Source organism: Acinetobacter sp. YH12063 (assembly GCF_013419715.1).
GTDB lineage: Bacteria > Pseudomonadota > Gammaproteobacteria > Pseudomonadales > Moraxellaceae > Acinetobacter > Acinetobacter amyesii.
In genome coordinates, this window is record NZ_VOZO01000015.1 from 1 (window position 1) to 55,105 (window position 55,105).

The following is a 55,105-nucleotide window of genomic DNA, read 5'->3' on the forward strand; positions in this document are numbered from 1 at the left end:
ATCTCATACTTAATTGTTTCAGGCTCATCACCAGTATGCTTAGCCAATTGACCAAACCACATATGCAATAAACGATTCTGTGCTTTACTCCGGTCATCTTCTTTTTGATTGATCCGAACAACTAAAGGCTTGCCATCACTTAAAGCATTCGCATGATGCTTGTGCATGTAGGCAATTGCTTTACCTACTTCTTCAAATGACTTAATAACGAATGTGGCGGGTTCGAGTTTAAAAGTATTCTTCATCCCTTTTACCCATCATCAACTCAGTTTTGACTAGCCACTTCTCAAACATGGCTTCACTTTGCTCTCGGTTGCCCAACTTGTATTGATCAAAATCAGAATGGCACACGTGACACAAAGGAACTGTAAACGAATCATCTGCTTTTATCCCTCTACCCTTACCATGCTTCGCGCTATTTGAATGAGCCGCTTGTGAGTCTGGATTACCGCATCGAATACACGGCAGCTTTCTGATTGCTGCGAGTCGCTTTGAATCACGCATACAATGCTTCACGTAAATTTTTAATTCGCTCTTTCAGCTTAATCATGATGCCGTCAATCGTTAACATCTCTGACCGCGTCAAACCAGTGCGACTCAGATTCTGATACTTTGACAGCTCAGCACTGCAAAATTCTAAGTCTTGTTTCGCTTGTACTTTGTCTGTCATGGAATCACCAATAAGAAAAGAAAAACCCCACTCAAATCTCCAGAATTGAGCAGGGCCTTATGTGCCGTAATACGTTCGGCGAATGCCACCGAAGTGACGAGGGTGAATCAATCTCTTTCAAACAACTACGACAAACCTTTATCTCATCACCATCAATCGTGTGATCAATCTCAACCGCGCCATGAAAACCGAATAAGCATTTTAAAAATTGGAGCATTTTGTTCTCCTTATTTCATTGCAAATCGAAATAACTAAAAATAACTAAATCTGTCTGAAATAATGTCAGTAATTTTGTCAGTAATTTATTTATTAAAAGCAATGATTTATTTTATTTTTTAGCTAAAACATGCCGAAATAATGTCAGTAATCTGGGTGGCGGTAATCAATTTAAAAACCACTAGAAATTAATAGGAACCGCCAAAACGCAAAAAGCCCACATTTCTGTGAGCTTCTTTCCGATCAAGTGCTTAACTAACACTTCGACCACTTAACACAAAATAGCATATTTACATTTAAACGCAAGTTATTTAATCAATTTTCAGTCTTTTATCATGCCCTGCTAAATAAAACTTCCCTGCATAAATCATGTTATTGATTGAGCTGCGGCTTAAAGTGAATTCACGCACCATCTGATCAAGTGACAACCCTCGCACATTCTTCTCAATAAACAACTTCACCGCCACCTTTGCTGACCGACAAATCCGATCTGAAAATTGAATATCAATAATCAGCTTTCGTATTTCTTCGGCTTCATCATCCGAAATACTGCATGTGATTTGGTTTTTGCGACTACCGTAGTCTTTATTGTTCTCGCAGATCAACCAGTAAATCTGATTAATACCCATATGATCAGGCGCATTTCCCGACTTCATTCTGCATATTTGGATGTATGCGCCATACTGATTCAACCATTCTTCGACTGTGTATTTTGACCAATCCATCACGTGTGTTTTTAGCGCTGTATTCATCCCTATTCCCCTAAATTTCTCTAATCTCTAAACCATGAACCGATTTCATTAAGTGCTTTTTCAAGCGGTAAACTGGCAAGCTTCGCGTCATTTTGCTTTTGACATCCTCAACGACCAGTTGCCCCTTTTCCTGATAAACAAAATCTGCGACATACTTCACTGCTGGCTTGCGTCTTGGCTCACTTTCAAACTTGACCGACTCAGCCAAAATGAAAGCCTTTTGCAGTTCTAAGCTCTCGATTTCTCCTGCACGCTCCAACAGTGATAAATCCCGATAACGCCTTGCCTCTTTCTGACTATCGAAAGTGATGCCGTTAAGCACCACCTTCTTGTTGTTGTATTTAGTCATTGGTACCTCGCCAAGTCTCAAAAAAGAACACTATCGGATCTTGTTTGATTTCAATCAATCCAAAGCGATGCAGATGCCGCGCATGTGTGCTATCACGAAGCAATTGAACGTCGCGGTAATGAGTCAAAAGGTTGCGCCAATGGTTAAGCGACATTGATGATTTATTGGAATTACAAGGCACACATGCTGGATTCATGTTGTCGATAGTGTCCAAGTGTGGTCGAGTCATTTCTCCTGAAATTAACTTCCCACCGCCAACGTGGATAATGTCCCGCTTAACCGCCTCAATGTGATCTGCATGCCACTTATCACCCAACTCACAACCGCAGTAAGCGCAGTGGCCGCCAAACTTCTGTTTAAGTGCTTCACGCTGTTTTTTATTCAAACTCATCCCTCAATCACCCTCGTCGTTGGCGCTATATGATTACGAATGTCTGATACACGGTCAGTGCGATCGTGGTCTGCGATGGCTGCGCGAATTGCGTCAAGCTTGATAGCTAAATCCATTGGGTCACACTTACCCCAATATTCAAGCCACTTTTGATAGCCGTCGCTGTATCGAAACCACTTACCATCCTTTCTTTGAGCAAAATACATCACACCATCTAAGCAAGGTATAACAACCTGTGAGTTTTCAGGCACACCCGCCACAATTTCCCGCATTTGTTCGATTGTTAGGTTCATGCTGCAACTCCGCGTTTATTAACCAATGACCACTGCTTTTCCTCTTTTTCAAGCGCCTTGATTAATTTGCCTGCATCGCGCAGACTCAAATATGTTTGGAATTGGCAGTAAAATATAAAATCTTTAAAGTGGGCTTGTGCAATCATTCGGACTTGCGACTGCACTAATTCAAATCCATCGGGAATACCTTGTTTCTCCCAATGATTAATCATTTCTTTTTGCAATCCACTCCATTCGCCACCGACCGTCTTGATGCCATCAACCACAACCACTTTTGCATCGCAGCCACCCATCAACTCTGCATGTGTCATTGATGGTAGATTTAGGGAAAATGGTATTGTCCGCATTTCGTCTGTTTCCAGATTGTAGAAATGTGAGTCAATGCCGATCTCCCATGATTCAGGAGTTTTAATCAATTGCTGTTTGAGCGCGATAATCAAATCCTGTTCTCCATAAGCGCCAACCGTCACATGCGCAGGCACATAGGCATCATCAGGCAAGTTATTTTCTTCTGCATATTTGTTAATCGCGCCGTTCACATGCTCAACAATAAAATCCATCTGGAACTCATACAGCACATCTAAGGCTTTCCAATTCGACTGTAATTGAGCATCTTTTAACCCTCTAATCTGAGCAAGCTTGTTCGGGTTATATTTCTTATTGCGCTTTTTCACAGTCTAATCTCCCCAGTTTTCACCTTTTTCGCCTTTAACGCCCACGCATGGCACTTCTTGCAACGACACCCCATATTTGTGTACTGGGTATTTGTGCCGTGCTTTGCCTCGTATTGTTTTTGCTCAACCTGCTTGATCTGCCCGCCACGCGCTAAATACTTCTCCATTTCGGTTTCAAGTTCTTCACGCAAATTACGCTTGGCAACCAACTGTGCATGCGTGATGTCTTTGCCAACTTGAACGGCTTGGATGCGTTGGTTTAGTATTTCATTCACACCCCACCTCCTACTTGCTCTTGAGCCACACTTGCAAAACGACACACACCCAATTGATCTTGAACCAACACAATTCCTTTCTTGCCATGACGATTTTTAGTCACCAACACCTCAGTCACACCAGTAGGCATCAAATCCTCTGATTGCAGCTTTGGGTGTAATAAAACAATCTGGTCTGCATCCTGTTCAATCTGACCCGATTCTTTAATGTCTGAACTCTTAGGACGCGAACCTTTGTCTGCATCACGGTTTAATTGGACCAATGCAATCACAGGGCATTCAAATTCTTTCGCCATTGATTTGAGTTCACGACTGATGGATGCCACCTCTTGAATGCGGTCTCTTTGGCTTGGATTGCGAAGAAGTTGCAAGTAGTCAATAACGATGCATCCAAGTCCTATCTTCTTGTAGCGGCGCTCTGCCTTGCGCACATAGGTACGAACTTCGCTTAATGTTGGCTTTTGCTTTGGTTCGATCCAAATTGGCAGCTTTGCATAGGCAGCTTGCGCATCCGTGAATGACTTCATCACACCTGATGACATACGAGCGTTGTGCAATTCATCGTAAGGAATGAAGCTCAGTGCGCTAATCATGCGATTGGCTAGAGTTTCTTTATCCATCTCAGCCGACACAAACAACACACCCTTGTTTTTAAGTGCTGTGTCTAAAGCCAACATTTGAGCTAAAGTTGATTTACCCGAACCTGGTCTACCACCAACAACACACAAGTGGCCTTTTTGTACTGTACCAATCAGGTTATCCAAAGTAGGAAGATTAAATCTCACACCTGATGGCTTACCTTGTGCCATTGCTTCGGCTTTTTCGATCATCTTTTTCAAAGCACTATCAATTGAATCCTCAAAACTTGCGCCCAAGTTATTCTGATCCTGATTGTCTGATCCACTAAATAAGCCCTCTGCTTCAGCAAAGACATCATCAAGATTTAGGTCATGAGCAATCATGGCAATCTTCTTGCCGATTTCCTCAACCTTGCGGTGTGATTTCAGTTTGTTGAGTTCAGATACATAGCTACCCAAGTTGTAAAAACTTGATGGTGATTCAGACATGATCGTCATCAGGTAGTCAGAAGCATCAATCAATGATTTGCTTTGATTTAACTTTTGCTCAACCAGTACAGCGTCATAAGGTTTTCCAGTGTCAGCCAATTCTGAAATTGCTTTAAAAATCTCTTGATGCTTTGTTGAGAAGAAGCAGTCTTGAGTTAAATCACCTGCCACAGTTTCATAAGAGTTTTGAACTGTCATCAATGCAGCAAGAACACATTGTTCGATTGCGATATTGTGAATGTCAGACATTACCAAGCTCCTTTTACTGTTTTAAGGTTTTTAGGTGCTGGTGTTGCTTGACAAAATACTGGTGCTTGAGTTGTCCAGTAATCGTTCTCCCAATTCTTTTGGTTTAACCATGCAGTTGGTGCTGGAATAAATTCACCATCTTGCTTAATCCAAGACTGATCTTGTTTTTGAGCATTTAGAATTTTGACTAATGTTTCAGTAGTCACAACTGATTTGTATTTCTCAAAAGTTTTAAATGTTCCAGACTTGTCTGATTTACGTTTACAACGTGGATATGCTTCCCAGAATTTTTCAAAGTCTTCTGAGTACACCCCTTGTTTTAAATTTGCTTTAAAAGAAGTTGTTTTAATAGATGCGGTTTTTCCGACAAGATTGGATTCTGTTTTTCCGACAAGATTGCTATCTTTCTTGTCGGTTTTTCCGACTTCAGGCTCTTGATTCTGTTTTTCAGAGTCGAGAATCCCATCACACAATTTGTATTCAGTAACCGACTTGTATTTACGTGCCGCCTCAATAATCCCCTTATCTTCAAGCAAGCGTAATGCAGCAATAACAGCATCTTTTTTATAGCCAGTGCTGCGCTCAAATTCAGCAATACTAATTGCGCGAGTATCAACACCCCAGCCGCGTGTACGTCTTACAAGGTAGATATACACAGATAAAGGCGCACCCTTAAATTCAGCCAAAGTTCCACCATCAATACAGGCGTTAGGGAGCATGAAGGCATTAACAATGAAATTACTCACAATCTCCCCCTTGTTTAAATTCTTCGTATTCATCCTGTACTTCTTCAATGTGAAACATATCCAGATCAGCGTCATACAGATCGGCAACCGGGCAATAGTGAGATGCAAAGTCTGGATGCTCTCTGTCGTACTGGTCGATGAATTGGCGGGTTAGGTGGTTCATACTGCACCACCGATTGATGAAAGATTGATGTTGTAAACCGCTAACCATGCGTCTTTGTGGTATGAGTTCACGCTGCCATAGTTGGCATCTTCGGCTTTTTGGATTTCTAAGCGATTGGTTTTGCTATAGCGTCGAAGTTCGTATGTGTCATACGTGCCACCAGTAAGAGCCTGAACTTTTTTAATGGTTGCGAAGCCTGTAGAGCTATCGAGTTGGGTTTTAAGCTTTTCAACTTCTTTGACTTTTGCAGACAAGCGGCCCATTGCAGTTGCTTCGCGACGACTACCGATTTCGGCTTTGGTGGCGATGGCGTGGTCGCGCTCTTGGATTGCAAGCTGCTTTTGTTCTTCAGATACAACCAAGGCTTTAAGTGCTGACAGATAATCTTGCGGGGTGGTGATTTGTGGTTGCATTGCGCCAGTAGCAACAGCGTCAAAAGTATTGATAACTTTTAGATTGAAAGCCGCACTAATCCACATTGCATAGGCGTAAACAATTTGCTTAACAACATACGTGCCTTGCTCTAAGCCGCCACGAATAACATCAATAGGCGATACAGGAATTCCTGTATCGATCAGTTCTTGTATTAAGTCTTGTGTTTGCTTGTTTTCAAGAAAATATTGCGGTTGATTTTTACGCTCACCACCACTTGCCTTGTGTAAATCATTTAGGCAGTAGCGACCAAACTGATCTTGACGAATGACAGCGCCATCAATTTCAATGGCTTTTTGGTTCTGTGAAAATTGTGCTAACATATTCATTGTTCATTGACCTCCAAAGTTTTGAACATCAAGCTCAGTAGCTCCAACTACTGGGCTTTCTTTTTGGTGTACCAAAGTGCCCGAAGTACACTTTGACCGATTACGCGCTCTTGCCATACGCTCATACTTAGCATCCTCAGCAAGTAGAGCTTTCGCTATGACCTCACGCATCCAGCTACACGTATCTTGCTCATTGGTTTCACTGGCAACAGCGATTGCATCAAGCATTTCATGTGTAAATTTGATGGTTTTCGGAACGGTGTATTTCCCGCCCAAATACCCTTTTTCGATTGCTTCTTTCAAATCATCGACTCCCATGTGTAATGCTCGTCCTTATGCGCATAGTTGTTTTCGATCAGCCTTTACTTTGCCTTTTGTTAAAAGCTCAAGGACTGCTTGGGTTTTTGGTGGAATACCATCAATCTCCCAACCGTGAATTGTTGACCGACCACGATTGATTTCTTTTGCGAGCTGAGAGTTGTTTTTAACTCCGTAAAAATCTCGCAGGTCTTTAACTTGCATATTCAATTTCCCGAACAAAATGAGTTCGATTAATTGAACCACTTGTTCGGGTAACTGTCAATAAATTTGTTCATAATTCCGAACATAACTTGAGGGATTGATATGGAAACTATTACGGATCGCCTAAACAGACGGAGTTTGGAGCTGAATGTGAGCCAAGCTGATATTATCCGCGCCACTGGTGCTGGTCGCGGCACGGTTTCTGGATGGTTTAGTGGGGCAAATGCTCCGAGTGCAAAATATTTGGAATCCCTTGCGGTTGCTCTAAAAACATCTACAACTTGGCTGTTATCAGGAAAAGACGACGACATAAATAGTCGCGCTGAGCCAAGCATCGATATAAGTCCAATTGCGACAGTGGGTTATGCGCCAGTAATATCTTGGGTGCAGGCGGGTAGTTGGACTGATATGGAATCAATTAGTAATTTAGAAGAGTGTGAAAAACTCCCTTTGGTGCCAGGCGCAGGGAAACGAAGTTTTTATTTAAGTGTTCGCGGCTTGAGCAATGCCCCGCACTTTGAAGAAGGTGAGAAAATTTGCATCGACCCTGACTGGTGTCTAGAGGATATTCAAACTGGCGAAATGGTTGTGGTTAGTTGTGATGGTGAAGCCACATTTAAGGCTTTGATTGTTGAATCAAATGGGTATTACTTAAAACCACTTAATCCAAATTGGAGTGAGCAAATAATTCCATTAAAAGAGAATTGCACTCTTGTTGGTAAATATGTTGGATCGTTCAGACCAGCTAAAAAATTCAACCTATCTAATTAAAATGAATATATTTGAGAACCCGCATTAATAGCGGGTTTTATTTTGTCTATCAAAAATCAAAAGTTCATATAATCGAATTATTTTTATATTTTCCGAACAAAAGTGTTGACTTTATTGTTCGATTAACCGAACATAAACCTCGTAAACACAAAAAAGCCTGCCGACTCTCACATCAAACAGGCTTCAACACAACGAGGTCATTATGACAACTAAATTCAATATTCTCAAGTCTGCAATCATTGCAGCATCAATCAGCGCGGGGATAGTAGTAGCTTACGCTTTCCAGCCTGCCAAGGTTGCTGATGATAGTCATCAAGTGATTATCACCGCTCAAAAATACGAAGTGCTTAACCGTGCTTGCATTGAAACCTGTGTCGCTATTGTCAAAGCTAAAGATTACAACATTTATGTTGAGTACAAGCTTGATGATGGCTCAGTCGAGTTTCTGGACATTCTGAACGTGGTGCATTTTGACAAGACTGTGAATGCCTATGTTGATCGTTATGAGATTCAAAAGATTAACGCTGCGATTTTGCGAGGTGATCAATGAACATCAAAGCTAACACTTTAATCCTTGCCCCTGTCTTCCCTGATTTTGAAGTGGCTGAAGACATTGTTGTTCAAGGCGGCAAGGTTGAATTCACGCTTCAGTATCGCTTCGACTTTATCAGTGATGCGTCTATCGAATGCAGCATGCCATTACTTGAGTGCACACAAGGTTTTGCAGTTGGTGATTCAAATCCACAGAACTGCCATGAAATCGATATCCCTGCTTTTAAAGCAATTGAAAACACGCTGGTAACTGTAATGAAAACTGATGCTGTGGCAACCAAAGAAGGCAATGAATTTGTCTTACTTCCTGAGCAGTTAAGCACGCTGAACAAGCTGATTGGATACTGGTGTGAAGAGCAGTTTTTGAAGGAATCTGAACAGCAGGCTAATTACGTTGCGGAAGATATGGCGGAGGAGATTTACGGATGAATAATCAAACTAACGAGTCGTTCTCTTTTCAAAAAGCTGAACGTAAAAAAGCAAAACTAAAGCTCAACTTAAACGGCCCAAGCGGTTCAGGCAAAACTTACTCGGCACTCCTAATGGCAAGCGGAATATCTTCTAAAATTGCTTTGATTGACACGGAAAATGAGTCAGCAAGTTTGTACGCAAACGATTTTAAGTTTGATACCTTGCCTTTGCGCCCCCCTTACACTCCTGAGCGTTTTGCAGGTGCTATTTTGGCAGCTTACAACATGGGGTATGAGGTTTTGATTATAGATAGCGCCTCGCATGAATGGATTGGTACCGGTGGATGCTTGGAAATTAATGACATGACTGCCCGCACTAAATTTAAAGGCAATACATGGTCTGCTTGGTCAGATACCACCCCGCGGCACCGTCGTTTTATTGATGCAATCCTACAGACCGATATGCACATCATCACAACCACCCGTGCAAAAACCGAAACCGTACAAGGTGAAGGCAAAAAGATTGTGAAATTAGGGATGAAGGCTGAACAGCGTGATGGTTACGAGTATGAATTAACTGTTGCTCTTGATGTTGTTCATGATAATCACTTTGTTACACCAACAAAAGACCGCACTAAGCTATTCAACACTGATGGTGAAATTATCACGCGCGAAACTGGTGAAAAGCTTGTTGCTTGGTTGAATGACGGAAAGAGTCAAGAAGAAGCATTACAAGAGGCTTTTTCTGAAGCTCTATCTCGAATCAATTCAACAAACGACATTGCCGAACTTGGAATTATTTACTCGCAATTCAAGGGCACTGAGTGCGAGGCTGAAATCATAAGTGCTTGCAGCTCTCGTAAAACCAATCTCACTCAGCAACAAGGAACAGCATAATGACTACTTTATATGACTTCGGCTCTGCTCTTGGTGACACTGTTGAAAAAATCCAAGATCTATTGGATGAGGGTATTAGTGCTGATGATGAGCGTGTGCAAGAGCTTCTTGAGCAAATGGTTGCTCAAGAAGAAGATTGGGAGAACAAGGCAGTTAATGTTGCCAAGTACCTCAATCAATTGTCTAAAGATGAGGTGATGATTGACTCGGAAATTCTGCGCCTAACCAATAAGCGGAAAAATATTAGCAACGCCTATGCAAATCTATCTGGCTTATTGATGTGGCAGATGGAGAATTTTGGGAAGCTAGAAATTAAAGACTCTTTATTATCTGTAAAAATTCGTGAAAACCCTATCTCGGTTGTTGTTAAGGATGAGGATGCTATTCCTTCTCAATTCAAGGCCACGAAAACCACCACTACTGTGAATAAGAATGCGCTGAAATTAGCTTTTAAAGAAGGTGCAAAAATTGAAGGTGTGGAATTTGTGCGCACTAAAAAGCTTGCGATTAAGTAAGGTGGCAGCATGAAACTACCAAACAGTATTTCACCCGCCTTTATCGAATGGCTAGATCGTGGCGGTCACAAAATTGAACTCAAGAAAAACGCCATGATTGTGAAAAAGCAATTTAGCGATGGTGTGAAACGCAGCGTGATTCCTTTCGAGCGTCACGAAATTAAAGAGTTTTACGAATTGGACGAATACCTATCTCAGCGTTATGAGCTTTTTCTAAAGCAGTATTTCAACAATGGGAAAGGTTTTATTCAGGATTTGCATTTAGCTATGGCGAGCAAGTATCGCAAGGCTGTGATGATGAATAATTTGGCGAAGGTGGCGTGATGTTTAAGGTTGGTCAGCTAGCTGTAAATATCAACAATAATTCAGTCCATCAAATTAGACATATTAAAGTCCAAAATGGCGAGCAATTGTTGGGATTTGGAAAGAAACCTATGGCTTGGTCTTTTGCTAAAGACTATAAAAAATACTCAAAGGTGGCGTGATGGAAAATCTAATTAATAAACATAATTTAAATGTTGGGCTTTTTCGCTACGACAACTCTTGCGATTTTAAGGAATTAAAAGGTCACTATGTTGTTGATATTTATCACGACAAAGAAGTATTTCAGGTTTTAACAAAGACACATTTATTTGTTTTGAGACATGAGCAAGATTGTTGTGAAAGTGTTGAGCTTATTGATGTTGTTGGTGATGTTAAGGATTTAATTGGTCGAGAAATTCTACTCGCAGAAGAATCATCAAAAAGCGGGGATGCGGATTACGGCACCGAGACATGGACTTACTACAAGCTTGGAACAATCAAGGGTTATGTTGATTTGCGTTGGCATGGTGACTCAAATGGCTACTACTCAGAAAGTGTGGATTGTTTAAAAGTTGAGGTGGCGTGATGGATATTCAGAGAGAAGAATTTGAGCTTACGTTTCAGAAGACTAGCTTTTGTAAAAATATGGTTAAGTCCCTTGAAAATAGTGACTGCCCTTTTACATCAGTTTTCGAAATGCGCAATGGTAAATATCGCAGCTCATATGTTCAGTTGTCATTTGAAATTTGGCAAGCAGCCAAAGCCCAAGCGGTGCCGGAATGGATTGACTACACAAAGCAGTCACCGCGTATTGATGGTCGCTATCAAATATTTATTAGCGGAGAGCAAATTACTGCTGACTGGCAATCACCTTTTGGATTTTCAGATCCAGTTGAAGGCGAAGCGCTTATTCAGGACTTGATTAGTCACTGGGGAATGTTGCCTGAACCGCCGAAACCACAGGAGCCAGCCAATGACTGAAATTCAATTAACAAAACCCCAATTCGCTCAGCTCCAAATTGACAACCTCACATCTAAAGATATGCCCTACTTTGAAAATTGGGATACACAAGAAGTTGAACTGTTTAATGCGATTGTTAATGCAGTCGATTACGACAATGAGTTCACTTTCAATATGCGTGGTTGGTCACGTCAGCGTGTTGTAAATGGCATAGGTGGAATGATCGAAGTAAATGAAATGAATGCGGATGAGCTATACCACTTGTTTAGTTGTTATTTGAGTGGGTTGCCTAGAAATGTGGTGGAAAGCTTGAAGGAGGTGTCATGAATCTAATTGAACAGTTGGATGGGTATGAGAAGGCTAAAATTAGACTTGGGAGCTGCGATATAACGCTAGCTTACTATCAAGAATTAGATAGACAGCTTCTAGAATACCGCCGCCAGCATAATATTTTTGAGGTTGGGGATTGGATTGTTATGGATAGTCATAAACCTGAATATCAGTTCTATCAAATAACCAAGGATGATATGGGCAGTCACTGGATTAACTTGGTTGAATTCAGGCACGCCACCGACGAAGAAATCAAAGCAGGTAAAAGATTGGAGGTGAATCAATGACAGCAATGGCAAATATGGGCAGCTTGGTTGTTGCTCTGCCTCCTGCGGATATTTGGCTTACAGATGAACAGGCGGCAGATTTTTTGGGTTATGCGGGCACTTATTTCAAAGCATCTATTATTTGCTTAAAAGGATTCCCGAAACCAAGATACATTACAGACAATTCAAAAGGTCGAAGATGGAACCTTAAAAAACTATCTGACTGGCTGAGTGAAAGACCGGAAGATTTGAAAATTAAGACAGGCAGACCCCGCAAAATATAGCGGGGTTTTTCTTGTTTGGAATATGGATTACGCCAATATTACGCCAAAGTGTATATAAGTTATTGTTTTTATAATATGTATTGGTGCGCTCAGCGGGACTCGAACCCACGCCACAGGCTTCGGAGACCTGTACTCTATCCAGTTGAGCTATGAGCGCTTATTTTGGATTGCGCACATCATAACAAAAAAAACTGTAAGGTAAAGCAACTATATAGATGTTAGGTATTTTTCTGCTTAAGCTTTATACAACGTTCTATTTTTAAAATGCAGTATTCCATACGATTTACTTGGTTTATTTGCCCCGATATCGCACAATACTCACACTATTTATAGAGTGAATTATTTATGACTGATGCACTAACGTTAAAGCAGCTGTCAAAAACCTATAAAAATGGGTTTCAGGCGCTTAAAGGTATTGATTTAACAGTACCCGAAGGTGAATTTTATGCACTTTTAGGTCCCAATGGTGCAGGAAAATCTACCACGATTAGTATTATCAGTTCACTTACCCGTAAAACTTCAGGTTCTGTTGAAATCTTTGGCCATAATTTAGATACCCATCCCTCGCATGCAAAGCAGTGTTTGGGCGTTGTCCCTCAAGAATTTAACTTTGGTCAATTTGAAAAAACATTTGATATTTTAGTGACTCAAGCTGGCTATTACGGCATTCCCAAAAAGATTGCAGAGAATCGTGCAGAGGAATATTTAGAAAAGCTTGGCCTTTGGGAAAAACGCAGTACCCAAGCACGCATGCTATCGGGCGGTATGAAACGCCGTTTAATGATCGCTCGTGCCATGATGCATGAACCTAAACTGCTGATTTTAGATGAGCCGACTGCTGGTGTTGATATTGAACTACGCCGTTCGATGTGGGATTTCCTCACAGAAATGAACGAAAAAGGTACGTCTATTATTTTAACGACACACTATTTAGAAGAAGCAGAAATGTTGTGCCGTCGAATCGCAATTATTGATCGTGGTGTGATTAAAGAAGACACCAGCATGAAAGGTTTCCTCAGTCAGTTGAATGAAGAAACCTTTATTTTCGATTTAGCCGAACCCATTGAACCGATCCATATAGAAATTATTGGTGTCCGTTTCAACTTAGTAGATCCTGTCACCTTAGAAGTCACTATGGATAAAGCCCATACCTTAAATGATTTATTCCAACTCATGGAATCACAAGGTATTCAGGTTCGAAGTATGCGTAATAAATCTAACCGACTAGAAGAACTGTTTGTCCGTATAGTCGAAAAAAATCTTGAAGGTGCAGCACAATGAATTTTAACCAACTGTGTATCGCCCTCTACACCTTAGTGTATAAAGAAATTCGCCGTTTCATGCGTATTTGGCCGCAAACTCTTCTCCCACCGGCGATCACCATGAGTTTGTACTTTGTGATTTTCGGTAATTTAGTCGGTTCACGCATTGGGCAAATGGGCGGTTTTAGCTATATGCAGTTCATCGTGCCCGGCTTAATTATGATGGCGGTCATCACCAATAGCTATGCCAATGTGTCATCCAGTTTCTTTAGTGCAAAATTTCAAAAAAGCATCGAAGAATTAATCATGAGCCCGGTGCCGTTACATATGGTGCTTTGGGGTTATGTGATCGGTGGTGTTTGCCGTGGTGTTTTAGTCGGCTTTATTGTCACTGCGATGAGCCTATTTTTTACTGAATTACACCTGACCAATATCTTCGTAACTATATATACAGTTCTCATTACTTCGCTACTGTTTTCTCTTGGCGGATTTATTAATGCTGTTTATGCAAAATCTTTTGACGACATTTCGATTATCCCGACTTTCGTCCTGACTCCGCTGACTTATTTAGGCGGTGTTTTCTATGCCATCTCATCACTGAGTCCTTTTTGGCAAAATCTCTCTTTAATCAACCCTGTCGTGTATATGGTCAATGCATTCCGCTACGGTATTTTGGGTCATAGCGATGTGAATGTCGGCATTTCACTGACAGTAATTACTGCATGTTGCGTTGTACTTTATGGCGTGGCGTATCATTTACTTTCTCGTGGTTCAGGAATGCGTGAATAATGAGTGTAGAACAATCCCTTTTAGGCAAAGACACCAATTACCCAACAGAATATCAACCCGATATTCTGTTTCCGATTGCACGTGCCACTGCACGTGAACAATATGCCCATGTGGAAGGCATCCGCCAAGGTAAAGACTGGTGGCATGTTTTTGAAATTTCTTGGTTAAATGCTTCTGGTGTGCCTCAAGTCGCTATTGGCCGTTTAACTTTGCCTGCAAGTTCAGACAACCTCATCGAATCGAAATCTTTAAAGCTCTACTTTAATAGTATGAACTTTACCAAATTTGATTCTCAGGCAGCGTTTAAAGCAACCGTTGAAAAAGACTTATCTGCTGCAGCCAATGCCGCTGTGACTATTGATCTATTTCATGTTGATGAAGTTGAAATTTCAAAACCGCAAGGCATCTGTATTGATGACTTAGAACCCACCCAGTTAGAAAATCATCCAAATGCAGCTTTACTCTCTTTAGATGAAGCTGCAGCGCAAGAAGAAGTTGAAATTCAACTTTATTCACATTTATTAAGAAGTAACTGTCCAGTCACGGGTCAACCTGATTGGGGAACGGTATTTATACGGTATAAAGGTACTAAGCCTTGTTATCGTAGTATTCTGGCTTATATTATTTCTTACCGTCAGCATAATGGTTTCCATGAACAATGTGTGGAGCAAATGTTTGCCGATATTTGGCAACATTTAAAACCAAGTCAGCTGATGGTATATGCTGCCTATACACGCCGTGGTGGATTGGATATCAACCCTTGTCGTGTATCGGATTTAACATGGATGCCTCGCCCCATTCGATTGGCGCGACAATAAAAAAATTGAGGTTAGTGATGCCATTTTTTGGTTTTCTTCCTTCTGAGGAACTTCTAAGCAGTATTCAAACTGGTCACGCGAAAAAAAATTCGAGTGAACCCCTTTATCCTTTACGTGATAAAACAGCTTTGCTGATTAATGAAGAAATCATTGGTGCAACTATATTAGCTCCTGTTCATCTGTTTCCTGCAAGCGATAAGCGCGACACAGCAGAAAAACTGGCTGGCTATGTCAAATCAACAGTCGCTGTATTGTTAAAGCAGCTATTGGGTAAATCTCCGAATGATGTGGTGAAACAATCCATTGAATTTTCAGAACGAAGTTTATTTCAAGACGCGACTGGCACTTATCGTGTAGGTCTGAGCTTAGATGCAGGATTGGTCACTAACCTTAAGAACAGTTATGCGGAAATTAAATCGGGCGCAGATATCAATAAAGCTGCTTTTGGTGAACTGTATAAACAGTTTGCTGAAGCTGCAGTGCGTCATTTTATGAATGACTTTAATAAAACTCTCGATTTAGGCATGATTAAACGTAAAGCAGCCGATATCGGTTCTTCTGCTGTGATTAAAGCTATTCATATTGCAATTGATAAGATCTTCCCAAATTTAACCAAAGAAGAGCTAGGTGCCCTTGCAGAAGCACATGATGCGATGTTTAACAAATAAATCTCGCTTTTCGTCAAAACCTAGCTTTGGCTAGGTTTTTTTATGGCTAAACGCATAAAATCGAATCCCGATACAATGACTATATAGTCATGCAAACACAGTTCTAGAATTGAACAGATTTTTATTAAAAGAAAGACAGTACATTGATATCCACAATTTTTAAAAATCTACAAAGAACAGGAAGAACCTGAATATAGATCATATTTTAATGTGAGCCGTCATTTTGGCTTAAATTTCAATGCGTCCATTTTAATATTCAATCTCTTTCTTTTTTATCATTCAGTCTATATTTCTACTATATATAGCGACGTTTTCAACAGCTTTGAAGCGTTAGCGAAAACACCCATGAGGTGAATACGCCATCACATGCATATAGATGTTTTTAGACCTGTGCTTTTCTAACCCTGCCCCCTTCGTTTTTTGGATTTTACTTTGCAAAATTTGTAGCTTCTAAACAGTATTTCGCAACGCGATAAAGTTTATTCGTTCTGCGTTTTTATGACGCATGAGTTTTAGAGTCATCTATATTTCAAATGATTTGTGAATATTTGCAAGTTATGTAAATGAATATGTCACTTTTCAATATGTTAACTACGAAAAAATCCTTTGCTTTGTCTTTTTTTGTATATCTATTTATGAAAGCATGCGCTGTCAGTGGTATCTTAGTTGCTATTGGTAACGTTTACCTTTAATGAGCTATGAAACCAGAAGGTCATCACAATTTTCAGGATCTTTTCCCCTCGAAATTTTGTTCATACTCATCGCTAAAGCAACTGGAAATTTTTTATTTATGCTAAATCGAAATTTTTATAAAAAACTATCACATATTGCCATTATGGCCGGTTCAATTTCACTGACCAGTTTTTGTCAGGCTAACGACTTCCAATCTCATCCAGCCTATGCAGCTTTTAAACAAAATACCATGCAAACCTATGGTTTAAGTGAGAGTCAAATTGATTGGGCAATGCAAGGTAGTAAAAACCTACCCAACATTATTAGCATTATGAATCGCCCCGGCGAATCAAAGCCTTGGTATCAATATAAAACCAATTTTTTAGCTGAAAGTACAATTCAACGCGGTGTTCGCTTCAAAAATCAATATGCCGACACTTTAAATCGTGCAGAACAACAATTTGGTGTACCTCAATCCGTGATTTTAGGCATTTTGGGTGTTGAAACAGGCTACGGCAGCAATAAAGGTAATTTTATTACCCGTGATGCTTTGGCGACCCTTGGTTTTGGCTATGAACGCCGTGCGCAATATTTCCAAGATGAACTTGCTGCACTGATTGCTTGGTCATATAAAGATGGTATTCCAACTAACTCTGTCGTCGGTTCATATGCAGGTGCTGTGGGTTATCCTCAATTTATGCCAAGTAACATTCCAAAATTTGGTGTGGACTACGATGGCAATGGTCATGTTGACCTGCGTAATTCGGCTGTCGATGCCATTGGTTCAATTGCAAATTATTTAGCAAATTATGGTTGGCAGCGTAATCAACCGATTGCTTTTGCTGCTCGCTATAGCGGAAACAACCCAGATGCTATTATTGCAAAGGATTTAAACCAGCCAACACCCTATGGTGTACTCAAGGCTCAAGGTGTAACCCCTATGAATCCATTGGTAAAAATCGATGATCTCGATTTAGTCAATGTCATCCAATTGCAAGATAGTTATGGACCAATTTATTACATCACTTATCCAAATTTTCAGGTCATTACAACCTATAACAAAAGCCGTATGTATGCGACTGCACTATGGCTTTTAGGCACTGAAGTTACCAGTCGATAAGACTGGTTTTTTCTTATAGAGCAAAAAAGTCAACAAATATTTTCACCAAAATGAGCATTTATTCGACATTTTACATAACTTGTTACATTATTGATTATTTTTTAAACAACTATTGTTAATTTTTTAGACATTTTCAAAGTATTTTAATTAAACACTAGACAGCCTATTGATGGCATGAATATTATCCATCTCGTTAAATATAGTTGCAAAAGTGAAATATCAGACGTGTTTACATGGATATCAGCGACTTAGTTGAACCAGTAAATATGCCATTGGGAGATAAACAATGCAGTCATCAATTATTAAATATGCCTTAGCGGTTGCCACGGCAGTTGCGCTAAGTCAGTCACAAGCTGAGATGGTTCAGTCATCATCATTCAATCATGATAATGACAACTCTCGTCTTGCAGCTCGTGTATTGAATAAAGAAGCTCAAAGCTTCAATTCAAACTTTACGAATTTAAGTAGCCTTTCAATCACTGAGCGTTCTGGCGATAAAATTCGTCGTCAAACAATCGCTGCTAAAATCGAAATTCCTGAAGATGAGCCTTCAGTGATTGAAAAGTTAAATACTGTTGCATCGAATACTGTTCGTAAGTTCACTCAAACAGGTACTGCTTCTTGGTACGGTCGTCAATTCCACGGTCGTAAAACAGCAAGTGGTGAAACTTTTGACATGAACGCACTTACAGCAGCACATCGTAGCCTGCCACTTAATTGCTTTATTCGTGTTACCAATCGCAATAATGGTAAAAGCGTCGTGGTGAAAGTAAATGACCGTGGTCCATTCCATGGCAACCGTGTTCTTGATTTATCTTATGGCGCTGCTAAGCAATTGGGTATTACCAATGCGGGTACTGCAAATGTGAGCATTGAACGCGTAGACGGTCCAAATTCTTAATTCTCCAATGAAGTGACTGCATTTAACAGACCACGCCTAGCGTGGTTTTTTATTTGAAGCCTCTTAGTCTTTCAAATCATCAGTAATCCTGATTTTGACCCTTCCCGCATTCTTGTTTATATTGGAGTCCTTCCCCATGATTAAGGACTATCATGAAAACAATCAACGAATGGTTTGATGAATACAGCGAAAGTCATCAAAATAAAACCAATAAAATGATTCACTAGATTTGCGTACCCACGATTTATTTTTCAATCGTTGGCATATTGGCGCATTTTAGCGCGCTACTTACTGCTGTCTTACTTGCCTTAGCATTTATCTTTTACGCACGTTTAGACATTGTACTTGCTGTTGCAATGGCCGCGTTAACGTTAATCATGGCATGGCTAATTTGGGTGTTACCAGTTGGATACGGCTTTTATATCGCACTCTTTGTATTCGCATGGATTGGTCAATTTTATGGCCATAAAATTGAAGGTAAAAAGCCCTCTTTTTTCAAAGATCTCCAATTCCTCCTCATTGGCCCTATTTGGTGTTTAGATACATTTTCAGGTAAAGTACTTGGTAATTGGAAAATACGCCATAAATCGCAAATAAAGAGCATTTAGAGCACGATTAATTTCATGGATCTCTTTTTCAGTTATTCCAGATCGGTTTTCTTCATATTCGATGCTTAAAACCCTATTGTTTATAGGTGTATTTATCTCTGGTATTTCCAATCATTTTTTCTATTTATACGACCAAAAAGTCAGTGTTTAAACACTGGCTTTTACTCAATATGGTTAATCCAATTTTATGTTGATAGCTTCATCTGAATCATGATCATTTAAATGACTAAAGTTAAAAATGACTACGTGATTTTTATTGATAGGTTTTACCTTGATGCTTTAACCAACCATCCTGATGACGTCCATTCGGATCGTGATGTGTCCAGTGCATCACACCCCCCTGATCTGAATATTCATATTCACCGTAAAATTGAACTGTATCGCCTTTTTGCAAGTTATCAATTCGTGGGGCTAGATCGATATTATGTGCAACTAAAAGGGTTTGACCATTATTTAAGTTCAAAATGAACTTTTGATGGCGACTACCTTCATTATCATCTCGAAGTACCGCTTTCACTTGACCTGTACCCTCAACCTGAACATTACTGAGTTTATTTTTAAATGCATGCGCAATAACATCTTCAGCACTCTGCCCTTTTTGTTGAGCATCTGCAGGTTGTACTGATTCTATTTGTGGCTGTGCGTTTTGTTCCGCTGTCGTCTGAACTGGTGCAGTTTTTTGTTGTTGTAAATCGATTCCGAAATAAGCGGCTGTAAGCGCAACAATAATTCCGCCGATGGTTAAATTTGTTTTGTTTGCCATAAGATAGTTTAAATCTAAATTTTCAACTCATTATAGTCATTAATATGGATAAAAATAGAATCTGTGAACAACAATGTACACAATATAAAGTTTAAATAGCTTTGAAATCAGTAAAGCTACAGCCATAAAAAAAGCCCTCTAAAACGAGGGCTTTTTTCTACAAATAATCAGAGATTATTTTGCAGCAGCTTGAGCAGCAGCGACTTCTTCAGCGAAAGAAAGTTCAGCTTTTTTCTCAATACCTTCACCAACTTCGAAACGTACGAAGTTAGCAACAGTAGTACCAGTTGCTTTAAGAACTTCTGCAACTTTCTTATCGTTGTCGATAACGTACATTTGGTTCTCAAGAACAACTTCGTTCAAGTATTTCTGAACTGAACCAGTTACCATTTTTTCAACGATGTTTGCTGGTTTACCAGATTCAATTGCTTTCGCTTCAGCAATTTCTTTTTCTTTAGCGATAAGTTCAGCAGAAACGCCAGCTTCGTTTACAGCAACTGGGTTGAATGCAGCGATGTGCATAGCCAAACCTTTACCAGTTTCAGCATCACCAGCGTATGCAACTACAACACCGATTTTTAAACCGTGTTTGTAAACTGCAAGGTTGTCGCCTTCAACGATTTGAGCACGACGCACTTGGATGTTTTCACCGATTTTTTGAACAAGCGCGATACGAGCTTCTTCTACAGTAGCACCATCTTCAAGTTTCAATTCAGCAATTTGAGCAACGTCAGTTACACCAGCAGCAAGCGCAGCAGCAGCAACTTTAGCAGAGAAACCAGCAAAGTTTTCGTCTTTAGCAACGAAGTCAGTTTGACAGTTAACTTCTACAAGGATTGCTTTGTTGCCTTCTTGAGCGATAGTGATCGCGCCGTCAGCAGCAATGTTACCCGCTTTTTTAGCAGCTTTAGCTTGACCAGATTTACGAAGGTTGTCGATCGCTAATTCGATGTCACCGCCCGCTTCTGTTAATGCTTTTTTACATTCCATCATTGCAAGACCAGTACGATCGCGCAATTCTTTAACCATGCTTGCTGTAACTGCAGTCATGTTAATCTCCTAAATACGGTAGAAAATGAATTCTTTTTAGAACAGAAACGGCCCAGAGCTGTCTCTTGGGCCGTCTGCATACATGACGCTTACTTTGCCACCATCACGTGTCGCAAAAATGACAAGCTTACGTCAAACGCATTAAGCCTCAGAAGCAGGAGCTTCTTCGCCTTTAGCTTGTGCATTTGCTTGTGATTGAGCATATTCTTTACCAGCAAGAATCGCATCAGCCATAGCAGAAGCGTAAAGAGTAACTGCACGGATCGCATCGTCGTTACCAGGGATAACGTAGTCTACGTTGTCTGGGTTAGAGTTTGTATCAACGATACCGATAACAGGAATACCAAGGTTTTTAGCTTCTTTAATTGCAATTGCTTCGTGATCAACATCGATTACGAATAATGCGTCAGGTAAACCACCCATGTTTTTAACGCCGCCAAGAGCGCGTTCAAGTTTTTCCATCTCACGAGTACGTTCTAAAGCTTCACGTTTAGTAAGTTTAGCGAAAGTACCGTCAGTAGATTGAGTTTGAAGGTCTTTTAGACGGTTGATTGACTGGCGAAGAGTTTTCCAGTTAGTCAACATACCACCCAACCAGCGGTGATCAACATATGGTTGACCTGCACGTTGAGCTTGTTCACGGATGATTGCAGAAGCTGCACGTTTTGTACCAACGAACAAAACTTTGTTCTTTTTGCTAGCCAAGTTGTTAGCAAAGTTCAAAGCATCATTTAACGCAGGAACAGTGTGCTCAAGGTTGATGATGTGAATTTTGTTGCGCGCGCCGAAGATGTATTCGCGCATTTTTGGATTCCAAAAACGTGTTTGGTGACCGAAGTGTGCGCCTGCTTGAAGAAGGTCGCGCATGCTTACGTTGTAATCTGCCATTTTCTTTACCTTAAAGTTTGGGTTAGGCCTCCATATACCCGCATTCTCCACCTAAAAAGGCACCCAGAGAAATGTGTCGATATATGTGCGGATTTTATTGCCCCATCGCACAAAGCTCGTGAAAGATATTCACGAAAAAGCATTTGATAAAATGGGCGGCTATTTATACCATAGTCACATACAAATTTCCAAAAGTTTTTAGAGATCATGAACAGTACTTACGAAGCTCCACGTCGATTAATTAAAACGCCTGACGAAATTGAAAAAATGCGCGTCGCGGGTCGACTGGCGGCAGAAGTTTTGGATATGATCAAACCGCATATTGTTCCAGGTGTGACTACCCTAGAACTTGATACGATTTGTCATGACTATATTGTCAACAAACAAGAAGCTATTCCTGCTTGTTTAGGTTATGGTGCTGCGCCGGGTCGTCCAGCGTTCCAGCACGTGATCTGTACTTCAGTGAACCATGTGGTGTGTCACGGTATTCCATCTGAAAGCAAAAAGTTAAAAAAAGGTGACATCTTAAACATCGATGTCACTGTGATTAAAGATGGTTACCACGGTGATACCAACATGATGTATATCGTAGGCGGTGAAACATCTATTTTAGCGAACCGTTTATGTAAAGTTGCTCAAGAAGCCATGTACCGTGGTATGGCGGTGGTAAAACCAGGCGCAACCATGGGTGATATCGGCCATGCTATTCAACAATATGTTGAATCAGAACGTTTTGGTGTTGTACGTGAATATTGTGGTCATGGTATTGGTACCGTTTTCCATGACGAACCACAAGTTTTACACTACGGTCAACCAAATACAGGCATGATCTTAGAAGAAGGCATGACATTCACGATTGAACCAATGGTGAATGGTGGCGACTGGAAAACCAAACTTCTTGGCGATAAATGGACTGTCGTGACTAAAGATCATAGCTTGTCTGCACAGTACGAACACACGCTACTTGTAACAAAAAATGGTGTAGAAGTGCTAACTGCTCGCCCTGAAGAAGATTTATCGCGTTTTGTTCAATAAGCAAAGTATTTGAAGCACAAAATTTTATTAAAAATGGTCACACATGTTGTGGCCTTTTTTATGCCCTATTTTTGTCCGTGACTTTAAGAATTTGCCATAAAATTTGATTAAAAATTTAAGTAACTCAATGTAAATTTTCTTAATTATAGGGTTAGGATGGAATATCACACTTTTTTGCACATTGTTGATTTTGCCACTCCCCATTACTGTGCATTTAAGCTAAGATAGTGTGCTTTTTATTTTTTAATCCCTATAAGAAGGAATACTGCCGTGGACGTACGTCTGTCTGATCGTGTAAATAGCATCAAACCGTCCCCTACACTTGCTGTTACTAACAAAGCTGCTGAATTGAAGGCTGCTGGTAAAAACGTAATTGGTTTAGGCGCAGGTGAACCGGATTTCGATACCCCACAACACATCAAAGATGCTGCAATTGCTGCTATCAACAATGGCTTCACTAAATATACAGCTGTTGACGGTACTCCAGGTCTTAAAAAAGCAATTATTGCTAAATTAAAACGCGACAATAACCTTGATTACGCTGCAAACCAAATCTTGGTTTCTTGTGGTGGTAAACAATCTTTCTTTAACTTGGCACTTGCTTTGTTAAACAAAGGTGACGAAGTAATTATCCCTGCTCCTTACTGGGTAAGCTACCCAGACATGGTGATCATTGCTGAAGGTACTCCTGTAATCGTGAAATGTGGTGAAGACCAACGTTTCAAAATTACGCCTGCTCAATTAGAAGCTGCAATCACTGACAAAACTCGTTTAGTGGTTCTAAACAGCCCTTCTAACCCAACAGGTATGATCTACACTAAAGAAGAATTGCTTGCTTTAGCTGACGTACTACGTAAATACCCAGAAGTTTTAGTTGCTTCTGATGATATGTACGAACCAATCCGTTGGGACGACGAATTCTACAACATCGCAACAGTTGCACCAGACCTTTACGACCGTGTAATCGTTCTTAACGGTGTATCTAAAGCTTATGCAATGACTGGCTGGCGTATTGGCTACGCAGCGGGCCCTGCTAAACTGATCGGTGCGATGAAAAAAATCCAATCTCAATCAACTTCAAACCCAACTTCTATTTCACAAGTTGCTGCTGAAGCTGCATTGAATGGCCCTCAAGACGTTCTTGAGCCAATGATTGAAGCATTCAAACGCCGTCACGACCTAGTTGTGAAAGGCTTGAACGACATCAACGGTATTACTTGCCTTCCTGCTGACGGTGCATTCTATGCATACGCAAACATCCGTCCTTTAATTCGTGCCAAAGGTTTAAAATCTTGCACAGAATTTTCTGCATGGTTGTTGGAAGAAACTGGTGTTGCAGTAGTTCCTGGCGATGCGTTCGGTCTTGGTGGCTACATGCGTATTTCTTATGCAACTGCAGACGAAGTACTTGTAGATGCGCTTGCACGTATTAAGAAAGCTGCTGATTCAATCGAAGGCGTAGATGCTGCGATTGCTTCAATTGCTGCTGAAAAATAATCTGCTTTTATAAAGCTAGATTAAAAAAACCCGCGCATATCGCGGGTTTTTTATACTCATCAAAAGAATAAATAAATACGCTTCACTTCTACACGCTTTTGATCAATTTTTTTCGCGGTTCAAACTAAATAACAAAGCTCATCCAGCCCATTTGACTTCCTTCAAATCAACTTAAATATTAAAAAACCAAACGATAAAACCTAAAACTAACCTTCATATTCAAATCTTTGGTTTGCATTCTTTTTACGTTTTCAGCTATGTTATTCAAATAAGTTCCTTTTTAGAACCCAAAACAACCACAAAACTAACCTATCCAGAGATATACCAATGAACATTAAAGAAATGACTGGACTAGAAATTTTAAAGGCAATGATGCAAGGCCAAATTCCTCCTGCAAGTATTAGCGAAACTATTGCCTTATGAAGTATCTAAGGGCAGTATTAGCTTTAAGGCTAAAGCAGATGCACGACACTTAAATCCGCTAGGCGGCGTGCATGGTGGCTTTGCTGCTACTGTACTCGACTCTGTGACAGGTTGTGCCATTCACACGTTATTAGAGGCAGGTGTAGGTTATGGCACCATCGACTTAAATATAAAAATGTGTCGCCCAATCCCAAAGGATGTTGAACTTACAGCGATAGGAACAGTCATTAATATCAGTACAAATTTAGGGATTTCTGAAGGGAAAATTATTGATGACAATGGCAAACTTTATGCACATGCAACTGCAACCTGCATGATTATACGTCCTTAATATTTTATTTTTCTGCTCGCAATTCAATGCGAGCAGATGATGATTCAAACTTAAATTGCTGAATGTAAGGCACGAATTAATTGGCCTTCGCTTAGATCAATGCGATTACTGCCCTTTTGAAAGCAGTAATATTTTAAAGCACTATCTAACTCAACACGAAGTTCCCGTTGTTCTGAGATAGACCATACTTTAGAACAATTTGAGCCTGATAATGCATTACCTGCCAATTGGTATAAATACAAATCTTGCTTGCGTTTTAAAGGCACACGACGACCATCATCTTTATGTTCAAAACGTAAATGACATGGTACATTGATCAACCATTTTTCACTAAACCACAGTTGTAATAAATCACCCAATGCCAAGTCACGTCGACCCAAAGGCCAAACGTCAACGTATGCACCTTCGACAGGTGTTTGATATTGCTCTTGATTACTAATAATGGAAAGATAGTTTTCTTGGTAAAAAGAAAAATTTGAAAAAATCTGAGAAATAGTCAGCGTATTCATTCGCTTTCTCCTGTTTAGCCATTTTAGTGCTGGCAAGTTGGGTTTAAATCCACACTGTTTAAACATATGTTTAAACGCTCTGTTGTTGCATTCAGACTATCAATTGAATTTTTTCTTTGCAAGCCTAAGATTCATTTTTTCTAAAAAATCCTTCTTTTTGTTCAAATAAAAAACATCTATCACGCATTTCTCCTCATATTGGTATTTTTAGCTTGACCCTCTTCAAAATCTGCTTATAATCGCATTCAGATTCTCCAATAGCTCAGTCGGTAGAGCGACGGACTGTTAATCCGCAGGTCCCTGGTTCGAGCCCAGGTTGGAGAGCCAAATTCTAAAGCCCATTTATTTAAATGGGCTTTTTTAATGCCTATGATTTACATATAATCTATAAGTCATTGTCATTAAAATAAAAAAATGTTCATTCAAGTTGATGCTGAATCAAATAAAACTGCCTTAAAACACTATCTCACTGCATTCATTTTTCTTTTAATTTTTATCAGCCCATTTGCAATTTATTTGGTGAGCTGCACACCCAAAAGTGAAATTGAGCAACATTTCAAAACACCACCCAATTTATATAATAGTGAATCGAACACCCTTCTTGACAGCAAGCTACAATGGTTGGTTCCACCTCAGCAGATTCAAAATCACAATATTATTCGCGAAATATCTGAATCTGTATTGAATGAGATGACAGAAGGACAATATTGGTCAAGCACACCGATTACGCTGCAAAACCAATCTGATCAGTTATATGTTCATATCGATTTTGCAGGTCAGCAACAAACTCGAAAAGATCTTGAAATTTCGGTACTGCCGTTATGTATTGTTCACGAGAAAGAAACACCATGTATGAAAGCTGGGTTAAATGCAACTGGACAACTTTTTAACATCTCAACTCAAAAAAATACGCAATATCACACACTAGAGACCAATAAGTCATGGATGTTTTATGGCCATGAATTCCAAGAAAATTATATTATCCCACCACAAGCCACTCTCAAATTTTTAGTTAAAGCCAACACCCCTGAACACTTAACCCTTCAATGGCTTAGGCTAAGCATCAGTACTAGCCCCATTGTTGAGAAACAGCAAAATTTTATGCTCATGACGCAAAACAGTATGAAAATAAAATATGCACTTGCTCTATTACCACTCTTCATTTTAGCTTTGATGCACATTTTTCAAGGGTTTGAAAGCCTGCGTAATTTATCTATCGGCGCACTTGCAGCACTTTTATTTGCTATCAACACCATCATTTGGTATATCCACTATATGGTCATTGGTTGCCTGATTTTATGTTTTGCAAGTATCTGTTATTGTTTTGAGAGCCGATATTATCGATTGCTCTATTTAACGGGTTATTTACTGATTGCAGGCTATTCGCAGCAATATTATGGTGGTTTTAATAAACACTTTTTCACTCAAACCAGTTTAATTTTATTGATAGGTTTATCGATGTTTTATCTTGAACCTAAAGATAGCTAAATCATTTTCATAAAAAAGCTCTGCAAATCGCAGAGCTTTTTCTCTTTTTATCACCTCAGATCACATTAAAACTCAAGGTATATTTATATCGTTTTAATGCGTCTCCCTTCATTTCAAAAGGCTGTTGATAGTCAATTTTCAGTAAATACTGACCACGATCTGCTAGGTTTAAATTTAAGTTTCCATCTTGATCAGTTTTAAGCGTTTTATAAACTTTTCCTTCACGGCTGTAATCCGTTGTTTGCTGCAAAATTTCAACCTGTAAACCCGCAACCGCTTTTTTCTGATCTAGCACTTTCAGTTGCACAGGCTCATTTTGCTTAATGGCATTCGGATGGGTTTTAAATTGCACATCAAAGCCATCATGTAAATGATTCACCACATGTGTAGAGGTTGCACGGCGTGATACAAAAGTTTCAATGATTTCCTGCGTTTGAATACTTTTGATTTGCGACTTTTTAGTCAACTCGGCTGTATAAATGACATTTGCATTCGCAGTTTTTTGAGGATCACGCACACCATTGATTAACGCTTTCCACTGCTTTTGATCGTAAGCATAACGCGCTGTACTTCCCTGCTTTTCACCACGAATACGATACGTGCCATCTTGCTTATTCTCTAAACTATAACTGCTGACTGTTTGAGTTTTTGCCCAATCGGCATCCGCTAAATGTAGTTTGTCACCTGATGGTGTATGTACATGGAAATTAAAATTTTTAATTGCAATTTCAGAGACAAACGGATTGTCATAAAAACCAGAAAGTATGGCACTGTGATTATTAAATGTTTGATAGTTTAATGGCGCCACATAAGGATAATGCGCTTGAGCCTGACCAACCGTACACAAAGCCAAACAGAGTAAAGTGAATTGTAATTTCATATTGAATAAGTGAGCTTAAATTGCTTTATTCATAGAGATCGTTTCATTTTAGATTCACCCAAGACAATTGTAAATAATTCTTATTATCGTTTTTTAAGTGCATAAAAAATCCCCCATTCTGGAGGATTATTTTATCAAGCTGCTTTGACTGGCACACCGCTATGAAAGCGGAATAACTCATCTGGACTGCTAATCAGATTTTTTTCAACTGCGCGAATATGCTCAATACGCATCTGAATATCTTCTTTTGGGTTCTTCAGCTTATTGGTCGTCGCTACGTCCATGGCCAATGCTAAATAGTCCTCATAATGGCGTGATTCAGACTTTAGCAAATAGCGGTAGTACCGCCCCAACTCTTCATCCACATGTGGTGCAAGCGCATAGAAACGCTCGCATGACCGTGCTTCAACGAATGCGCCGATCACTAAGATATCAATTAACGCTTCTGGCTCATAAGTCCGCACTTCTTTGCGTAGACCACCTGCATACCGACCAGCACTGATCGCAGTCCATTCCTGACCACGTTTTGCCATCAGTTCCAGCACTTGTTCATAGTGCAGCATTTCTTCACGTACTAGCTGTGCCAGTTTGATTTGTAAATCCGAGAAAAAACTATAACGAAACATCAAATTCATTGCTGTACTTGCTGCTTTCTTTTCACAATTGGCATGATCCTGCATCAGGATATCCAAATTATTTAAAGCTTCATCTAGCCATGCTTTTGGTGTTTCACACCCCAAGAAGCCAATGACTGGCTTCATTAGGGCATCATAATCAATATTTGACATATACTTTACTTAAAAATTAACGTGCAGATTTAATCGCAGCTTTCATTTGTTTTACAGACTGTGCCAATCCAATAAACACTGCATCAGCAATAATCGAGTGACCAATATTCAATTCATGAATTTGAGCAATGCGCGCAATCGGAGTGACATTGTCAATATTTAAGCCATGACCAGCATTCACAATCAATCCTTTAGATGCCGCATATTCAGCACCTTGAATAATACGTTCCAGCTCTGCTTTCTGCGCCTCAGGTGTTTCAGCATCTGCATATGCACCTGTATGCAACTCAATCGTAGGCGCACCACAGGCAATCGCTGCATCAATTTGAGCAAAGTCAGCATCAATAAATAATGAAACTTCGCAACCAATCGCCGCAAGTGCTTGAGTCGCGTTTTTTACATCTTCAAAATGCCCAACCACATCTAGACCGCCTTCAGTCGTGACTTCTTCACGCTTTTCAGGAACAAAGCATACATGATGCGGCTGAATCTCTTTGGCAAATTCAACCATTTCATTGGTCACTGCCATTTCAAGATTCATATGGGTTTTTAATACAGAACGCATACGACGTACATCATCATCTTTAATATGGCGACGATCTTCACGTAAATGCAGCGTAATCCCTTCCGCCCCCGCTTGCTCACAAATAATTGCGGCATTCACAGGATCTGGATAAGTTGTCCCACGTGCATTTCGTAGTGTTGCCACATGGTCAATATTTACACCAAGCAAAGCTGCCATAATTCTTTCCTAATGACGTTGAGTTTGAGAATTCTGTATCCACAATTGACGACTTTTTAATGGACGATCGCCAAGCAAGGAAGTAATCATTTGTCGGTACAACTTAGACAGTAATTGTAACTGTTCAGGATTAAATTCCCCACCTTTTTCATAATCACACATACTTAAAATATGTTGACCTGACAATGTTGCGCGTGAGGCTTTAATGACAGGTTGAAAACCTTCGTTTAAATGAAATTGATAATTTTCATGAGGCTGAATTTGCTGTTGATTTGCATCAGTTGAAAAATCCAACGCAAAACCCAACTCTTCAAGCAGCACATGCTCAAATTGTCTAAGGATTTGCCGTAAGAATAGATCAGGGTTGGCCTGGACAGACATGCATTGAAGTTGTTCCAAGGTGTGTGCATATTGAGCAAATGTCTCAGGCATCTCAACCTCTAACGGACATAGCCTCAATAAGACTTCATTTAGATAAAATCCTGAAAAAAAAGCATCACCAAAAAAGAAAATCGGTTGATTTACAATTTCGAGTTTACTAAAGTTTTTAAGTTCGGACTTACCAGATGCTTGCAAGCAAATTGGTTGATACTGGGGAGGTGGCGTTTGCCTGAGAATACCATCAATTCGACCATGCTCCTGAGTAAACAAGTGCACAATATGACTTTTTTCACGATATTTACGATGGTGAATTAAATAACCATGCAGTATCTTATTACGCATGATTTGAAATATTAATCCTTGTCTTTCTTTTTCTTGTCGTCTTCATCTTCATCCCCATCTGGAATGACTGCACCCACAACTGCAGCAGTACCTTTAACCACGCCTTTTGTGGTTTTATAAGCCACTTTGACAGGAACAGTAACGATTTTATGAATACACCCTTGTAGAAACAAAACACATGCAACTACAGCTAATACTCTCATCATTACTCTTCCCTCAAAGTTTTAAATGTCCAGCAATTAAATATCGCTATAACCCAGGCTTTTCAATGCACGCTCATCATCAGACCAACCACCTTTGACTTTCACCCAAAGTGTCAGCATGATTTTTTGCTCGAACATTTTTTCCATATCCACACGTGCATCCATACCGATTTTCTTCAGTTTGGCACCTTTTTCACCAATCACAATGGCTTTTTGGCCAGAACGATCGACAAAAATCGTCGCATCAATATAGGTACACGCCGCTTTAGGACGACCCGTTTTTGGATTAACCGTTGCTTCTTCTGTTTTAAACGACTCAATTTGAACCGTTAAATCATAAGGCAGCTCTTCACCCAATTGACGCATGATTTTTTCACGGATAATTTCAGACGCAAGGAAGCGCTCTGAACGATCGGTCAATTGCTCAAGTGAATACAATGGTGGTTGGAATGGCAGATATTTCTCAATCGTACTGCGCAAATGATCTAAATTTGCACCACGCAACGCTGACACAGGAACAATTTCTGCAAAATTCATCAATTTTGCACGCTCTTGTATCAAGGGTAATGCATGGTTTTTGTTTTCTAACGTATCAATTTTATTGATCACAAGAATAACCGGCATATCAGCATTTTTTAGTTTTTCTAATACTAAATCATCATTCTGTGTCCATTTGTCTGCATCAATCACAAACAAAACTAAGTTCACATCACGAAGTGCAGAATGTGCCGCACGGTTCATCATTTTATTGATGGCACGGACTTCTTTTTTGTGCATCCCTGGCGTATCCACGAATACTGCCTGAGACTTTTCGCGTGAGTCAATACCCACAATTTTATGACGCGTCGTTTGTGGTTTACGTGACGTAATTGAAAGTTTTTGACCCAAAATATGGTTCATTAACGTTGATTTACCCACGTTTGGACGACCGACAATCGCCACAAAACCACTTTTAAAATCGGCAGGAATTTCAGTACCTTGTGCACTAAAAAACTGACTAATTAAATCGTTACTGTCGCCTTGCGACTCGTGATCAGCATCTACGTGATCGGAATGAGTAGTCATTAAGACTTTTTCTCCAAAATTTCTAAGATTTCTGCCGCTACTGCCTGTTCAGCAAAGCGACGGCTTGAACCTTCACCGTATTTAACAGGTAGCCCTTCTACCGTACATTCAACTTTAAAATGTTGGTTTGGAGCATCACCCTGAATATCTACAACCTCGTAAACCGGGAGAGGTTTTTTACGTGCTTGTAAATACTCTTGTAAACGTGATTTAGGGTCTTTCAGTTGATCGGTCGGTTCAATATGATCTAAATATGGCACATACCATTTAAGAACAATCGGTTCCAGAATTTTTAAATCCTGACAATCGACATAGATTGCTCCAATGATCGATTCAACAGTATCCGCCAGTATAGACTCGCGATGATGACCGCCAGATTTCAACTCACCTGTACTCAAGATTAATTCTTGACTGAGTTTTAAGTCATTGGCAATTTTACCTAACGCTTCCTGACGAACCAGTGTCGCACGCATACGCGTTAGACGCCCTTCATTTTCATGCGGGTAGGCATGGTATAGATAATTGGCAATTATCATACCCAATAATGAATCGCCCAGATATTCTAGGCGTTCATAATTGTATTTATGGCTCACCGATCGGTGGGTCAAGGCCAGTTGTAACAATTCAGGTTGTTTAAACTGATAACCGATACGACTTGCTAAACGAGCTTCATTTAGCTTGGACTGAGCTTTGATCAAAACTTTTCTCGAACTTCAACACAATATCAATATTCAATAAGAAAGGCTTTCTTATTTCATAATCTGTTTTCACTTGTAGACCGTCTACATTAGTGACTTGAGCAATATCTTTAAAGTTTAAATCACGCACACCATTCATATCTAAGCGTTGTGACATTTGTGACTCAAACTTACTAGGAGCAATATTTTTAGGACTGCTCTTCATCAAATCTTCAATTTCATTGTTGACGAGACGGTCGTCAACATACGGTCCCCAAACCGCAATTAATGCTTTAGCTAAAAAAGCAAAACCAATAATAGCAATTAAAATTGCAATATAAGACGTTCCCCGTTGATGTCTCATTTTATTTTCCTGATGTAAGACTAATCAATACTGCCATTACGACTAAATGAAGGCAGTTTTAAACCAGGTTCCTTATGCATCCACTTGTAAAAAGCACGTCCAGTGAGGTTTTCTTCAGGCACAAAGCCCCAAAAACGACTGTCCGCACTTTGATCACGATTATCCCCCATCGCGAAATAGTGACCTTTAGGAACCTTAACTTCCCAATATAAACCATTTTCTGTTGAATATTTACCATTTTCAACATAGTTGATAAATGGCGCTTGGCGCGCAACATTGACACCTTCAAGCTCACGCATGGTAAACGTATGCTTACCCATGGTTTCTTTATGATAAATCGATGTAGGTGTGTCGAGTTGATCTTTTTCACGGCTAAATTCCACAGGAACTTTTGCCACTTTCTGACCATTCACACTCAGTTGACCATGATCATAAATAATATGATCCCCTGGTAAACCAACCACACGTTTAATATAGCTAATGGTTGGTTGTGGTGGATAACGGAATACAATGACATCTCCACGTTCAGGCTCACCAACATCAATAATTTTTTTATTAATAATAGGTAATCGTACGCCATACTGATATTTATTCACCACAATAAAATCACCTGTCTCTAAAGTTGGAACCATAGAGTCTGATGGAATATTAAATGGCTCATATAAGAATGAACGCATTACCAAAACTATCGCTAGAATCGGCCAAAAGTCATAAGCCCATGCGATAACGACATTTTCATTCCCTTTACCTTTGGTCTGTCGTTGTTTCCAGACAAACTTATCCAACAGCCAAATTAAGAAAAAAATGACTGTGGCAGGAACAAGGATCAAATTAAAGTCAAAATCCATGAGCTCATAAACCTCTATTTATTATCTTTCTACTTTCAATACCGCAAGGAACGCTTCTTGTGGGATTTCGACGCTGCCCACTTGTTTCATACGTTTCTTACCTTCTTTTTGTTTCGCAAGAAGTTTCTTCTTACGCGACACGTCACCACCATAACATTTAGCCAAAACGTTTTTACGCATCGCTTTTACAGTTGAACGCGCAATGATTTGCGCGCCAATTGCTGCTTGAATAGCCACATCAAACATTTGACGTGGAATCAAGTCTTTCATTTTTTCAACTAAAGCAATACCACGGTGACGAGCATCTTGGCGGTGACAAATCATGGCCAAGGCATCAACCTTCTCACCATTAATTAGCACATCCACCTTAACCAAAGATGAACTCTCAAAACGGACAAAGCTATAGTCAAGCGATGCAAAGCCACGTGAACATGATTTCAACTTATCAAAGAAATCCATTACCACTTCAGCCATTGGGATTTCAAACGTAATGGCCACTTGGTTCGCCATGAACTTCATATTCTTTTGAACGCCGCGACGTTCAACACATAAAGTCATCACATTACCCAAGTATTCTTGCGGTACTAAAATGTGACATTCAGCAATTGGCTCACGTAAGTCTTCAACTGTTGAACCATCCGGCATTTTAGAAGGACTATCGATATAAATGGTTTGACCATTTTTCATCACCGCTTCATAAATTACGGTTGGTGCTGAAGAAATCAGGTCCAGATCATACTCACGTTCTAAACGTTCTTGTACAATTTCCATGTGCAGCATACCCAAGAAGCCACAACGGAAGCCAAAACCAAGTGCATCTGAACTTTCAGGTTCAAAGAACAACGCTGAGTCATTAATTTGCAGTTTGTGCAGCGCCTCACGGAACGGTTCAAATTCACTTGAATCGATTGGGAATAAACCTGCATAGACCTGTGGTTTCACTTTTTTGAAACCCGGTAAGCTTTCAACTTCTGGTGTAGTTGCCAAGGTAATCGTATCACCAACTGGAGCACCAAAAATATCTTTAATACCCGCGATCACGAAACCAACTTCACCTGCTTCGAGCATGTCAGTTTCTGTATGTTTAGGATTAAAAATACCTACTGAAGTAATGATGTGCGTTTGACCTGTTGATTTCATCAACATTTTATCGCCTTTACGCACACGACCTTCTTTAATACGAACTAAAGAAACCACGCCCAAATAGTTGTCGAACCAAGAGTCAACAATTAAGGCTTGTAATGGTGCATTACGATCGCCTTCGGGTGCAGGAATAACATTTACCAGTGTTTCAAGCACCCCTTCAATGCCTAGACCGGTTTTAGCTGAACATGTAGGTGCTTCAGTCGCTTCGATACCAATAATGTCTTCAATTTCTTGAATAACACGCTCTGGCTCTGCTTGCGGCAAATCAATTTTATTTAAAACAGGTAGGACTTCTAAACCTTGTTCAATTGCGGTATAGCAATTCGCTACAGATTGTGCTTCTACCCCTTGTGCAGCATCGACAACCAATAGTGCACCTTCACACGCAGCCAATGAACGTGAAACTTCATAAGAAAAGTCAACGTGCCCCGGTGTGTCAATGAAGTTGAGTTGGTATTCTTCACCATTAGGATGGGTGTAATACAAAGTCACTGACGCAGCTTTAATCGTAATACCACGCTCACGTTCCAATTCCATAGAATCTAGAACCTGCGCCTGCATTTCACGATCTTGCAAACCACCACAAGTTTGAATAAATCGGTCGGCAAGCGTCGACTTACCATGGTCGATATGCGCAATGATCGAGAAGTTACGAATGTTTTTTATATCAACAGATTTTTTAGCTTGCGCCATGGGCTACCTTGGAAAAATAAAAGCGCTATGCATGCAATTCTTTATGCATAGCAAAAGCCGAATAGAAATTGCCGAGGATTATAGCAGATGGATTTTTCAAAGTATCGAAAATAATGCATTGCTTTTATGCTAAGCACTTATCCTGCGTGTAGAACTTAACTAGTCTTCGCTTTAATATGAGGTTTCAATTAAAAATCAGAAATCATAAGCACTAAAATCAAGCGGATTTATGCTATCTACGATGGGTTGATAAGCTTGGGTAAATGTTGGCGACATGCGCTTTGGACGGCCTGTAGCAATTTCAATGCATGCCCACTGTGTATTGCCTGTAAATAATATCGCTTTGTCTTTAGGGCGATAAAATACATACTGCCGAAACGAATACAATGCATTGATATCATTTAGCCAAGTTCGTAAAATAATCTCCTCACCTTCGAGCGCTGCTTTACGATATTGCACATGATGCTCAACAGCGACCATGGCATGCTTCAATTCAATATATTCTTTTAAGCCTAAACCCAAAGCTTCAATATGTGCTGTCGCGACATCTTGCATCCAACTGACGTACACCACGTTATTCACATGATTTAATGTGTCGATATGTTCAGCTTGAACTGTAATTTTTAAATCAAAGATATCGCTCATAGCGTCCTGCAAATTTTAAATTGTGGCCCACAGTCTACCCATTTTTATCTAAGGGTGAATTGCAAAAACGCTAAAGTTAAAAAACCACTCGCTTGGAGTGGTTTTCATTCAGCAAATCATTATTGAATGCGCATGCCCACAATCGCACGTTGCCCCTGACGAATCAAAGAAACACGTGCAATGCTGCCATTTTTCAATTCTGAAATAACTTTCACAAAATCTTCTGCATTATTCACAGCTTTATTATTAACTTGAGTCACAACGTCACCCGGCTGAATTCGCGCTTGTGCAGCAATACCACTAGCTCGTACATCTTGAATTAATACACCACCTTTCACACTCAGTTGCTTTAATTCATCTGCAGTTAAATTACGAATTGACACCCCAATCACCGGGCCTTTTTTCACAGGTGCAATTTCAGCTTTTGCAGGCGTATCATCTGGTGCAGTGATCAAGGTTGCTGAAATGTTTTGGCGTTTATCATCACGCAGTACTTCAAGCTGAATACTTTGATTTGGACCTGTACGATTAAGATAATTCAGCAGTTCGCCTGTACGTGAAATTGGTGTGCCATTAAATTTCAAAATGACATCACCCACTTTAAAGCCAGCTTTTGCAGCAGGTGAATTTGGTGCAACTTGAGTAATCAAAGAACCTTCTGGTTTTGAAAGGTTATAAGACTCTGCAAGATTACGATCGATATCTTGTAGCATGACGCCTAAATAAGCACGTGTTACCTTGCCGTTTTTCTTTAATTGGTCTGCAACATCCATTGCAACATCAATGGGAATCGAGAACGATAACCCCATATAACCGCCTGTACCACTAAAGATACGAGAATTTACCCCGACCACTTCACCAGACTGATTAAATAATGGACCACCAGAATTACCCGGGTTCAATGCCACGTCGGTTTGAATGAATGGAACCGAGGTTTCTCCCATCATATTACGCATTTTAGCACTAACGATTCCTGCCGAAGCTGAATAGTCAAAGCCAAATGGTGAACCAATGGCCAACACTGGCTCACCTACACGTAAACGGTCAACATTGCCTGTGCGTAGCTCAGGAAAATTTGAACCTTTGACCTTTAACAAAGCCACGTCAGTCCGCTCATCACTACCCACAACTGTGGCATCAATTTCACGGCGGTCATTCAGTACGATGGTGACTTTCGAGGCATCTTCTACCACATGGTGATTTGTCAATAAATAACCATCTTTACTAATAAAGAATGCGCTTCCATAACCGGTCTTTTCTTGCGGCATTTTTTGCTGCGGAATAACCACCTGATTACCGAAAAAGCGTCGTAATATTTCTGGGACTTGTTGCTGCAAAAGCTCTTCTTGACTAAGCTTTTTAACCACATTCACGCTTACGACAGCTGGGCTGACTTGTTCAACCAAATTGGAAAAATCAACAGGACCCGCTGCCTGAGTCTGCACGCTAGCAACCGTAAACACAGCTGCATAGAGTCCCTTTTGTAAATACGATTTATTCATTGTTAGCATTCACTCAATTGTGCTTATCATTTGAAATACGTTAGTTTTTATCACAATGCAAGTCTAAGCTTCGTAATAAAATGTTTGATGATTATTTATGATAAACAATCTTAAACATTCCTTAAATATTACAGATCTATGAATATTTTTCATTATTTAGTTAATTTATAGTCATTGCGTTTATAAGAAAAAACAGTTGTGATGATCGGACATTTTTTAAAATTAGCTGATGGACATGTCTAATTTAAACACGATACATCAATTTGATGTAATTATTGTGGGAAGTGGCGGTGCAGGCCTAAGTTTAGCCCTATCGTTACCAGATCATTTTAATATTGCTGTTTTAGCTAAATCGACGCTGACGGATGCCAGTACATATTATGCCCAAGGTGGCGTGGCAGCCGTCCTCGATAAAACAGATTCCATTGAACAACATATCGATGACACCATGATTGCAGGTGCACATTTATGTGAAATGGCGGCGGTAAAACAAACCGTTGAAGGTGGTAAGCCCTCTGTCGATTTTCTACTGAATCAAGGGGTGCAATTTACTTTAGACGAACAAGAACAGCTACATCTGACCCGAGAAGGTGGCCACTCTCAGCGCCGTATAATTCATGCAGCGGATGCAACTGGACGTGCAATTTCCACAACATTGGTAGAACGCGCCCAAGAAAAATCAAATATTCAGATCTTTGAAAACTATATCGCGATAGATCTAATTACCGCACAAAAGTTAAATCCTGAAGCTGAAAGCCGTGCTCTAGGCCTTTATGCATTAGATGAAAAAACCGAAAAAGTACATACCTTTTTAGCACCATTTACTGCCCTTGCCTGTGGCGGTGCAATGAAAGCTTATTTATATACATCGAATCCCGACATTGCGACGGGTGATGGTATTGCCATGGCTTATCGTGCAGGCTGTCGTGTTGCCAATATGGAATTCAACCAATTCCATCCAACCTGTTTGTACCATCCTCAAGCTCGCTCCTTTTTAATTACCGAAGCGATGCGTGGCGAAGGTGCCTATTTACGTCTTCCTGACGGTGAACGCTTTATGCTGCGCTTTGATGAGCGTGCAGAATTAGCACCACGCGATATTGTAGCGCGCGCTATTGATTATGAAATCAAACGTCTGGGCATACGTCATGTTTGGCTTGATATCACCCATAAACCTGCAGAATTTGTCAAAGAACATTTTCCTACATTGTATGCACGCTTAATGGAACTTGGCATTGATATCACCAAAGAAATGATTCCTGTGGTTCCTGCTGCTCACTACACCTGTGGCGGCGTTGTGGTCGATGAAAATAGTCAGACCGATATTCCAGGCCTATATGCCATTGGGGAAACCTCTTATACTGGTCTACATGGTGCAAACCGTATGGCGAGTAACTCCTTACTGGAATGTTTCGTTTATGGCATGAGTGCATCAGCACATATCACAGCACAGCATCAGGGATCCTATCAGGCGCCTCATGTCCCAGAATGGGATGACTCGCAAGTGACCAACCCTGACGAAGACGTGGTGATTTTGCAGAATTGGGACGAGCTTCGCCAAACCATGTGGAACTACGTGGGTATTGTCAGAACAACCAAGCGGCTTCAACGTGCGCTCCATCGTATTGAAATGCTCAATCGTGAAATCACGGAGTATTACCAAGACTATCAAGTCAGTAAAAACCTGATTGAATTACGTAATTTAGTGCTGGTTTCAGAAATGATTGTGCGCTGCGCAATGGAACGTAAAGAATCACGTGGATTGCATTTCACTTTGGACTATCCTGAGCAAGCAGCAGAATTACGAAAAACAGTCCTGACTCCACCCAATTTCCAAGTGGAATGTCCATTGGTGAATACAGAACTGGTTTCTTAAACATCTAAAATGCCTTAAAACCATAAAAAGCCGAATGTACATTCGGCTTTTTATTTGAATCAGCAAATGCAATTGAGCCTTTATAATCGCTTCGGTGGAATAGAATAGCTTCCTGTTATATGTGCAACAGGCTCATCCACACCTGCTGAATACACCAACACCTCACCATAAATTATACTTTTGCCCACTTTCAGCAATCGACACTCGCCTATTAAGTCTTTATTGGCTTCTGGTTTTCTTAAAAAATTAATATTCATATTGGTCGTGACCGCCAGTCCTACAATCCCGATCTCCCCCAATATAGCCACATATAGCGCAAAGTCCGCCAAAGTCATCATAGTCGGGCCTGAAACAGTATTGCCAGGCCGCAAATCTTTTTCAGTCACATGCCAAATTAAAGTGGCAGCCTTTTCACCAACTTCAACGATAGTGCAATGCTTTAAGCTTGGCGCAAATTCAGTCTTAAGGAAATTGATAATCTCCTGTTTTGTAGCATGCATAAAAAATCATCCATAACTTTTGCTATGGATGATTTTTAAATCAATTGCCTAACAAATACTATGGCATTTTAGATCTGCTGTAGATGCGATAATGCCTGTTGGAAAACATGCTCAGGTGTTTGGGTTGCGTCAAGGCGTTTCATTCGTTCAGGGTGCGTTTGATGAATCTCAGCAAAACCTGATCTTACTTTCTCAAAGAAAGTTGCTTTCTCTTGTTCAAAACGGTCTAAAGCACCACGCTCTCTTGCTCTTAACATTCCTGTTTCAATCGGTGCATCAAGCCAAAAAGTAATATCCGGTATACGCGCAACAAAACTTGCATTTAAGACATTGAGCTTGTCACGATCTAAACCACGTCCTGCACATTGATAAGCAAAACTCGAATCGGCAAAACGATCACATAAAACGATTTTACCTTCTGCCAATGCAGGTAAAATCACGCGCGCCAAATGCTGTGCGCGTGCAGCATACATAAGTAACAACTCTGTATCATCATTCATTGCTTCATCATGATTGACGGCCAAAAGTAATGCACGAATTTGTTCAGCCATAGGTGTACCACCCGGCTCACGTGTAAGTACGACATTTTTACCCAAATTTTGGAAATGCTCATGTAATTTACGAATGAGTGTAGTTTTACCCACACCTTCCGTGCCTTCAAAGCTAATAAACATGCTCACTCCTTAGTTTTTCGCACGAATTACAGATAAATATTCTTGTACCGCGCGGTTATGGTCTTGCAAATTACTGCTAAATTTATGGCCGCCATTTCCTGTTGCAACAAAATATATATTGTTAGATGAATCAGGATGCATCGCGGCTTCAATTGCTTTTTGACTCGGCAAAGCAATCGGTGTTGGTGGTAAACCATTAATCGTGTAAGTGTTATAGGCTGTTGGTGTACGTAAGTCCTGACGCGTAATATTACCGTTGTACTTATCGCCCATACCGTAAATCACAGTTGGATCTGTTTGCAAACGCATCCCTTGTTTGAGACGACGCACAAATACACCAGACACTTGTTCAAGCTCACTATCAATACTGGTTTCTTTTTCAATAATCGACGCCATAATCAGGGCTTCATATTTATCTTTATACGGTAAATTTTGAGCTCGATTAGTCCAAGCCTGATCTAAGGCTTTGATTTGTCGGTTATACAAATCCTTCAAAATTTTTCGATCAGATTCGCCTTTTGCAAAGAAATACGTATTTGGTGCAAATAATCCTTCTGGGTGTGAATACGGAATACCGAGTTCTTTTAAGATTTGTGCATACGGTAAATGACTGATGTCATGCGTCACCAAAGGATCATTTTTTAACGCGTCTATCAGTTGCTTAAATGTCGTCCCTTCGATCACTAAAATTCGATTCATTTGCGCATTTTCAGAGTTAGAAATCAGTTTCATGACTTCACGTACGCTCATGCCTTCATGGATTTCATACACACCAGCTTTCAGGGTGTCATTGATCATGAACTTTTGGTACAACTTTAAAATAATAGGAAAATGAACTTGTTTCTCTTTGGAAAGTCGGTCAATAAAACCTGAATAGGTATCCCCTGCACCAATCGCCAACATTTGCTTTTTGCCTTCCACAGGATAGGCTTTAAATAAACTCGACCACAGTAAAATCGCCACAAGTACAACGATACCAAGTAGCACAACCAAACATGCTTTAAATGGAAAACCTGCTTTGGCAGATTTTTTCTTATTTGTTTTTTTAGACGCGGTGGACATATTAACGAATCTGACTTAATTGAAGTGTTCGGAAAAGTTCAATACAAGCTTGAACATCTAACTCAACTCCATTCAGAGTTGATGCAATTTTCATGGGACTTAAAGCATTGCAGAAAAAAACACTCTGAAAATGCGTAATTTCATCCATATTGACGTGACGTTGAGTACATGCAATCTGATGCTGCTGCATCCGTTTTAAAATTTCTGCACGCATGACACCATGCACGCCATTATAACGAAGTTCGGGCGTAATCCATCCTTCATTTGTACGAATAAAACAATTACTGCTCACACCTTCGACAACTGTACCTTGCACATCCGTCACCAAAGCTTCCCCCCATGGGGTTTGATCCAACTCTGCTTTGAGCATGACTTGTTCTAATCGATTTAAGGACTTCAAGCCCACCAAACTTGGCATGGTTAACCCAATGGCTTGATGTAATACACCACTTTCGACATTTTCGTACTCAAAATCTGCAACAGCTTTGGGGTAATAAAACACCCAAACATCTGCTGGATGCTCAGGTAAACTATAGCCACGCTGACCGATACCACGACTCAACACGATTTTCAAAGTGCCATTGACGACATCTTGTTTACGTAACAATTTTAGAGTGTCTTCAATGAGGCTTAAATCTGCATTTAGCTTTAATCGCTCATTACTCAGTTTTAATCGTGCAATATGCAAAGCTAAAAGTTCTATTTGTCCTTGGCGAATACGTGCCGTGCTAAAACAGCCATCGCCATAGTGAAAGGCTCGATCAAGTAAATCAACTTGTTCTATTTGCTGCGCATTTTTAAAACACTGCATACATCGTCATCCCAATTACATCACTTTATTTTAAAAAATAATCGTTCAGCATATATTTCTTTTTTGTTCATATTAAATTCTTTTTTAATTATTTTTTCTGCATAAAAACTACAGATATTCTTGCCTCATCCAACAAAACATGTATAAAAATTGAGGACAACATGAATCTATCTAAATTAAAACTTGGGGTTTTGGCTGCATTCATTTCTGCCACAGCATTCAGTGCATCTGCCAAAGATTTCTTAAATGTGTCATATGATCCAACCCGTGAATTGTATGACAACTTCAATAAAGACTTTAGCGTTTACTGGAAAAAAACCACAGGCCAAGACATTAACTTTAAACAATCTCATGGTGGCTCAGGCAAACAGGCTCGTGCTGTTATTGATGGTCTAGATGCTGATGTCGTCACTTTGGCCTTGGCTGCAGATATTGATGAAATTGCTGCACGTGGTTTAGTTGCAAAAGACTGGCAAAAGAAATTTCCGCAAAACTCAACGCCCTATACATCGACCATTGTGTTCCTAGTGCATAAAGGTAACCCGAAAGGCATTAAGGACTGGGGCGATTTAATTAAACCGGGTGTCGACATTATTACCCCGAACCCAAAAACATCCGGTGGTGCGCGTTGGAACTATTTAGCTGCGTGGGCTTGGGCCAAACACCAAGCAGGTGGTAATGATACAAAAGCCCAAGAATTTGTCCGCCAAATCTATAAGCAAACCAAAGTCCTCGACTCAGGTGCTCGTGGTGCAACAACTACATTCGCTGAACGTGGTATTGGTGACGTGTTATTGGCTTGGGAAAATGAAGCACATCTGGCAGTTCGTGAACAGCCGGGTAAGTTTGAGATTGTGACCCCTTCACTTTCTATCTTGGCCGAGCCACCTGTTGCGATTGTAGAAAAAAATGCCAAGAAGGATGGCAATGAAAATTTAGCCAAAGCATATTTAAATTATCTGTACTCACCTGCAGGTCAAACCATTGCAGCACAGAACTATTATCGCCCACGTAATGCTGCGGTACTGGCAAAATATAAAAATGTTTTTAAACCTTTAAAATTAGTGACTATTGATAAAGAGTTTGGTGGTTGGAGCAAAGTACAGAAAAAACATTTTGAAAATGGTGGCGTCTTTGATCAAATCGTGAAGACCAATAATTCCAAATAATGCTTTAAATACAGAAAAGCATCTTCCTTTCGCATAAGGTCGATGCTTTTTTTTCGTAGACACACTTGTTATCTTTTTTATTCATATAAAATTCGTTTTTAATTATTTTTTATGCATAAAGATTGGCGCTATTCTTCCCCCATGTTACAGATAAAGTAAAAATTATTGAGGTTCACATGAGTATTTCCGCAAAATTAAAATTGGGTGTTCTTGCTGCCGTCATCTCGACGATTTCTTTTGGTGCAGCTGCAAAAGACTTTTTAAACGTATCTTACGACCCAACGCGTGAACTCTATGAAAGTGTGAATAAAGACTTCAGTAAATATTGGGAAAGCCGTACAGGTCAAAAAATTAATTTTAAACAATCTCACGGTGGTTCGGGCAAACAAGCACGTGCAGTCATTGATGGCTTAGATGCCGACGTGGTGACTTTAGCACTGGCAGCGGATATTGATGTGATTGCAGAAAAAGCCAAACTTTTACCTGCAGATTGGCAAAAGAAACTTCCACAAAACTCAACGCCATATACCTCAACCATTGTGTTCTTAGTCCGTAAAGGCAACCCTAAAGCGATTAAAGATTGGGGCGATCTGGTTAAACCAGGTGTAGGTATTATTACCCCAAACCCGAAAACCTCAGGCGGTGCGCGTTGGAACTATTTAGCAGCATGGGCTTGGGCAAAACATCAAGCGGGTGGTAATGATACAACGGCTCAAGAATTTGTCCGTAAGATTTATAAAAACACCAAAGTACTCGATTCAGGCGCACGTGGTTCGACTACGACCTTTGCTGAACGTGGCATTGGTGATGTATTACTGGCTTGGGAAAATGAAGCACATTTAGCGATTCGTGAACAACCGGGTAAATTTGAAATTGTGACCCCTTCACTTTCAATTTTAGCTGAGCCACCTGTTGCTGTTTTAGAAAAAAATGCAGAGAAAAAAGGCAATCTTTATTTAGCCAAAGGTTATTTAAACTTCCTTTATTCACCACGTGGTCAGCAAATCGCAGCTCAGAACTTTTACCGTCCACGTAACGCTACAACGCTTGCACAATACGCATCAGTCTTTAAGCCACTTAAACTCGTAACCATTGATAAAGAATTTGGTGGTTGGGATAAAGTCCAAAAAGCACACTTTGAAAATGGCGGCGTGTTTGACCAAATCGTCAAAGCCAACAATGGAAAATAAGACCATTCATTGACTGAATCAGGAGAACTTGACATGACACATACAGTAATTGTCCCGGGTGTAGGCGGTAGTGAACACGCACATTGGCAATCTTGGTTACAACGTCAGCTCATGTCTAGCTCTCGTGTTCAGCAAAAAGACTGGAATCATCCTGTACTAAAAGACTGGATTAAACAATTCGTTCAAACCGTACGACCTTTACAGGGTGAAATTCAAATTGTGGCGCATAGCTTTGGTTGTTTAACCACGGTGGCAGCATTGGCCTTGTATCCAGAACTGAATAAAAAAATCAAAAATTTAGTTTTGGTTGCGCCAGCCAATCCAGCTCGCTTTGGAGAAAACGGCTTTGCACGCGACAGTACAACGGATTACAAAGCATTTTTTCATCAGCTAAGTATTCGTGTGCCAACAACGATGTTGATTAGTGAAAATGATCCTTGGCTTAGCTTTGAAGATGCAAAACAACTTGCAGATGCTTGGAAGCTCTACCCTGTAAATATGGGCGCTGTGGGTCACATTAATGTTGCATCAGGTTTTGGACCATTTCCTGAAATTTTCAATTACTTAATTTCAGAAAACCACATGAAACATATCAGCTTTACTGATGAAAACAAGTATTTATTTCAATTTGCTTTTTAACTACTGAGCATTAAGCTTGTCGCAAAATCATTTATTCAATTTTGCTGACCTTTTAAGTCAGCTTTTCTCATTTTGAGGAGTCATCATGTCGCAGCGATCCCGAGTGCTGCCAGGATTTGGTCTTTCTCTAGGCTTTACCCTAGCGTATTTATCCTTAATTGTGCTCATTCCCCTTTCAGCCGTATTTATTAAATCTTTAGGTATCGGTTGGGACGGACTATGGGAGATTTTAAGCTCAGAACGGATTTTAAAATCATTACAATTGAGTTTTAGTGCCGCCATTATTGCTGCGTTAGTCAATGTGGTTTTTGGTTTGCTCTTAGCATGGTGTTTAGTTCGTTATACCTTCCCGGGTAAACGTATTGTCGATGCTTTGGTTGATTTACCATTTGCATTGCCAACTGCCGTTGCGGGTATTGCATTAACTTCGTTATATGCACCGACTGGTTGGATCGGTCAGTACCTTGAACCCATTGGCATTAAAGTCGCATATACCCCAATCGGGATTACCTTGGCTCTCATCTTTATTGGTATTCCTTTTGTGGTTCGTACTGTACAGCCTGTACTGAGCGACCTAGAAACTGAACTTGAAGAAGCAGCTTCTGCACTGGGTGCAAATCGCTTTCAGATCGTGACCAAAGTGATCTTACCTATTCTATTTCCTGCACTGTTAACAGGTTTTGCTTTGGCCTTTGCACGCGGTGTGGGTGAATATGGATCGGTGATTTTTATCGCAGGTAACCAACCCTTCAAAACTGAAATTGCGCCATTGATGATCATCTCTCGTCTTGAGGAATATGATTATGCAGGCGCGACCACGATTGCAGTCGTGATGCTGGTGATTTCTTTTGCCATTTTATTCTTAATTAACTTGGTTCAAGCATGGGCAAGTCGCCGTACAGGGAGAACTGCACGATGAATACGAACAGTAATGCGCTTGCGGAAAAATTACAGTCGCGTGATGCAACGCGTGAACCGACATGGGTTCGTTATACCCTGATCATCATTGCTTTAATTTTCTTCTTAAGCTGCCTGATTCTGCCATTGGTTTTGGTTTTCGTTGAAGCCTTTAAACAAGGTGTTGGCGTTTACTTCCAAGCACTGGTACATCCAGATACATTATCAGCAGTAAAACTTACGCTACTGACAGCTGTGATTGCCGTACCGCTAAACGTGGTCTTTGGTGTAGCTGCGGCATGGTGTGTTGCCAAGTTTAATTTCCGTGGTAAATCTATTTTAACCACGATTATTGATATGCCATTTTCAGTCTCTCCAGTCATTGCGGGCTTAATGTTGGTATTGATTTTTGGTACTCAAGGTTGGTTAGGCGGCTGGCTAATGGATAACGACATCAAAATTTTATATGCCGTTCCAGCCATTGTTCTTGCCACTGTGTTTATTACCGTTCCTTTTGTGGCACGTGAGTTGATTCCATTAATGGAAGCTCAAGGGACTGAGGAAGAAGAAGCGGCAATCGTCTTGGGTGCTTCAGGTTGGCAGACATTCTGGAAAGTGACACTTCCAAATATCAAATGGGGCTTAATCTACGGCGTGATTCTATGTAATGCACGTGCAATGGGTGAGTTTGGTGCTGTTTCTGTGGTTTCAGGTCACATTCGTGGCGAAACCAACACCTTACCGCTACACGTAGAAATCCTTTATAACGAATATACCTTTAGTGCTGCTTTTGCTGTGTCTTCACTATTAGCGCTCTTGGCGATTGTCACCCTGATTTTAAAAACATGGGTTGAACTACGTCAGGAACGACAAGACAAGCGTAAAGAAGATTCACAAGTTTCTTAAGGAATGACCTCATGAGTATTCAAGTAAAAAATATTGAAAAACACTTTGGTGCATTCCATGCACTTAAAAATATCTCTTTAGATTTCCCTGATGGTCAGCTCGTTGCGCTGCTTGGTCCATCAGGCTGTGGTAAAACTACCCTGCTACGTATCATTGCAGGTCTTGAATCTGCCGATGGCGGCCAAGTGATTTTAGAAGGTGAAGATGCCACTAAAGTTCATGTCCGTGAACGTGAAGTTGGTTTTGTATTCCAGCATTATGCACTGTTCCGCCACATGACCGTATTTGACAACATTGCTTTTGGTTTACGCGTACGCCCACGTGCAACACGTCCATCAGAAGCGGAAATCAAAAAACGGGTTACTCGTTTGCTTGATCTTGTTCAGCTTGGTTTCTTGGCTGACCGTTACCCTGCACAACTTTCAGGTGGTCAACGCCAACGTATTGCCCTAGCACGTGCTTTAGCGGTTGAACCGCGTGTGTTATTACTGGATGAACCTTTCGGTGCATTGGATGCCAAAGTTCGTAAGGAATTACGCCGCTGGTTACGCACCCTGCATGACGAACTCCACATCACCTCTATTTTCGTGACCCATGACCAAGAAGAAGCACTTGAAGTGGCCGATCAAATCATTGTGATGAACAAAGGTAACGTAGAACAGATTGGCTCGCCACGTGAAGTTTATGAAAAACCTGCAACACCGTTTGTATTTGACTTTTTAGGTCAAGCCAACCGTTTTGAAGGTCAAAATAGCAATGGCCTCATTCAAATTGGTGAAGACCGAATTTTGTTGCCACAAAACGCCAATGCGCCGCAAGGAAATGTCATTGCCTTCGCACGTCCGGATGAACTGCGTATTCATGCACAGCCGCAAGAAAATGCCATTCAAGCGACTTTTGTACGTGAGCTTTGGATTGCAGGTAAAGTCATTGCTGAACTGCATGACCGCCAAGGCAATCTGATCGAAATTTCATTAACGGCTGATGAAGCGAAAGCGCATCAATTCCGCCCAAATCAAACGGTATGGTTAAGTGCAACTAACTTGCATTTATTTGAAAACCAAGTTGCATAAAACAAAAAGTTGGGGCCGTCACAAGCCCCACTTGCTTTTAAGGTAAAATAAAATTATGAATTTCCAACAATTAAGAATTATTCGAGAAACAGTACGTCAGAATTTTAATTTAACAGAAGCATCTGCTGCACTTTACACCTCGCAGTCTGGCGTGAGTAAACACATCAAAGATCTAGAAGATGAACTTGGTGTACAGCTATTTATTCGTAAAGGTAAACGTCTACTCGGTTTAACCGAACCAGGCCAGTCTTTATTGGGAATCGTTGAACGCATGCTCGTGGATGCAGACAATATTAAACGTCTAGCAGATGACTTTAACAAAGTGGATGAAGGGACATTGACTATTGCGACCACACATACGCAAGCGCGTTATGTCTTGCCGCCGATTGTGAACCAATTTAAAAAAGAATTTCCAAAAGTTCATCTAATTTTGCAACAAGCAAGCCCTGTTGAAATTACAGAAATGCTCCTTCAAGGTGAAGCGGATATTGGGATCGCAACCGAATCGTTAACCACCGAAGATAACCTTGCAAGTGTGCCTTACTATAACTGGCAACACAGTATCATCACACCACAAGAGCACCCACTCACCCAAAAATCAAATATCACCATTGAAGATTTGTCGAACTATCCAATTATTACTTACCACGGTGGTTTTACGGGTCGTTCTAAAATTGATAAAGCTTTTGAAGATTCAGGCTTTAATGTAGATATCGTGATGTCCGCACTTGATGCAGACGTTATTAAAACCTATGTTGAACTGAATATGGGGGTTGGTATTGTCAACGATGTAGCATACGACCCAGAACGTGACTACCGTTTAAAACAGATTCCTACCGATATTTTTGGCGTTAATACCACTTGGATTGCTGTTCGCAAAGGACATTTGCTACGCGGTTATGGCTACGAGTTTATTTCTTTATGCTCACCAGATGCCGACATCAAAGCGTTGAAAAAAGTGGCTTACCCAGAAGACTGATATCCCAACTGACAAATTAAAGAGGACACTTGCTGTCCTCTTCTTTATTGGTAAATTTATATTTTATCTAAGTTTTCTTGGCTTTATTTTTAATTTCTGCTTAAAATACGTTCAACACAATAAAAATTAAAACTTCATTACTTCCGACCCATAAGCCAGGACTATATGAAAAATCAATTCGTCGCAGTGGCAGTCGGGATCGCCTGCCCCATACAGATCATGTATGCAGCAGGAATAGAAAACTCAGATCAATCGATCTCTGCATTTCTTGAACACGGAAATTATACTGAAGCGAGTTTTGCTTATATTGATGCTCATATTGAGGGGAAAGTACAAAACCAAGGTTTAATCAGTGAGTTGGGCATCACTGATTTTTCTACAGGGAATCTCGCCCATCAACAATTTTCTGGGAAATTTGCACTTAAAATTCAACCACATGAAAATATTTCTGCGGGAGTAATTTATGAGCAACCTTTTCATACTGATATCAATTATCAATATAGTCCTCGCTTACCAGATAGCTCAAATATCGATATTGAAAGCGCCGATATTAACTTTAGAACGCATAACCTAACTGGACTGGTAGGCTATCAACCCAATAATAATTGGAATATTTATAGCGGTTTAAGCCTACAAACATTTAAAGGTGATTTAAAAATTTCTGGGCAACAATATGCTGCTCTCAATGGCTATCATGTTTATTTAAAACAAGATGAAGCGATCGGCTGGCTGCTCGGTTTCAGTTATCAAATTCCTGAATACGCACTTAAAACCAGCCTAACCTATCGTTCAAAAATCAAACATGACAATAAAACATCTGAATCGACTTTGTATTCAAATGGTCCTTTTCAGTTAGTCCCTGACATCCATACATCCATTCAAACGCCACAAAGCGTCAATTTTGAATTTCAAACAGCCATTAGCCCACACAATGTTGTTTATGGCACAGTTCGGTGGATTAATTGGAAAGATTTCAACATTCAGCCACCGCAGTTTAATGCCGTGCTTCAGTACGCAGCACTCGATCCACAATACCATGATTTAGCTGATATCCAATTGGTGGAATATCAGAAAGATCAATGGTCAGGAAAGTTAGGGATTGCACATCAATTGAATCCGAGTTGGCTCGCTGCTGCAGAGTTTATTTGGGACAACGGGACAGGAAATGCGGCGTCTACCTTAAACCCAAGTGATGGCTATCGAGGTTTAGGTTTAGGTATGATGTATAAATTTAACCCGAACAATTTTCTAGCGACTGGCCTGTATTATATGAAACTCTCAAAACCATCGAATACTGAAACATCTCATATTTCAGGTCTTGCAAGTGTCTCAGACAATGATGCCATGATCTATGGTCTGAAATTTGGTCACAGATTTTAAACGCTTTCTAAAAACAAAAAAAACGAGCCGAAGCTCGTTTTTTTTATTTCAGTAAGAACTTACCAATGGTAGCTCACACCTACTTTAGCTACTGGCATCCATTCATATTTGTCATCGTTTGCAATTTTACGTGCCTCATTATCTACAGATTCGCTGATTGAAGGTGAGCCTGTTACAGAGTTTTGAAGATTACCGTACTCTTGAAGTTTCACAGTAGGGTTGCCAGTGTAATAAGCACCTACTTCACCAAATACACCAAAGTTTTTATTTAATTTTGGTGCAAAACCTAAACCTACATAAGGCGCAATGTCATTATCATAAGATAAGTTACCTTTCACACCACCAATGCCAGTGTAGCTGGTACCATCAACTTTAATCGTACCTTCGGCATTTTTATTATGTTTATTTAGACCGTATTCATTATCGATATAACCTACACCTGCAGCAACATATAAGCCTTGTGCCCAAGGACTCGTACTTGCGCCCCATGGACGAATTTCTGCATTTAAGTAGCCAACGCTGTTATCCATATCCATGTCATATTTAGTGCCATTGATTGACAAATCATCAGACCATGAAATATCACCACCGTTATAACCTAATGCAAGGCCGACGTATGGGTTCGCAGTCCAAAGTAACGCACCACCATAACCAGTCGTACCCACTTCTAGACGAGCGCCAGTTGGGATAAGTTGGTTTTGATCAAATGCATAGCCATCATGAACTACAGAGGTATCTGCCATTGCAGTACCTGCAGCAGTAAGTAGAGCAGCTACTGTTAATAAACGTAATGATTTCATGTGTTTCTCCTCAAAATAAACTCTTATTCAGATTTTACAGACTTGTTATATGGCACATGTTAAAAGGAAACACAGCTCAACATTTATGCAAATTTACTGATTTTTTGTTAACTTTTGATACATTTAGATTTTAATATTGATTAATAAAGAGTTTTTGTTTCATTTTTTTAAATATAATAATGATGTTAAGGAACAATTCTGTATATTTTGCGTATTTTTTATACAAACCTTATGAAAATGCTAAATTCATCACTCTTAATTTCTTGGATTTAGTGCTTGCTTAATAATTAATTCCGATCCTAGGCCGATTTACCATCTATTTTTGACTCGATTTAGTGTAAAATCTTGGAAAATTTTTTTCTGGATGGAAGAACATGTCTCAGCTTTCAACAATCATTGAACAAGCGTTTGAAGACCGTGCTAATTTCACTGCAGCTGACTGTCCTGCTGAAGTACGTGCAGCAGTAGAAGAAGTGATCGCTGGCCTAGATAACGGTACATTACGTGTTGCTGAAAAAATTGATGGTGAATGGATTGTTCATCAATGGGTGAAAAAAGCCGTTTTGCTTTCATTCAAATTGAACGACAACAAACCAATGGAAGCTTGTGACTTACGCTTCTATGACAAAGTTGATACTAAGTTCTCTGACTGGACTGAAGAACAATTTAAAGCTGCTGGTGTACGTGTAGTACCACCTGCTGTAGCACGTAAAGGTTCTTTCCAAGCAAAAAATGTTGTATTGATGCCTTCATATGTCAATATTGGTGCATATGTTGACGAAGGTACAATGGTTGATACATGGGCAACTGTTGGTTCATGTGCTCAAATTGGTAAAAATGTTCACTTATCTGGTGGCGTTGGTATTGGTGGCGTTCTTGAACCACTTCAAGCGAATCCAACAATCATTGAAGACAACTGCTTTATCGGCGCGCGTTCTGAAATCGTTGAAGGTGTGATCGTAGAAGAAGGTTCTGTGATTTCAATGGGTGTATTCATTGGTCAATCAACTAAGATTTATGACCGTGAAACTGGCGAAATCCATTACGGCCGTGTTCCTGCGGGTTCTGTTGTAGTTTCTGGTAGCTTGCCGTCTAAATGCGGTAAATACAGCCTCTACGCTGCAGTAATCGTGAAAAAAGTTGATGCGAAAACTCGTGCGAAAACAAGCTTGAACGAATTATTACGCGAAGACTAAGTCTTTATTTCAGCGGAGCATTCGTGTTCCGTGGAGCCTCTATCGCTCCTCGTCTCTACGGTTAGCAATGATCGTAGAGATTTTTTGTTTTTTTATATCTGGTTAATTTTGTTATGAGTACCCTTCGATCTTCCGCTATTCCTGTTTCTGATCCGTCTGCGGGTTTACGTATTACGGAGATTTTTTATTCATTGCAAGGTGAAGCCAATACCGCAGGTTTGCCTACGGTCTTTATCCGTTTAACGGGCTGTCCGTTACGTTGCACTTATTGTGATACAACCTATTCGTTTGAAGGCGGTGAACGCCAATCATTAGAAGAAATTATTCAAACTACTTTAGATTTTAAAACCCCTTATATTTGCGTGACAGGTGGTGAGCCGCTTGCTCAACCGAACGCCCTTCCCCTCATGACTCGTCTGGCCGATTTAGGCTGCGAAGTCTCTTTAGAAACCAGCGGTGCTTTAGATGTGTCTAAAGTTGACCCACGTGTTTCAAAGGTTATGGATTTAAAAACCCCGACATCGGGTGAAGTTGCACGAAATTTGCTTAGCAACTTCGACCATTTAACGCCACATGATCAAATCAAATTTGTGATTTGTAATCGTGAAGACTATGAATGGTCAAAACAGCAAGTTGAGCGCTATAAGCTAAACGAAAAAGTCAACACCATTTGGTTCTCTCCGGCCTTTGCCGTTGAAAAAGGCGCTGTTCGTTTACCTCAGCTTGCACGTGATTTAGCACAATGGATTTTAGAAGACCATCTCCCTGTTCGCTTCCAATTGCAATTACATAAATTGCTTTGGAACGATGAAACTGGTCGTTAAGTTTTAAAGAATTATTTGGAGTAATGCATATGCGCCCTCGTGCCATAGTTTTATTGTCTGGCGGCTTAGACTCAACCACTTGTTTAGCTTGGGCTCAAGCGCGTTATGAATGTATCGCCTTGAGTTTTATGTATGGTCAACGTTCTACGACAGAACTAGATGCTGCTCGTGAGTTAACTAAGCAGGCTGGTGTAGAACATCGTGTCATTAATATCGATTTAGGTAACTTAGGTGGCTCTGCGTTAACTGACCATAGCATTGAAGTTCCTGATCATGAACAAGCCGGTATTCCTGTAACTTATGTACCAGCGCGTAACACGATTTTCTTGTCATATGCTTTAGCTGCGGCGGAAGTTTTTGGTGCAGAAGCGATTGTCATTGGTATTAATGCAGTTGATTACTCAGGCTATCCAGACTGTCGTCCAGAGTTTATCGAAGCATTTGCCAACATGGCTCGCCTTGCAACAAAGGTTGGCGTTGAAGGAAAACCACTTAAATTTGAAACACCTCTGTTACATTTATCCAAAGCAAATATCATTCGCTTAGGTATAGAACATGGCGTAGACTACAGTCAAACGGTGTCTTGCTATCAAGCAGATGACCAAGGTCGTGCTTGCGGTAAATGCGATAGCTGCCGTCTTCGTAAACAAGGTTTCGTTGACGCAGGTGTTGAAGATCCGACACGTTACATACCGAAATAACAAGGTAGGGTTTATGAAAAATTTAAAATCAAACATTATTCTTTCTGCTGCTTTCTCTGCAGCTGCATTGTTTGCTTCAGTTGCACACGCTGACAACGACAAGCTTCAACAAGCATATAAGAGCACTAACGTAAAATCTTCGTTAATTAATGTTTGTAAAGAAGAAACTGGCAAAGGTAAAAAACTAACTGCCGCTGAAGTTAGCAAATACTGTACTTGTGCTGTTGAAGCAGATGGTCGTTTAACCAATGCTCAAAAATGGGAAATCCAAAGCACAATCAACCAGAAGAAAAGCCCTGCAACACTCGCTTTTGTTCAAAAACAAAATAAAGACCTTCAAGCATGTTTCGGTCCTCAGTTAACAGGTAAATTAAAAAATTTAACTGAAGAAGCAATGAAATCTGCTCAAGCGAAAAAATAATTTTCGTTTTAAAAAAGCCTGCAAATGCAGGCTTTTTTATTGCTTTAAGTTCAAAGTAAATTCTGTATGATGGTCATATTTCACATACTTTGTTTAAGCCCCTTTAGGGATAAGACACGAAAAAGGAAATCTTCATGACTGAAATTAGCTTACCAAATCAAACCTTTCCAACTACCTCAGGTGAAGTCAACCTTGCAGAACTAAACAATGATTGGCTGATCGTTTACTTCTACCCTAAAGATTCAACACCGGGATGTACGACGCAAGCCATTGGGTTTTCATGCTTAAAAGATCAGTTTGATGCGCTTAATACACCAATCTACGGCATTTCTCGTGACTCGGTTAAAGCCCATCAAAACTTCACTGAAAAGCAAAATCTAAGCATTGATTTAATCAGTGATAAAGAAGAAGTGCTATGTCAGCATTTTGACGTGATTAAAGAAAAAAATATGTATGGCAAAAAGGTTATGGGCATCGAACGTTCAACCTTTA

70 protein-coding genes, 2 tRNA genes and 3 pseudogenes (1 of these 75 cut by a window edge) are annotated in these 55,105 nt (G+C 40.2%); 38 read left to right on the top strand and 37 right to left on the bottom strand.

The window, feature by feature from the left end:
* From FTU12_RS14300 to FTU12_RS14375, 15 genes and pseudogenes are all read right to left on the bottom strand, one after another.
* A pseudogene (locus tag FTU12_RS14300) lies at positions 1–245 on the bottom strand (hypothetical protein); the annotation flags it as partial.
* A complete protein-coding gene (locus FTU12_RS14305; protein WP_180114714.1) occupies positions 229–504 on the bottom strand; it encodes a DUF968 domain-containing protein in 276 nt (91 codons plus the stop codon). The pseudogene FTU12_RS14300 and the gene FTU12_RS14305, both read right to left, overlap by 17 nt.
* A complete protein-coding gene (locus FTU12_RS14310) occupies positions 497–670 on the bottom strand; it encodes a hypothetical protein (protein ID WP_180114716.1) in 174 nt (57 codons plus the stop codon). Before FTU12_RS14310 ends, FTU12_RS14305 begins: the two co-directional genes overlap by 8 nt.
* A gap of 527 nt (positions 671–1,197) precedes the next feature.
* Entirely contained in the window at positions 1,198–1,638 is a 441-nt protein-coding gene (locus FTU12_RS14315) for a hypothetical protein (protein WP_180114718.1), read from the bottom strand.
* A gap of 10 nt (positions 1,639–1,648) precedes the next feature.
* Positions 1,649–1,987, bottom strand: a complete 339-nt coding sequence (locus tag FTU12_RS14320) for a DUF1064 domain-containing protein (protein WP_180114720.1) — start codon at positions 1,985–1,987, stop codon at positions 1,649–1,651.
* Positions 1,980–2,378 (bottom strand): HNH endonuclease, encoded by a 399-nt coding sequence (locus tag FTU12_RS14325; RefSeq protein ID WP_180114722.1) that lies wholly within the window; start codon positions 2,376–2,378, stop codon positions 1,980–1,982. The genes FTU12_RS14320 and FTU12_RS14325 overlap by 8 nt, the downstream gene beginning before the upstream one ends.
* Positions 2,375–2,671 (bottom strand): hypothetical protein, encoded by a 297-nt coding sequence (locus FTU12_RS14330; RefSeq protein ID WP_180114723.1) that lies wholly within the window; start codon positions 2,669–2,671, stop codon positions 2,375–2,377. The genes FTU12_RS14325 and FTU12_RS14330 overlap by 4 nt, the downstream gene beginning before the upstream one ends.
* Positions 2,668–3,345 (bottom strand): hypothetical protein, encoded by a 678-nt coding sequence (locus FTU12_RS14335; protein WP_180114725.1) that lies wholly within the window; start codon positions 3,343–3,345, stop codon positions 2,668–2,670. The genes FTU12_RS14330 and FTU12_RS14335 overlap by 4 nt, the downstream gene beginning before the upstream one ends.
* A complete protein-coding gene (locus FTU12_RS14340; protein ID WP_180114727.1) occupies positions 3,342–3,620 on the bottom strand; it encodes a hypothetical protein in 279 nt (92 codons plus the stop codon). Before FTU12_RS14340 ends, FTU12_RS14335 begins: the two co-directional genes overlap by 4 nt.
* Complete coding sequence (locus tag FTU12_RS14345; RefSeq protein ID WP_180114729.1) at positions 3,617–4,936, bottom strand: DnaB-like helicase C-terminal domain-containing protein; 1,320 nt, start codon at positions 4,934–4,936, stop codon at positions 3,617–3,619. The genes FTU12_RS14340 and FTU12_RS14345 overlap by 4 nt, the downstream gene beginning before the upstream one ends.
* Entirely contained in the window at positions 4,936–5,715 is a 780-nt protein-coding gene (locus FTU12_RS14350) for a hypothetical protein (RefSeq protein WP_218955961.1), read from the bottom strand. Before FTU12_RS14350 ends, FTU12_RS14345 begins: the two co-directional genes overlap by 1 nt.
* Entirely contained in the window at positions 5,675–5,845 is a 171-nt protein-coding gene (locus FTU12_RS14355; RefSeq protein ID WP_180114731.1) for a hypothetical protein, read from the bottom strand. Before FTU12_RS14355 ends, FTU12_RS14350 begins: the two co-directional genes overlap by 41 nt.
* Entirely contained in the window at positions 5,842–6,606 is a 765-nt protein-coding gene (locus FTU12_RS16560) for a KilA-N domain-containing protein (RefSeq protein ID WP_257227327.1), read from the bottom strand. The genes FTU12_RS14355 and FTU12_RS16560 overlap by 4 nt, the downstream gene beginning before the upstream one ends.
* Before the next feature lie 3 nt (positions 6,607–6,609).
* Entirely contained in the window at positions 6,610–6,924 is a 315-nt protein-coding gene (locus tag FTU12_RS14370; RefSeq protein ID WP_180114733.1) for a hypothetical protein, read from the bottom strand.
* 15 nt (positions 6,925–6,939) lie between these two features.
* The gene (locus tag FTU12_RS14375; RefSeq protein ID WP_104472656.1) at positions 6,940–7,128 is read right to left on the bottom strand and encodes a hypothetical protein; all 189 of its coding nucleotides are present in this window, start codon (positions 7,126–7,128) and stop codon (positions 6,940–6,942) included.
* Positions 7,129–7,278: 150 nt separating this feature from the next.
* Between FTU12_RS14375 and FTU12_RS14380 the strand changes: the two genes are divergently transcribed.
* The 12 genes from FTU12_RS14380 (at position 7,279) to FTU12_RS14435 (ending at position 12,417) form a co-directional block, all read left to right on the top strand.
* On the top strand, positions 7,279–7,899 hold the full coding sequence (locus tag FTU12_RS14380; protein ID WP_373684167.1) for a LexA family protein: 621 nt from the start codon (positions 7,279–7,281) through the stop codon (positions 7,897–7,899).
* A 202-nt stretch (positions 7,900–8,101) separates the two neighbouring features.
* Complete coding sequence (locus tag FTU12_RS14385; protein WP_180114737.1) at positions 8,102–8,449, top strand: hypothetical protein; 348 nt, start codon at positions 8,102–8,104, stop codon at positions 8,447–8,449.
* Positions 8,446–8,880: a hypothetical protein gene (locus tag FTU12_RS14390; RefSeq protein ID WP_180114739.1), complete on the top strand. Its 435-nt coding sequence runs from the start codon at positions 8,446–8,448 to the stop codon at positions 8,878–8,880. Before FTU12_RS14385 ends, FTU12_RS14390 begins: the two co-directional genes overlap by 4 nt.
* Positions 8,877–9,758, top strand: coding sequence for an ATP-binding protein (locus FTU12_RS14395; RefSeq protein WP_180114741.1), 882 nt, complete (start codon positions 8,877–8,879; stop codon positions 9,756–9,758). Before FTU12_RS14390 ends, FTU12_RS14395 begins: the two co-directional genes overlap by 4 nt.
* Positions 9,758–10,273, top strand: coding sequence for a siphovirus Gp157 family protein (locus FTU12_RS14400; RefSeq protein ID WP_180114743.1), 516 nt, complete (start codon positions 9,758–9,760; stop codon positions 10,271–10,273). Before FTU12_RS14395 ends, FTU12_RS14400 begins: the two co-directional genes overlap by 1 nt.
* A gap of 9 nt (positions 10,274–10,282) precedes the next feature.
* Complete coding sequence (locus FTU12_RS14405) at positions 10,283–10,597, top strand: hypothetical protein (protein ID WP_019836581.1); 315 nt, start codon at positions 10,283–10,285, stop codon at positions 10,595–10,597.
* A complete protein-coding gene (locus FTU12_RS14410; RefSeq protein WP_180114745.1) occupies positions 10,597–10,758 on the top strand; it encodes a hypothetical protein in 162 nt (53 codons plus the stop codon). The genes FTU12_RS14405 and FTU12_RS14410 overlap by 1 nt, the downstream gene beginning before the upstream one ends.
* A complete protein-coding gene (locus FTU12_RS14415; protein WP_180114747.1) occupies positions 10,758–11,162 on the top strand; it encodes a hypothetical protein in 405 nt (134 codons plus the stop codon). The genes FTU12_RS14410 and FTU12_RS14415 overlap by 1 nt, the downstream gene beginning before the upstream one ends.
* Before the next feature lie 110 nt (positions 11,163–11,272).
* Positions 11,273–11,557 (top strand): hypothetical protein, encoded by a 285-nt coding sequence (locus FTU12_RS14420; protein ID WP_180114749.1) that lies wholly within the window; start codon positions 11,273–11,275, stop codon positions 11,555–11,557.
* The gene (locus FTU12_RS14425; protein WP_180114751.1) at positions 11,550–11,864 is read left to right on the top strand and encodes a hypothetical protein; all 315 of its coding nucleotides are present in this window, start codon (positions 11,550–11,552) and stop codon (positions 11,862–11,864) included. The genes FTU12_RS14420 and FTU12_RS14425 overlap by 8 nt, the downstream gene beginning before the upstream one ends.
* Entirely contained in the window at positions 11,861–12,154 is a 294-nt protein-coding gene (locus FTU12_RS14430) for a hypothetical protein (RefSeq protein ID WP_180114752.1), read from the top strand. The genes FTU12_RS14425 and FTU12_RS14430 overlap by 4 nt, the downstream gene beginning before the upstream one ends.
* On the top strand, positions 12,151–12,417 hold the full coding sequence (locus FTU12_RS14435; protein ID WP_180114754.1) for a hypothetical protein: 267 nt from the start codon (positions 12,151–12,153) through the stop codon (positions 12,415–12,417). The genes FTU12_RS14430 and FTU12_RS14435 overlap by 4 nt, the downstream gene beginning before the upstream one ends.
* A gap of 81 nt (positions 12,418–12,498) precedes the next feature.
* On the opposite strand, the gene FTU12_RS14440 is transcribed toward FTU12_RS14435, so the two are convergent.
* Positions 12,499–12,574: transfer RNA gene (locus FTU12_RS14440), tRNA-Arg, on the bottom strand.
* Positions 12,575–12,762: 188 nt separating this feature from the next.
* Here FTU12_RS14440 and FTU12_RS14445 point away from each other — a divergent pair.
* From FTU12_RS14445 to FTU12_RS14475, 7 genes and pseudogenes are all read left to right on the top strand, one after another.
* Positions 12,763–13,698, top strand: coding sequence for an ABC transporter ATP-binding protein (locus FTU12_RS14445; RefSeq protein ID WP_180114756.1), 936 nt, complete (start codon positions 12,763–12,765; stop codon positions 13,696–13,698).
* Positions 13,695–14,468: an ABC transporter permease gene (locus tag FTU12_RS14450; RefSeq protein WP_078190306.1), complete on the top strand. Its 774-nt coding sequence runs from the start codon at positions 13,695–13,697 to the stop codon at positions 14,466–14,468. The genes FTU12_RS14445 and FTU12_RS14450 overlap by 4 nt, the downstream gene beginning before the upstream one ends.
* A complete protein-coding gene (queF, locus tag FTU12_RS14455; RefSeq protein WP_180114758.1) occupies positions 14,468–15,286 on the top strand; it encodes an NADPH-dependent 7-cyano-7-deazaguanine reductase QueF in 819 nt (272 codons plus the stop codon). Before FTU12_RS14450 ends, queF begins: the two co-directional genes overlap by 1 nt.
* A gap of 17 nt (positions 15,287–15,303) precedes the next feature.
* Complete coding sequence (locus FTU12_RS14460) at positions 15,304–15,954, top strand: hypothetical protein (RefSeq protein WP_180114760.1); 651 nt, start codon at positions 15,304–15,306, stop codon at positions 15,952–15,954.
* A 790-nt stretch (positions 15,955–16,744) separates the two neighbouring features.
* Positions 16,745–17,746, top strand: a complete 1,002-nt coding sequence (gene mltB / locus FTU12_RS14465; protein ID WP_180114761.1) for a lytic murein transglycosylase B — start codon at positions 16,745–16,747, stop codon at positions 17,744–17,746.
* Positions 17,747–18,032: 286 nt separating this feature from the next.
* The gene (locus tag FTU12_RS14470; RefSeq protein ID WP_180114763.1) at positions 18,033–18,647 is read left to right on the top strand and encodes a septal ring lytic transglycosylase RlpA family protein; all 615 of its coding nucleotides are present in this window, start codon (positions 18,033–18,035) and stop codon (positions 18,645–18,647) included.
* Positions 18,648–18,799: 152 nt separating this feature from the next.
* A pseudogene (locus FTU12_RS14475) lies at positions 18,800–19,255 on the top strand (DUF962 domain-containing protein).
* Positions 19,256–19,508: 253 nt separating this feature from the next.
* On the opposite strand, the gene FTU12_RS14480 reads toward FTU12_RS14475, so the two are convergent.
* From FTU12_RS14480 to rpsB, 3 genes are all read right to left on the bottom strand, one after another.
* Positions 19,509–20,018 carry a DUF3465 domain-containing protein gene (locus FTU12_RS14480; RefSeq protein WP_180114765.1) on the bottom strand — a complete coding sequence of 170 codons (510 nt, stop codon included), beginning with the start codon at positions 20,016–20,018 and terminating at the stop codon, positions 19,509–19,511.
* A gap of 174 nt (positions 20,019–20,192) precedes the next feature.
* The gene (tsf, locus tag FTU12_RS14485) at positions 20,193–21,068 is read right to left on the bottom strand and encodes a translation elongation factor Ts (protein WP_078190313.1); all 876 of its coding nucleotides are present in this window, start codon (positions 21,066–21,068) and stop codon (positions 20,193–20,195) included.
* A 141-nt stretch (positions 21,069–21,209) separates the two neighbouring features.
* Entirely contained in the window at positions 21,210–21,956 is a 747-nt protein-coding gene (gene rpsB, locus FTU12_RS14490) for a 30S ribosomal protein S2 (RefSeq protein WP_078190314.1), read from the bottom strand.
* Between the two features lie 207 nt (positions 21,957–22,163).
* Here rpsB and map point away from each other — a divergent pair, with 207 nt between their 5' ends.
* From map to FTU12_RS14505, 3 genes and pseudogenes are all read left to right on the top strand, one after another.
* Positions 22,164–22,991, top strand: a complete 828-nt coding sequence (gene map / locus FTU12_RS14495) for a type I methionyl aminopeptidase (protein WP_078191991.1) — start codon at positions 22,164–22,166, stop codon at positions 22,989–22,991.
* A gap of 270 nt (positions 22,992–23,261) precedes the next feature.
* Entirely contained in the window at positions 23,262–24,488 is a 1,227-nt protein-coding gene (locus FTU12_RS14500; RefSeq protein WP_111883988.1) for a pyridoxal phosphate-dependent aminotransferase, read from the top strand.
* Positions 24,489–24,815: 327 nt separating this feature from the next.
* Positions 24,816–25,242, top strand: a pseudogene (locus FTU12_RS14505) (PaaI family thioesterase).
* A gap of 50 nt (positions 25,243–25,292) precedes the next feature.
* Here FTU12_RS14505 and FTU12_RS14510 read toward each other — a convergent pair.
* Entirely contained in the window at positions 25,293–25,751 is a 459-nt protein-coding gene (locus FTU12_RS14510) for a hypothetical protein (protein WP_180109504.1), read from the bottom strand.
* A 251-nt stretch (positions 25,752–26,002) separates the two neighbouring features.
* Between FTU12_RS14510 and FTU12_RS14515 the strand changes: the two genes are divergently transcribed.
* Positions 26,003–26,078 (top strand) — tRNA-Asn (locus FTU12_RS14515).
* A gap of 87 nt (positions 26,079–26,165) precedes the next feature.
* Positions 26,166–27,239, top strand: a complete 1,074-nt coding sequence (locus tag FTU12_RS14520; protein WP_180114767.1) for a hypothetical protein — start codon at positions 26,166–26,168, stop codon at positions 27,237–27,239.
* Positions 27,240–27,294: 55 nt separating this feature from the next.
* Here FTU12_RS14520 and FTU12_RS14525 read toward each other — a convergent pair whose 3' ends face one another.
* From FTU12_RS14525 to FTU12_RS14580, 12 genes are all read right to left on the bottom strand, one after another.
* Positions 27,295–28,119 carry a DUF4198 domain-containing protein gene (locus tag FTU12_RS14525; RefSeq protein ID WP_180114769.1) on the bottom strand — a complete coding sequence of 275 codons (825 nt, stop codon included), beginning with the start codon at positions 28,117–28,119 and terminating at the stop codon, positions 27,295–27,297.
* Between the two features lie 134 nt (positions 28,120–28,253).
* On the bottom strand, positions 28,254–28,907 hold the full coding sequence (locus FTU12_RS14530; protein WP_180114771.1) for a tRNA-(ms[2]io[6]A)-hydroxylase: 654 nt from the start codon (positions 28,905–28,907) through the stop codon (positions 28,254–28,256).
* A gap of 16 nt (positions 28,908–28,923) precedes the next feature.
* Positions 28,924–29,649 (bottom strand): pyridoxine 5'-phosphate synthase, encoded by a 726-nt coding sequence (gene pdxJ, locus FTU12_RS14535; RefSeq protein WP_180114773.1) that lies wholly within the window; start codon positions 29,647–29,649, stop codon positions 28,924–28,926.
* Positions 29,650–29,658: 9 nt separating this feature from the next.
* Positions 29,659–30,375: a DNA repair protein RecO gene (gene recO / locus FTU12_RS14540; protein WP_180114798.1), complete on the bottom strand. Its 717-nt coding sequence runs from the start codon at positions 30,373–30,375 to the stop codon at positions 29,659–29,661.
* A gap of 8 nt (positions 30,376–30,383) precedes the next feature.
* Positions 30,384–30,578, bottom strand: coding sequence for an NF038104 family lipoprotein (locus tag FTU12_RS14545; RefSeq protein WP_180114775.1), 195 nt, complete (start codon positions 30,576–30,578; stop codon positions 30,384–30,386).
* Positions 30,579–30,611: 33 nt separating this feature from the next.
* Positions 30,612–31,640, bottom strand: coding sequence for a GTPase Era (gene era, locus FTU12_RS14550; protein WP_067765139.1), 1,029 nt, complete (start codon positions 31,638–31,640; stop codon positions 30,612–30,614).
* A complete protein-coding gene (gene rnc, locus FTU12_RS14555; protein ID WP_111883979.1) occupies positions 31,640–32,338 on the bottom strand; it encodes a ribonuclease III in 699 nt (232 codons plus the stop codon). Before rnc ends, era begins: the two co-directional genes overlap by 1 nt.
* Positions 32,310–32,681, bottom strand: coding sequence for a DUF4845 domain-containing protein (locus FTU12_RS14560; RefSeq protein ID WP_180007637.1), 372 nt, complete (start codon positions 32,679–32,681; stop codon positions 32,310–32,312). The genes rnc and FTU12_RS14560 overlap by 29 nt, the downstream gene beginning before the upstream one ends.
* Before the next feature lie 20 nt (positions 32,682–32,701).
* Complete coding sequence (gene lepB, locus FTU12_RS14565; RefSeq protein ID WP_180109508.1) at positions 32,702–33,529, bottom strand: signal peptidase I; 828 nt, start codon at positions 33,527–33,529, stop codon at positions 32,702–32,704.
* A gap of 21 nt (positions 33,530–33,550) precedes the next feature.
* Positions 33,551–35,368: a translation elongation factor 4 gene (lepA, locus tag FTU12_RS14570; RefSeq protein ID WP_168378033.1), complete on the bottom strand. Its 1,818-nt coding sequence runs from the start codon at positions 35,366–35,368 to the stop codon at positions 33,551–33,553.
* Between the two features lie 195 nt (positions 35,369–35,563).
* A complete protein-coding gene (locus FTU12_RS14575) occupies positions 35,564–36,013 on the bottom strand; it encodes a thioesterase family protein (RefSeq protein ID WP_180048708.1) in 450 nt (149 codons plus the stop codon).
* A gap of 119 nt (positions 36,014–36,132) precedes the next feature.
* Positions 36,133–37,515, bottom strand: a complete 1,383-nt coding sequence (locus FTU12_RS14580; RefSeq protein WP_180114777.1) for a Do family serine endopeptidase — start codon at positions 37,513–37,515, stop codon at positions 36,133–36,135.
* Between the two features lie 229 nt (positions 37,516–37,744).
* Between FTU12_RS14580 and nadB the strand changes: the two genes are divergently transcribed.
* Positions 37,745–39,391, top strand: a complete 1,647-nt coding sequence (gene nadB, locus FTU12_RS14585; protein ID WP_180114779.1) for an L-aspartate oxidase — start codon at positions 37,745–37,747, stop codon at positions 39,389–39,391.
* An 80-nt stretch (positions 39,392–39,471) separates the two neighbouring features.
* Here the strand turns inward: nadB and FTU12_RS14590 are convergent, their stop codons facing one another.
* The 4 genes from FTU12_RS14590 to pabC all read right to left on the bottom strand — a co-directional run bounded on the left by FTU12_RS14590 (position 39,472) and on the right by pabC (position 42,438).
* On the bottom strand, positions 39,472–39,891 hold the full coding sequence (locus FTU12_RS14590; RefSeq protein WP_180114781.1) for a PaaI family thioesterase: 420 nt from the start codon (positions 39,889–39,891) through the stop codon (positions 39,472–39,474).
* A 68-nt stretch (positions 39,892–39,959) separates the two neighbouring features.
* Complete coding sequence (gene tmk / locus FTU12_RS14595) at positions 39,960–40,565, bottom strand: dTMP kinase (protein WP_180114783.1); 606 nt, start codon at positions 40,563–40,565, stop codon at positions 39,960–39,962.
* Between the two features lie 9 nt (positions 40,566–40,574).
* Positions 40,575–41,627 carry an endolytic transglycosylase MltG gene (gene mltG / locus FTU12_RS14600; protein WP_180059227.1) on the bottom strand — a complete coding sequence of 351 codons (1,053 nt, stop codon included), beginning with the start codon at positions 41,625–41,627 and terminating at the stop codon, positions 40,575–40,577.
* Between the two features lies 1 nt (position 41,628).
* Positions 41,629–42,438, bottom strand: a complete 810-nt coding sequence (gene pabC / locus FTU12_RS14605; protein WP_180040132.1) for an aminodeoxychorismate lyase — start codon at positions 42,436–42,438, stop codon at positions 41,629–41,631.
* 161 nt (positions 42,439–42,599) lie between these two features.
* On the opposite strand from pabC, the gene FTU12_RS14610 reads away from it, so the two are divergent.
* The 8 genes from FTU12_RS14610 (at position 42,600) to FTU12_RS14645 (ending at position 50,671) form a co-directional block, all read left to right on the top strand.
* Positions 42,600–43,607: a sulfate ABC transporter substrate-binding protein gene (locus FTU12_RS14610; RefSeq protein ID WP_180048714.1), complete on the top strand. Its 1,008-nt coding sequence runs from the start codon at positions 42,600–42,602 to the stop codon at positions 43,605–43,607.
* 176 nt (positions 43,608–43,783) lie between these two features.
* Positions 43,784–44,797, top strand: coding sequence for a sulfate ABC transporter substrate-binding protein (locus FTU12_RS14615; protein WP_168378040.1), 1,014 nt, complete (start codon positions 43,784–43,786; stop codon positions 44,795–44,797).
* Positions 44,798–44,830: 33 nt separating this feature from the next.
* A complete protein-coding gene (locus FTU12_RS14620; RefSeq protein ID WP_180114785.1) occupies positions 44,831–45,436 on the top strand; it encodes an alpha/beta hydrolase in 606 nt (201 codons plus the stop codon).
* 85 nt (positions 45,437–45,521) lie between these two features.
* Positions 45,522–46,355 (top strand): sulfate ABC transporter permease subunit CysT, encoded by an 834-nt coding sequence (gene cysT, locus FTU12_RS14625; protein ID WP_078190342.1) that lies wholly within the window; start codon positions 45,522–45,524, stop codon positions 46,353–46,355.
* On the top strand, positions 46,352–47,239 hold the full coding sequence (gene cysW / locus FTU12_RS14630) for a sulfate ABC transporter permease subunit CysW (RefSeq protein WP_078190343.1): 888 nt from the start codon (positions 46,352–46,354) through the stop codon (positions 47,237–47,239). Before cysT ends, cysW begins: the two co-directional genes overlap by 4 nt.
* A gap of 11 nt (positions 47,240–47,250) precedes the next feature.
* Positions 47,251–48,312, top strand: coding sequence for a sulfate/molybdate ABC transporter ATP-binding protein (locus FTU12_RS14635; RefSeq protein WP_078190344.1), 1,062 nt, complete (start codon positions 47,251–47,253; stop codon positions 48,310–48,312).
* Positions 48,313–48,367: 55 nt separating this feature from the next.
* A complete protein-coding gene (locus FTU12_RS14640; protein WP_168378042.1) occupies positions 48,368–49,291 on the top strand; it encodes a CysB family HTH-type transcriptional regulator in 924 nt (307 codons plus the stop codon).
* A 165-nt stretch (positions 49,292–49,456) separates the two neighbouring features.
* The gene (locus FTU12_RS14645) at positions 49,457–50,671 is read left to right on the top strand and encodes an OmpP1/FadL family transporter (protein ID WP_257227328.1); all 1,215 of its coding nucleotides are present in this window, start codon (positions 49,457–49,459) and stop codon (positions 50,669–50,671) included.
* A gap of 59 nt (positions 50,672–50,730) precedes the next feature.
* On the opposite strand, the gene carO is transcribed toward FTU12_RS14645, so the two are convergent.
* Entirely contained in the window at positions 50,731–51,471 is a 741-nt protein-coding gene (gene carO, locus FTU12_RS14650) for an ornithine uptake porin CarO (protein ID WP_180073575.1), read from the bottom strand.
* A gap of 374 nt (positions 51,472–51,845) precedes the next feature.
* On the opposite strand from carO, the gene dapD reads away from it, so the two are divergent.
* From dapD to FTU12_RS14675, 5 genes are all read left to right on the top strand, one after another.
* Positions 51,846–52,667, top strand: a complete 822-nt coding sequence (gene dapD, locus FTU12_RS14655) for a 2,3,4,5-tetrahydropyridine-2,6-dicarboxylate N-succinyltransferase (protein ID WP_078190347.1) — start codon at positions 51,846–51,848, stop codon at positions 52,665–52,667.
* A gap of 113 nt (positions 52,668–52,780) precedes the next feature.
* Entirely contained in the window at positions 52,781–53,491 is a 711-nt protein-coding gene (gene queE / locus FTU12_RS14660; protein ID WP_180114786.1) for a 7-carboxy-7-deazaguanine synthase QueE, read from the top strand.
* A 29-nt stretch (positions 53,492–53,520) separates the two neighbouring features.
* Entirely contained in the window at positions 53,521–54,192 is a 672-nt protein-coding gene (queC, locus tag FTU12_RS14665) for a 7-cyano-7-deazaguanine synthase QueC (protein WP_078190349.1), read from the top strand.
* A 13-nt stretch (positions 54,193–54,205) separates the two neighbouring features.
* Positions 54,206–54,613: a hypothetical protein gene (locus FTU12_RS14670; RefSeq protein ID WP_078192024.1), complete on the top strand. Its 408-nt coding sequence runs from the start codon at positions 54,206–54,208 to the stop codon at positions 54,611–54,613.
* Positions 54,614–54,747: 134 nt separating this feature from the next.
* Positions 54,748–55,105, top strand: partial view of a peroxiredoxin gene (locus FTU12_RS14675; RefSeq protein ID WP_111883962.1) — the 5' portion only. Its footprint extends 101 nt past the window's final position; 358 of the gene's 459 nt are visible here — the first part of the coding sequence; its start codon is at positions 54,748–54,750; its stop codon lies off the right edge, out of view.

Coding starts and splice junctions, on each gene's coding strand:
- FTU12_RS14425 (WP_180114751.1), top strand. CDS start 11,550: ATGACTGAAATTCAATTAACAAAACCCCAATTCGCTCAGCTCCAAATT.
- FTU12_RS14520 (WP_180114767.1), top strand. CDS start 26,166: ATGTTCATTCAAGTTGATGCTGAATCAAATAAAACTGCCTTAAAACAC.
- FTU12_RS14330 (WP_180114723.1), bottom strand. CDS start 2,671: ATGAACCTAACAATCGAACAAATGCGGGAAATTGTGGCGGGTGTGCCT.
- FTU12_RS16560 (WP_257227327.1), bottom strand. CDS start 6,606: ATGAATATGTTAGCACAATTTTCACAGAACCAAAAAGCCATTGAAATT.
- mltG (WP_180059227.1), bottom strand. CDS start 41,627: ATGTCCACCGCGTCTAAAAAAACAAATAAGAAAAAATCTGCCAAAGCA.
- FTU12_RS14560 (WP_180007637.1), bottom strand. CDS start 32,681: ATGAGACATCAACGGGGAACGTCTTATATTGCAATTTTAATTGCTATT.
- tmk (WP_180114783.1), bottom strand. CDS start 40,565: ATGTTTATTAGCTTTGAAGGCACGGAAGGTGTGGGTAAAACTACACTC.
- FTU12_RS14510 (WP_180109504.1), bottom strand. CDS start 25,751: ATGAATACGCTGACTATTTCTCAGATTTTTTCAAATTTTTCTTTTTAC.
- FTU12_RS14350 (WP_218955961.1), bottom strand. CDS start 5,715: ATGAATACGAAGAATTTAAACAAGGGGGAGATTGTGAGTAATTTCATT.
- FTU12_RS14320 (WP_180114720.1), bottom strand. CDS start 1,987: ATGACTAAATACAACAACAAGAAGGTGGTGCTTAACGGCATCACTTTC.
- pabC (WP_180040132.1), bottom strand. CDS start 42,438: ATGCAGTGTTTTAAAAATGCGCAGCAAATAGAACAAGTTGATTTACTT.
- FTU12_RS14575 (WP_180048708.1), bottom strand. CDS start 36,013: ATGAGCGATATCTTTGATTTAAAAATTACAGTTCAAGCTGAACATATC.
- FTU12_RS14310 (WP_180114716.1), bottom strand. CDS start 670: ATGACAGACAAAGTACAAGCGAAACAAGACTTAGAATTTTGCAGTGCT.
- FTU12_RS14615 (WP_168378040.1), top strand. CDS start 43,784: ATGAGTATTTCCGCAAAATTAAAATTGGGTGTTCTTGCTGCCGTCATC.
- FTU12_RS14370 (WP_180114733.1), bottom strand. CDS start 6,924: ATGGGAGTCGATGATTTGAAAGAAGCAATCGAAAAAGGGTATTTGGGC.
- rpsB (WP_078190314.1), bottom strand. CDS start 21,956: ATGGCAGATTACAACGTAAGCATGCGCGACCTTCTTCAAGCAGGCGCA.
- map (WP_078191991.1), top strand. CDS start 22,164: ATGAACAGTACTTACGAAGCTCCACGTCGATTAATTAAAACGCCTGAC.
- carO (WP_180073575.1), bottom strand. CDS start 51,471: ATGAAATCATTACGTTTATTAACAGTAGCTGCTCTACTTACTGCTGCA.
- FTU12_RS14470 (WP_180114763.1), top strand. CDS start 18,033: ATGCAGTCATCAATTATTAAATATGCCTTAGCGGTTGCCACGGCAGTT.
- queE (WP_180114786.1), top strand. CDS start 52,781: ATGAGTACCCTTCGATCTTCCGCTATTCCTGTTTCTGATCCGTCTGCG.
- FTU12_RS14525 (WP_180114769.1), bottom strand. CDS start 28,119: ATGAAATTACAATTCACTTTACTCTGTTTGGCTTTGTGTACGGTTGGT.
- FTU12_RS14420 (WP_180114749.1), top strand. CDS start 11,273: ATGCGCAATGGTAAATATCGCAGCTCATATGTTCAGTTGTCATTTGAA.
- FTU12_RS14315 (WP_180114718.1), bottom strand. CDS start 1,638: ATGAATACAGCGCTAAAAACACACGTGATGGATTGGTCAAAATACACA.
- queF (WP_180114758.1), top strand. CDS start 14,468: ATGAGTGTAGAACAATCCCTTTTAGGCAAAGACACCAATTACCCAACA.
- FTU12_RS14670 (WP_078192024.1), top strand. CDS start 54,206: ATGAAAAATTTAAAATCAAACATTATTCTTTCTGCTGCTTTCTCTGCA.
- FTU12_RS14450 (WP_078190306.1), top strand. CDS start 13,695: ATGAATTTTAACCAACTGTGTATCGCCCTCTACACCTTAGTGTATAAA.
- FTU12_RS14620 (WP_180114785.1), top strand. CDS start 44,831: ATGACACATACAGTAATTGTCCCGGGTGTAGGCGGTAGTGAACACGCA.
- queC (WP_078190349.1), top strand. CDS start 53,521: ATGCGCCCTCGTGCCATAGTTTTATTGTCTGGCGGCTTAGACTCAACC.
- FTU12_RS14460 (WP_180114760.1), top strand. CDS start 15,304: ATGCCATTTTTTGGTTTTCTTCCTTCTGAGGAACTTCTAAGCAGTATT.
- FTU12_RS14390 (WP_180114739.1), top strand. CDS start 8,446: ATGAACATCAAAGCTAACACTTTAATCCTTGCCCCTGTCTTCCCTGAT.
- pdxJ (WP_180114773.1), bottom strand. CDS start 29,649: ATGGCAGCTTTGCTTGGTGTAAATATTGACCATGTGGCAACACTACGA.
- FTU12_RS14640 (WP_168378042.1), top strand. CDS start 48,368: ATGAATTTCCAACAATTAAGAATTATTCGAGAAACAGTACGTCAGAAT.
- cysT (WP_078190342.1), top strand. CDS start 45,522: ATGTCGCAGCGATCCCGAGTGCTGCCAGGATTTGGTCTTTCTCTAGGC.
- FTU12_RS14410 (WP_180114745.1), top strand. CDS start 10,597: ATGTTTAAGGTTGGTCAGCTAGCTGTAAATATCAACAATAATTCAGTC.
- nadB (WP_180114779.1), top strand. CDS start 37,745: ATGGACATGTCTAATTTAAACACGATACATCAATTTGATGTAATTATT.
- FTU12_RS14345 (WP_180114729.1), bottom strand. CDS start 4,936: ATGTCTGACATTCACAATATCGCAATCGAACAATGTGTTCTTGCTGCA.
- FTU12_RS14480 (WP_180114765.1), bottom strand. CDS start 20,018: ATGGCAAACAAAACAAATTTAACCATCGGCGGAATTATTGTTGCGCTT.
- FTU12_RS14580 (WP_180114777.1), bottom strand. CDS start 37,515: ATGAATAAATCGTATTTACAAAAGGGACTCTATGCAGCTGTGTTTACG.
- FTU12_RS14375 (WP_104472656.1), bottom strand. CDS start 7,128: ATGCAAGTTAAAGACCTGCGAGATTTTTACGGAGTTAAAAACAACTCT.
- FTU12_RS14645 (WP_257227328.1), top strand. CDS start 49,457: ATGAAAAATCAATTCGTCGCAGTGGCAGTCGGGATCGCCTGCCCCATA.
- tsf (WP_078190313.1), bottom strand. CDS start 21,068: ATGACTGCAGTTACAGCAAGCATGGTTAAAGAATTGCGCGATCGTACT.
- FTU12_RS14635 (WP_078190344.1), top strand. CDS start 47,251: ATGAGTATTCAAGTAAAAAATATTGAAAAACACTTTGGTGCATTCCAT.
- lepA (WP_168378033.1), bottom strand. CDS start 35,368: ATGGCGCAAGCTAAAAAATCTGTTGATATAAAAAACATTCGTAACTTC.
- FTU12_RS14445 (WP_180114756.1), top strand. CDS start 12,763: ATGACTGATGCACTAACGTTAAAGCAGCTGTCAAAAACCTATAAAAAT.
- FTU12_RS14405 (WP_019836581.1), top strand. CDS start 10,283: ATGAAACTACCAAACAGTATTTCACCCGCCTTTATCGAATGGCTAGAT.
- cysW (WP_078190343.1), top strand. CDS start 46,352: ATGAATACGAACAGTAATGCGCTTGCGGAAAAATTACAGTCGCGTGAT.
- FTU12_RS14610 (WP_180048714.1), top strand. CDS start 42,600: ATGAATCTATCTAAATTAAAACTTGGGGTTTTGGCTGCATTCATTTCT.
- FTU12_RS14355 (WP_180114731.1), bottom strand. CDS start 5,845: ATGAACCACCTAACCCGCCAATTCATCGACCAGTACGACAGAGAGCAT.
- era (WP_067765139.1), bottom strand. CDS start 31,640: ATGACTACTCATTCCGATCACGTAGATGCTGATCACGAGTCGCAAGGC.
- FTU12_RS14545 (WP_180114775.1), bottom strand. CDS start 30,578: ATGATGAGAGTATTAGCTGTAGTTGCATGTGTTTTGTTTCTACAAGGG.
- FTU12_RS14385 (WP_180114737.1), top strand. CDS start 8,102: ATGACAACTAAATTCAATATTCTCAAGTCTGCAATCATTGCAGCATCA.
- mltB (WP_180114761.1), top strand. CDS start 16,745: ATGCTAAATCGAAATTTTTATAAAAAACTATCACATATTGCCATTATG.
- FTU12_RS14430 (WP_180114752.1), top strand. CDS start 11,861: ATGAATCTAATTGAACAGTTGGATGGGTATGAGAAGGCTAAAATTAGA.
- FTU12_RS14415 (WP_180114747.1), top strand. CDS start 10,758: ATGGAAAATCTAATTAATAAACATAATTTAAATGTTGGGCTTTTTCGC.
- dapD (WP_078190347.1), top strand. CDS start 51,846: ATGTCTCAGCTTTCAACAATCATTGAACAAGCGTTTGAAGACCGTGCT.
- FTU12_RS14530 (WP_180114771.1), bottom strand. CDS start 28,907: ATGTCAAATATTGATTATGATGCCCTAATGAAGCCAGTCATTGGCTTC.
- FTU12_RS14435 (WP_180114754.1), top strand. CDS start 12,151: ATGACAGCAATGGCAAATATGGGCAGCTTGGTTGTTGCTCTGCCTCCT.
- FTU12_RS14305 (WP_180114714.1), bottom strand. CDS start 504: ATGCGTGATTCAAAGCGACTCGCAGCAATCAGAAAGCTGCCGTGTATT.
- lepB (WP_180109508.1), bottom strand. CDS start 33,529: ATGGATTTTGACTTTAATTTGATCCTTGTTCCTGCCACAGTCATTTTT.
- FTU12_RS14395 (WP_180114741.1), top strand. CDS start 8,877: ATGAATAATCAAACTAACGAGTCGTTCTCTTTTCAAAAAGCTGAACGT.
- FTU12_RS14590 (WP_180114781.1), bottom strand. CDS start 39,891: ATGCATGCTACAAAACAGGAGATTATCAATTTCCTTAAGACTGAATTT.
- FTU12_RS14400 (WP_180114743.1), top strand. CDS start 9,758: ATGACTACTTTATATGACTTCGGCTCTGCTCTTGGTGACACTGTTGAA.
- FTU12_RS14325 (WP_180114722.1), bottom strand. CDS start 2,378: ATGAGTTTGAATAAAAAACAGCGTGAAGCACTTAAACAGAAGTTTGGC.